Source organism: Streptomyces sp. NBC_00414, from assembly GCF_036038375.1.
GTDB lineage: Bacteria > Actinomycetota > Actinomycetes > Streptomycetales > Streptomycetaceae > Streptomyces.
Map to the genome: position 1 here is coordinate 1,603,727 of NZ_CP107935.1, position 57,417 is coordinate 1,661,143.

49 protein-coding genes (1 of these 49 running past the window's edge) are annotated in these 57,417 nt (G+C 70.8%); 19 read left to right on the forward strand and 30 right to left on the reverse strand.

The window, feature by feature from the left end:
• Positions 1–61: 61 nt before the first annotated feature.
• Positions 62–1,039, reverse strand: a complete 978-nt coding sequence (locus tag OHS59_RS07065) for an SCO0930 family lipoprotein (RefSeq protein ID WP_328492529.1) — start codon at positions 1,037–1,039, stop codon at positions 62–64.
• A gap of 402 nt (positions 1,040–1,441) precedes the next feature.
• On the opposite strand from OHS59_RS07065, the gene OHS59_RS07070 reads away from it, so the two are divergent.
• The 4 genes from OHS59_RS07070 to OHS59_RS07085 all read left to right on the forward strand — a co-directional run bounded on the left by OHS59_RS07070 (position 1,442) and on the right by OHS59_RS07085 (position 3,558).
• Entirely contained in the window at positions 1,442–1,663 is a 222-nt protein-coding gene (locus OHS59_RS07070; protein WP_328492530.1) for a hypothetical protein, read from the forward strand.
• A gap of 133 nt (positions 1,664–1,796) precedes the next feature.
• Entirely contained in the window at positions 1,797–1,925 is a 129-nt protein-coding gene (locus tag OHS59_RS07075) for a hypothetical protein (RefSeq protein WP_267030316.1), read from the forward strand.
• A gap of 32 nt (positions 1,926–1,957) precedes the next feature.
• Entirely contained in the window at positions 1,958–2,722 is a 765-nt protein-coding gene (locus OHS59_RS07080; protein WP_328492531.1) for a bestrophin-like domain, read from the forward strand.
• A gap of 302 nt (positions 2,723–3,024) precedes the next feature.
• Entirely contained in the window at positions 3,025–3,558 is a 534-nt protein-coding gene (locus tag OHS59_RS07085) for a hypothetical protein (RefSeq protein ID WP_328492532.1), read from the forward strand.
• A 127-nt stretch (positions 3,559–3,685) separates the two neighbouring features.
• On the opposite strand, the gene OHS59_RS07090 is transcribed toward OHS59_RS07085, so the two are convergent.
• Positions 3,686–4,174: a hypothetical protein gene (locus OHS59_RS07090; RefSeq protein ID WP_328492533.1), complete on the reverse strand. Its 489-nt coding sequence runs from the start codon at positions 4,172–4,174 to the stop codon at positions 3,686–3,688.
• 333 nt (positions 4,175–4,507) lie between these two features.
• On the opposite strand from OHS59_RS07090, the gene OHS59_RS07095 reads away from it, so the two are divergent.
• Positions 4,508–5,170 (forward strand): class F sortase, encoded by a 663-nt coding sequence (locus tag OHS59_RS07095; RefSeq protein WP_328492534.1) that lies wholly within the window; start codon positions 4,508–4,510, stop codon positions 5,168–5,170.
• Between the two features lie 54 nt (positions 5,171–5,224).
• On the opposite strand, the gene OHS59_RS07100 is transcribed toward OHS59_RS07095, so the two are convergent.
• Positions 5,225–6,082 (reverse strand): polysaccharide deacetylase family protein, encoded by an 858-nt coding sequence (locus tag OHS59_RS07100; protein WP_328492535.1) that lies wholly within the window; start codon positions 6,080–6,082, stop codon positions 5,225–5,227.
• Between the two features lie 129 nt (positions 6,083–6,211).
• Here OHS59_RS07100 and OHS59_RS07105 point away from each other — a divergent pair, with 129 nt between their 5' ends.
• The 4 genes from OHS59_RS07105 to OHS59_RS07120 all read left to right on the forward strand — a co-directional run bounded on the left by OHS59_RS07105 (position 6,212) and on the right by OHS59_RS07120 (position 8,973).
• Positions 6,212–6,673: a universal stress protein gene (locus OHS59_RS07105; RefSeq protein ID WP_328492536.1), complete on the forward strand. Its 462-nt coding sequence runs from the start codon at positions 6,212–6,214 to the stop codon at positions 6,671–6,673.
• Positions 6,674–6,909: 236 nt separating this feature from the next.
• Positions 6,910–7,455 carry a sigma-70 family RNA polymerase sigma factor gene (locus OHS59_RS07110; protein WP_189779141.1) on the forward strand — a complete coding sequence of 182 codons (546 nt, stop codon included), beginning with the start codon at positions 6,910–6,912 and terminating at the stop codon, positions 7,453–7,455.
• A 135-nt stretch (positions 7,456–7,590) separates the two neighbouring features.
• Positions 7,591–8,106: a hypothetical protein gene (locus OHS59_RS07115; RefSeq protein WP_328492537.1), complete on the forward strand. Its 516-nt coding sequence runs from the start codon at positions 7,591–7,593 to the stop codon at positions 8,104–8,106.
• A 210-nt stretch (positions 8,107–8,316) separates the two neighbouring features.
• Positions 8,317–8,973, forward strand: a complete 657-nt coding sequence (locus OHS59_RS07120) for an anti-sigma factor family protein (protein ID WP_328492538.1) — start codon at positions 8,317–8,319, stop codon at positions 8,971–8,973.
• A gap of 52 nt (positions 8,974–9,025) precedes the next feature.
• On the opposite strand, the gene OHS59_RS07125 is transcribed toward OHS59_RS07120, so the two are convergent.
• Both OHS59_RS07125 and OHS59_RS07130 read right to left on the reverse strand, forming a co-directional pair.
• Entirely contained in the window at positions 9,026–9,889 is an 864-nt protein-coding gene (locus OHS59_RS07125; RefSeq protein WP_328492539.1) for an Fpg/Nei family DNA glycosylase, read from the reverse strand.
• A 125-nt stretch (positions 9,890–10,014) separates the two neighbouring features.
• Positions 10,015–12,093 carry a SpoIIE family protein phosphatase gene (locus OHS59_RS07130; protein ID WP_328492540.1) on the reverse strand — a complete coding sequence of 693 codons (2,079 nt, stop codon included), beginning with the start codon at positions 12,091–12,093 and terminating at the stop codon, positions 10,015–10,017.
• Between the two features lie 122 nt (positions 12,094–12,215).
• Between OHS59_RS07130 and OHS59_RS07135 the strand changes: the two genes are divergently transcribed.
• Positions 12,216–13,637, forward strand: a complete 1,422-nt coding sequence (locus OHS59_RS07135) for a lipase maturation factor family protein (RefSeq protein ID WP_328492541.1) — start codon at positions 12,216–12,218, stop codon at positions 13,635–13,637.
• Here the strand turns inward: OHS59_RS07135 and OHS59_RS07140 are convergent.
• The 8 genes from OHS59_RS07140 to OHS59_RS07175 form a co-directional block, all read right to left on the reverse strand.
• Positions 13,585–14,502 carry an amidohydrolase family protein gene (locus OHS59_RS07140; protein WP_328492542.1) on the reverse strand — a complete coding sequence of 306 codons (918 nt, stop codon included), beginning with the start codon at positions 14,500–14,502 and terminating at the stop codon, positions 13,585–13,587. The genes OHS59_RS07135 and OHS59_RS07140 overlap by 53 nt on opposite strands.
• Positions 14,499–14,813: an L-rhamnose mutarotase gene (locus OHS59_RS07145; RefSeq protein WP_328492543.1), complete on the reverse strand. Its 315-nt coding sequence runs from the start codon at positions 14,811–14,813 to the stop codon at positions 14,499–14,501. Before OHS59_RS07145 ends, OHS59_RS07140 begins: the two co-directional genes overlap by 4 nt.
• The gene (locus OHS59_RS07150; protein ID WP_328492544.1) at positions 14,810–15,844 is read right to left on the reverse strand and encodes an aldo/keto reductase; all 1,035 of its coding nucleotides are present in this window, start codon (positions 15,842–15,844) and stop codon (positions 14,810–14,812) included. Before OHS59_RS07150 ends, OHS59_RS07145 begins: the two co-directional genes overlap by 4 nt.
• A 5-nt stretch (positions 15,845–15,849) precedes the next feature.
• On the reverse strand, positions 15,850–16,605 hold the full coding sequence (locus OHS59_RS07155; RefSeq protein ID WP_328492545.1) for an SDR family NAD(P)-dependent oxidoreductase: 756 nt from the start codon (positions 16,603–16,605) through the stop codon (positions 15,850–15,852).
• Positions 16,602–17,990 carry an L-fuconate dehydratase gene (locus OHS59_RS07160; RefSeq protein WP_328492546.1) on the reverse strand — a complete coding sequence of 463 codons (1,389 nt, stop codon included), beginning with the start codon at positions 17,988–17,990 and terminating at the stop codon, positions 16,602–16,604. The genes OHS59_RS07155 and OHS59_RS07160 overlap by 4 nt, the downstream gene beginning before the upstream one ends.
• Positions 17,991–18,113: 123 nt before the next feature.
• Positions 18,114–19,151 carry an ABC transporter permease gene (locus tag OHS59_RS07165; RefSeq protein WP_328492547.1) on the reverse strand — a complete coding sequence of 346 codons (1,038 nt, stop codon included), beginning with the start codon at positions 19,149–19,151 and terminating at the stop codon, positions 18,114–18,116.
• Positions 19,144–20,646, reverse strand: coding sequence for a sugar ABC transporter ATP-binding protein (locus OHS59_RS07170; RefSeq protein ID WP_328492548.1), 1,503 nt, complete (start codon positions 20,644–20,646; stop codon positions 19,144–19,146). Before OHS59_RS07170 ends, OHS59_RS07165 begins: the two co-directional genes overlap by 8 nt.
• A complete protein-coding gene (locus OHS59_RS07175; RefSeq protein WP_328492549.1) occupies positions 20,643–21,725 on the reverse strand; it encodes a sugar ABC transporter substrate-binding protein in 1,083 nt (360 codons plus the stop codon). Before OHS59_RS07175 ends, OHS59_RS07170 begins: the two co-directional genes overlap by 4 nt.
• Positions 21,726–21,900: 175 nt before the next feature.
• Between OHS59_RS07175 and OHS59_RS07180 the strand changes: the two genes are divergently transcribed.
• Positions 21,901–22,647, forward strand: a complete 747-nt coding sequence (locus OHS59_RS07180) for a FadR/GntR family transcriptional regulator (protein WP_328492550.1) — start codon at positions 21,901–21,903, stop codon at positions 22,645–22,647.
• 122 nt (positions 22,648–22,769) lie between these two features.
• Here OHS59_RS07180 and OHS59_RS07185 read toward each other — a convergent pair whose 3' ends face one another.
• The 6 genes from OHS59_RS07185 to OHS59_RS07210 form a co-directional block, all read right to left on the reverse strand.
• Positions 22,770–25,787, reverse strand: coding sequence for an alpha-mannosidase (locus tag OHS59_RS07185; protein ID WP_328492551.1), 3,018 nt, complete (start codon positions 25,785–25,787; stop codon positions 22,770–22,772).
• Between the two features lie 63 nt (positions 25,788–25,850).
• Positions 25,851–27,899, reverse strand: a complete 2,049-nt coding sequence (locus OHS59_RS07190) for an endo-beta-N-acetylglucosaminidase (RefSeq protein WP_328492552.1) — start codon at positions 27,897–27,899, stop codon at positions 25,851–25,853.
• Between the two features lie 59 nt (positions 27,900–27,958).
• Complete coding sequence (locus OHS59_RS07195; RefSeq protein WP_328492553.1) at positions 27,959–29,197, reverse strand: glycoside hydrolase 5 family protein; 1,239 nt, start codon at positions 29,195–29,197, stop codon at positions 27,959–27,961.
• A gap of 179 nt (positions 29,198–29,376) precedes the next feature.
• Complete coding sequence (locus OHS59_RS07200) at positions 29,377–30,291, reverse strand: carbohydrate ABC transporter permease (protein WP_328492554.1); 915 nt, start codon at positions 30,289–30,291, stop codon at positions 29,377–29,379.
• Positions 30,288–31,277 carry a carbohydrate ABC transporter permease gene (locus OHS59_RS07205; RefSeq protein WP_328492555.1) on the reverse strand — a complete coding sequence of 330 codons (990 nt, stop codon included), beginning with the start codon at positions 31,275–31,277 and terminating at the stop codon, positions 30,288–30,290. Before OHS59_RS07205 ends, OHS59_RS07200 begins: the two co-directional genes overlap by 4 nt.
• A 5-nt stretch (positions 31,278–31,282) precedes the next feature.
• Positions 31,283–32,566 (reverse strand): ABC transporter substrate-binding protein, encoded by a 1,284-nt coding sequence (locus OHS59_RS07210; RefSeq protein WP_328499087.1) that lies wholly within the window; start codon positions 32,564–32,566, stop codon positions 31,283–31,285.
• A 267-nt stretch (positions 32,567–32,833) separates the two neighbouring features.
• On the opposite strand from OHS59_RS07210, the gene OHS59_RS07215 reads away from it, so the two are divergent.
• Entirely contained in the window at positions 32,834–33,892 is a 1,059-nt protein-coding gene (locus OHS59_RS07215; protein ID WP_328492556.1) for a LacI family DNA-binding transcriptional regulator, read from the forward strand.
• A 364-nt stretch (positions 33,893–34,256) separates the two neighbouring features.
• Here the strand turns inward: OHS59_RS07215 and OHS59_RS07220 are convergent, their stop codons facing one another.
• On the reverse strand, positions 34,257–35,804 hold the full coding sequence (locus tag OHS59_RS07220) for an alpha-L-fucosidase (protein ID WP_328492557.1): 1,548 nt from the start codon (positions 35,802–35,804) through the stop codon (positions 34,257–34,259).
• A gap of 71 nt (positions 35,805–35,875) precedes the next feature.
• Positions 35,876–37,654 carry a family 20 glycosylhydrolase gene (locus OHS59_RS07225; RefSeq protein ID WP_328499088.1) on the reverse strand — a complete coding sequence of 593 codons (1,779 nt, stop codon included), beginning with the start codon at positions 37,652–37,654 and terminating at the stop codon, positions 35,876–35,878.
• Positions 37,655–38,050: 396 nt separating this feature from the next.
• On the opposite strand from OHS59_RS07225, the gene OHS59_RS07230 reads away from it, so the two are divergent.
• Positions 38,051–39,403, forward strand: coding sequence for an amidase (locus OHS59_RS07230; RefSeq protein WP_328492558.1), 1,353 nt, complete (start codon positions 38,051–38,053; stop codon positions 39,401–39,403).
• Between the two features lie 147 nt (positions 39,404–39,550).
• On the opposite strand, the gene OHS59_RS07235 is transcribed toward OHS59_RS07230, so the two are convergent.
• On the reverse strand, positions 39,551–40,033 hold the full coding sequence (locus tag OHS59_RS07235; RefSeq protein WP_328492559.1) for a GNAT family N-acetyltransferase: 483 nt from the start codon (positions 40,031–40,033) through the stop codon (positions 39,551–39,553).
• 291 nt (positions 40,034–40,324) lie between these two features.
• The gene (locus tag OHS59_RS07240) at positions 40,325–40,495 is read right to left on the reverse strand and encodes a hypothetical protein (protein ID WP_328492560.1); all 171 of its coding nucleotides are present in this window, start codon (positions 40,493–40,495) and stop codon (positions 40,325–40,327) included.
• A 414-nt stretch (positions 40,496–40,909) separates the two neighbouring features.
• On the opposite strand from OHS59_RS07240, the gene OHS59_RS07245 reads away from it, so the two are divergent.
• From OHS59_RS07245 to OHS59_RS07260, 4 genes are all read left to right on the forward strand, one after another.
• Entirely contained in the window at positions 40,910–41,998 is a 1,089-nt protein-coding gene (locus OHS59_RS07245; protein WP_328492561.1) for an S-(hydroxymethyl)mycothiol dehydrogenase, read from the forward strand.
• Positions 41,995–42,627: an MBL fold metallo-hydrolase gene (locus OHS59_RS07250; RefSeq protein ID WP_328492562.1), complete on the forward strand. Its 633-nt coding sequence runs from the start codon at positions 41,995–41,997 to the stop codon at positions 42,625–42,627. The genes OHS59_RS07245 and OHS59_RS07250 overlap by 4 nt, the downstream gene beginning before the upstream one ends.
• A gap of 111 nt (positions 42,628–42,738) precedes the next feature.
• Positions 42,739–43,275 carry a hypothetical protein gene (locus OHS59_RS07255; RefSeq protein ID WP_328499089.1) on the forward strand — a complete coding sequence of 179 codons (537 nt, stop codon included), beginning with the start codon at positions 42,739–42,741 and terminating at the stop codon, positions 43,273–43,275.
• Between the two features lie 110 nt (positions 43,276–43,385).
• Complete coding sequence (locus OHS59_RS07260; RefSeq protein WP_328492563.1) at positions 43,386–44,156, forward strand: SDR family oxidoreductase; 771 nt, start codon at positions 43,386–43,388, stop codon at positions 44,154–44,156.
• Between the two features lie 181 nt (positions 44,157–44,337).
• Here the strand turns inward: OHS59_RS07260 and OHS59_RS07265 are convergent, their stop codons facing one another.
• From OHS59_RS07265 to OHS59_RS07290, 6 genes are all read right to left on the reverse strand, one after another.
• Entirely contained in the window at positions 44,338–45,942 is a 1,605-nt protein-coding gene (locus OHS59_RS07265; protein WP_328492564.1) for an SDR family NAD(P)-dependent oxidoreductase, read from the reverse strand.
• A 159-nt stretch (positions 45,943–46,101) separates the two neighbouring features.
• Complete coding sequence (locus OHS59_RS07270; protein WP_328492565.1) at positions 46,102–47,448, reverse strand: wax ester/triacylglycerol synthase family O-acyltransferase; 1,347 nt, start codon at positions 47,446–47,448, stop codon at positions 46,102–46,104.
• Between the two features lie 221 nt (positions 47,449–47,669).
• Positions 47,670–50,138 (reverse strand): GH92 family glycosyl hydrolase, encoded by a 2,469-nt coding sequence (locus OHS59_RS07275; protein WP_328492566.1) that lies wholly within the window; start codon positions 50,136–50,138, stop codon positions 47,670–47,672.
• A gap of 147 nt (positions 50,139–50,285) precedes the next feature.
• Positions 50,286–51,506 carry a glucose-1-phosphate adenylyltransferase gene (gene glgC, locus OHS59_RS07280; RefSeq protein WP_328492567.1) on the reverse strand — a complete coding sequence of 407 codons (1,221 nt, stop codon included), beginning with the start codon at positions 51,504–51,506 and terminating at the stop codon, positions 50,286–50,288.
• Between the two features lie 51 nt (positions 51,507–51,557).
• Positions 51,558–52,709, reverse strand: coding sequence for a glycogen synthase (glgA, locus tag OHS59_RS07285; RefSeq protein ID WP_328492568.1), 1,152 nt, complete (start codon positions 52,707–52,709; stop codon positions 51,558–51,560).
• An 86-nt stretch (positions 52,710–52,795) separates the two neighbouring features.
• Positions 52,796–53,614 (reverse strand): (2Fe-2S)-binding protein, encoded by an 819-nt coding sequence (locus tag OHS59_RS07290; RefSeq protein WP_328492569.1) that lies wholly within the window; start codon positions 53,612–53,614, stop codon positions 52,796–52,798.
• A gap of 240 nt (positions 53,615–53,854) precedes the next feature.
• Here OHS59_RS07290 and OHS59_RS07295 point away from each other — a divergent pair, with 240 nt between their 5' ends.
• On the forward strand, positions 53,855–55,336 hold the full coding sequence (locus tag OHS59_RS07295; RefSeq protein ID WP_328492570.1) for a DMT family transporter: 1,482 nt from the start codon (positions 53,855–53,857) through the stop codon (positions 55,334–55,336).
• Here OHS59_RS07295 and OHS59_RS07300 read toward each other — a convergent pair.
• Positions 55,326–56,501 (reverse strand): transglycosylase family protein, encoded by a 1,176-nt coding sequence (locus tag OHS59_RS07300; protein WP_328492571.1) that lies wholly within the window; start codon positions 56,499–56,501, stop codon positions 55,326–55,328. The two genes, OHS59_RS07295 and OHS59_RS07300, sit on opposite strands and share 11 nt — an antisense overlap.
• A 317-nt stretch (positions 56,502–56,818) precedes the next feature.
• Between OHS59_RS07300 and gndA the strand changes: the two genes are divergently transcribed.
• On the forward strand, positions 56,819–57,417 hold the 5' end (the start) of the coding sequence (gene gndA, locus OHS59_RS07305) for an NADP-dependent phosphogluconate dehydrogenase (protein ID WP_328492572.1). It continues 841 nt past the right edge of the window; only the first 599 of its 1,440 coding nucleotides appear in the window; it begins with the start codon at positions 56,819–56,821; its stop codon lies beyond the right edge, outside the window.

A 57,417-nucleotide genomic window follows, 5' to 3' on the forward strand; every position in this document is an offset into this window, starting at 1 on the left:
GCCCCCTCCGTGCGGTGCGGAGGGGGCGAAGCGGTGATTGTGCGCACTTGTTCCGATGTGGCTACTTCGGCTTGCCGAGCGGCTTGCCCTCGGGGGAGATCGCGTACCAGGTGCCGCCGACGCCCTGGCCGTTGGTGTCGCCGGGCTTCTTGTCACCCGCGAAGGTGTAGAGCGGCCAGCAGTCGATGCTCTGCTGCTTGAGCCCGTCCGGACGGTTGTTGATGACGTAGCCGCGCTTGCCGTCGTTCTTGTTGTCGATGCCCTTGGTGTCGGCGGCGTCGACCGGCTCGACGACCGGCCACTTCTCCAGGCACGCGCCGACGCAGTTCGACTTCATCGGCCACGGGACGTCCTTCTCGAACCGGTAGACCGTCATGCCGTTCTTGTCGATGACGACCTCGCCGAGCTCCGGGTCGTTGCGGGTCGACAGGCCGGGCAGGTCGGCGGCTTCCGCCGTACCGCCCCCGCCGCCGGCGGACGCCTTCTTGCCCGTGGGGGCCGAGGCGTACCAAGTGCCGCCCACACCCTGGCCCTTGACGTCACCGGCCTTGGTGTCCTTCGCGAAGCGGTACTGCGGCCAACCGTCGATGGTCAGCTGCTTCGTACCGTCGGAACGGGTGACCTCACCGAGCAGGGACTTGTCGATCCCCACCGGGGCCGCGGCACCCGAGGACGGGACCGGGGGCCAGGCCGTGGCGCAGTCACCGTCACAGGTCGACTTCGGGGGTTCGGCCGTGTCCTTGTCGAAGCGGTACAGCGTCATGCCCGCGCTGTCCGTGACCACCTCACCGAGCTTGTCGGTGTCCGCCACGGCAAGCTGGCCGGCGCTCTGGGCGACGGCGCCCTGGCCGTCCGCGGCAGCGGCACCCGTCTCGGTCGCCCCTGCTCCCGCCGAACCGTAGCCACCCGCCGCGGGCGCCGCGCCCACGTTCTGGCTACCGGTGGAATCGTCCGCCTTTTCCTGACCGCACGCCGTCGTCAGCACCAGCACTGCCGCAGCTGACGCTACGAGTGAGGCGCTCCGCCAGGAGGTCTTCATTGGTAACTCCCGCTGTTTGCATAGGTGTTGCGGCACTGCTCAGCACCGCGTATGGCCCTAGGTACGGGCGGGGGTGCGGTGAGTGTTCAAAGTGAGCACACATTTCTTTCTGATAACGCCCGGGAGGGCTGGTCAGGGAGGTGCCCGAGGGCCCGGCCGGAACCCGCCCGCGGAACGTCCGCGGAGCCGATCGGCAACGGCTTGGACCCTCTTGTCCCTCCTTCGGGGCAATTACACCGTCACTACCGCGTGCGCGGGCGTGTGGGGACCGATGATCGCGATCGTGCCTGGACCAAAAAGAATTAAGCGGCCGCTCCGACTCGCCCTCGGCATACGGCTGCTGGCGCTGCTCACCCTGACCTGGATCGCGGGGGGCGCACCGGCCCCCGCCTCCGCCGACGCGTGCGCTTACGCCTCCTCCGGCCCCGGCGGAGTCTCGGCGGTCTCGGTGGCGGGCACCTGCCCGACCCCGACCCCACCTCCTCCTCCGCCGCCGCCCTCGACTCCGTGCCCGACGACCCCTCCGCCCAGCCCGCCGCCGAAACCCCCTCCCCCACCGAAACCGCCGCCGAAGCCGACCCCCACTCCGACACCCCCACCGAAACCGGCTCCCCCACGCCCTGAGCCCGTCGCTCCGGTCGTCGTACCGCCCGCTCCCGTGCCACCACGGCCGACCCCCACCACGCCACGCCCGACGCCTCCCGCGCCACGCCCGACGCCGCCCCCCGACGCGCGGCCCGGTCCGTCGGCGACTCCGGTGAGTTATCCGCCGTATCGCGTCAGGGCGCGCAAGGCCCCGCCCCGCGGCGGCCCGTCCCTGGTGTCGCTCACCCTGCTCATCACCGCGCCCGCCGTGCTCGCCGCCGCCGCGCTGCGCCCGCGCTGACCCCTGCCCCGCACTGACCCCTGGAGGAATCCTTGTCGGAATGGCTTGTTCTCGCCCTCGCGATGGCGGCTGCGGCCGTCGTCGTCCTCGTCGTCACCTTCGTGCGGCACCGCACCGTCTCCGAGGACGACGATCCGTCGGACACCCCGGACGTCATCGAGTACATGACGATGATGATCGGCGTGGTGTACGCCATCGTGCTCGGCCTGGCCATCGCCGGTGTCTGGGAGGCGCGGGGCGTCGCCGAGGACCACGTCCAGTCGGAGGCGCAGGCCCTGCACGAGATCAACGAGCGGGTACGCGTCTACCCGCCCGACGTGCGCGACCGTATCCGGAAGGACATCGACGCCTACGTCGATCACGTGGTCACCAAGGAGTGGAAGACCATGGCGGACCACGGCCATGTCACCGGACGGGGAGGGGAACTCCTGGACCGGGTCCGCCAGGACGTCACCGACTACGAGCCGAGGACGGACTTCGAGGCCCAGGCCTATCAGCCGCTCCTCGACCAGGTGACCGCGGCGGACACCGCTCGCACCGCCCGCGCGGATTCGACGGCGCCGACCATGCCGGGCGTCGTGTGGTTCGGCCTGATCACCGGAGCCGTGGTGACCGTGGGCCTGATCTTCGCCCTGCAGATCCGCCGCACCGCGCGCGAGGTGATCCTGGCGGGCCTGTTCGCCGCGCTGATCGCCTTCCTGCTCTTCCTGATCTGGGACTTCGACGCGCCCTACAGCCGCGGGATCACGGCGACCGCGGACCCGTTCCTGACGCACTTCCCCAAAGCCGGCGGGTGAGCTCGGATCGGCGGGTGACCTCGGTCCGGAGGGTGCCGAGAAGCGGCGGGCGCTCCCTCTCGGCGCCGGAAAGCCGGTGCCGGACCCGCGCCGGAATTCCGTACCCGGGGGCGGGCGCCACGCCGTGTCCGTCCCCCGGGCGCAGGAACGGGATCCCCGGTTCGGCCCACACCGTTGCCCCATTCGCGCGACTGCGATAGCGCCCGCGCCCGCACCTTCCTAGCGTTTCGATCATCGAGGTGCATGTACGGCGCAGCGGAAACGGTCCGCGGGCTGCTCCTCGGGGACCCGGAGGACTCACCATGCACGCGATACGCGTCGCCTCGGCCGCACTGCTGGGCATGACCGCACTGACCCTCGCCACGCCCGTCGCCGTCGCCGAGGGCGACGGGGACCAGGAGCGGGACCGCAACATCACCTCGTTCGGCTTCAACGTCTCGCCGTCGACGATCGCCGCGGGCGGCCGCGTCACGCTCTCGGTCAACGGCTGCAAGAAGGAGGCCAAGGTCTCCTCCGGCGTCTTCGACACGGTGACGCTCCACAAGGGACAGTCCACCGCCTCGGCCACCGTCGACTGGGACGCCAGACCGGGCGCGGTGTACGAGGTGACGTTCCAGTGCGGGCACGAATCCGGCCATACGGACCTCACCATCGCCACCGGCCGTCCCGACGACCCGACGCACCCCCCGGTCCACCGGGGCGTCAAGGCGGGCGTCGGCGGCAGCGCCGGCGGTTTCGACCTGGGTGAGATCGGCCTCGGGGCGGCGCTCATCGCCGGCTCGGTCGGCGCGGCGTACCACTGGTCACGCCGGCGCACCGGCGAACAGGGCGGCTGACGCACCGGACGGCCCTTCGCCCCGGAACCCTTGAGGGTCCGGGGCGAAGGGCCGTTCACGTGTGATCCGGTCTCCGAAGGAAGAATCCCGTCTCCGCGGGGAGGAGCCCGTCTCCGAGGGGCGGGGCTCAGATCCTGCTCTCGGCGCGGCGGCGCATCCAGAACACCCCGCCGCCGACGAGCGCGAGGCCCACCAGGGCGCCGCCGATCGCCATGTCGGTCGGCGTGGCGCCGTCGGAGCTGCTGCCGCCGAGACCACCGCGGACCCCGCCGATGACGGTGAAGGCGGCGGACTTCGTCAGCGCGGGCTTGCCCGCGCAGTGGACCCTGATGTCGTACGCGCCAGGGGTGGCCGAGCTGTCGATGGTCGCGGTTCCCTTCGACGTCTCGCTGTGGTTCCTGATCGGCGAGAGATCGGCTCGGGAGAACGCCCTGGACGTCATGGTGCCGCCCCTCGGGCACCCGTCGACGGTCACGGTGAGTTGTCCGCCCCGCGCGATGGCGCTGGGCATGGCGACGATGTTGCTCGATGAGTCCCAGGCCACGGCCTGGGGAACGGTGAGCCCGAGAGCGGCGATCGCTGTCGCAGAGACCGCCAGGGCACGAGTGCTACGCATGTGTTCCTCCGCGGAAGGCGCCCCGGGGAACGTCCCCGGGTCGATCGGCGAGAGAACGCCTCCCAGACAGACACTCAGTTGTCGTGCACAGGGCCGCATTTCGAGAATGGTCCGTCCTGGTGAGAGGACACGCCGACAAAAAGGAACACAATCGGATATTGCCGCAGGTCACGGACCGTCAGAAATTTACTTCCGGTCCGGACTCGGATGGCGCACGGCAACCCTTTCCGCCACCCGTTCGCACTTCTCCCGTCGCCCCGCGCGCGGGCTGCGCTTAGCGTTCTCGTATGCGCGACGGACGTTGGCGACGGCCGCGTCGAGAGGGGTTTGCGAATGTCCGTGTCCGAGCTGGCCGAAGAGGAGGAGCGCCCCAGGAAGCGCGCTCCCTGGGGTGTCATAGCGCTTGTTCTGCTGACCGGGCTCGCCCTCATTCGTAATGGCTCGGGAGAGTTCGACGTGGGGCCCCCGCAGCCCGCGACGGCCGCCGCCGCGGACAGCGCGGCCGCGGGCAGATCCCGGCCGGGCGCTCCGGCTCCCCTGTCGTTCTCCGTGGCGGACCGCGTCAGGATCCCGGCGATCCAGGTCGACGCCCCCGCCGTGCCGGTGGGCCTCGACATGGAGGGCTGGGTGGACGCCCCGCCGCCGGAGGACCCGAATCTCGCGGGGTGGTTCTCGGGCGCGGTCTCACCCGGCGAGAAGGGCACGGCCGTCGTCGTGGGCCATGTCGACAACCGGCAGGGACCCGCCGTCTTCTACGGCCTCGGGGCCCTGAAAAAGGGAAATCGCGTGGAGGTCGGACGCCGGGACGGAACGACCGCCGTGTTCGAGATCTACGGCATCGAGGTATTCGAGAAGAACAATTTCCCCGGCGACCGGGTCTACGGGAACACCGGAAACGCCGAACTGCGGGTCATCACCTGCGGCGGCGGTTTCTCCAAGCAGAACGGCTACGACGGGAACGTCGTCGCGTTCGCCCGTCTGGTCGAGGTCCGCTGAGCGTGTCCCGGCCGGGTGGGCGAAAGCCCCCCGGCCGGAATTCGTCCCGGGATTCTAGGTGAGCTGCCGCCGGGGCACGGTGAGGTGATATCCCGAGTCCAGCAGCCGCGGCAGATAGTCGCGCAGCGCCCGCACGCTCTGTGAGCGGTTGCCGCCCGCGTCGTGCCCGAGGACCACGACACCCGGCCCCGCCCCCCTGACGACCCGGCGCTCGATGGTCGCGGCGCCCGGTGTGGTCCAGTCGAGGGTGTCGACGGTCCAGGCGAGCGGCTCCATGCCGAGTTCGGCGCCGATCTCGAAGGCGGCCCGGTTCCAGGCCCCGTACGGCGCCCGGAACCAGCCGGGCCGCTCGCCGTACGCCTCCTCGACGACATCGCAGGTGCGCTCCATCTGGGAGCGGATCGCGGACCTGCTCAGTTTGGTCAGGAGCGGGTGGGACCAGGTGTGGTTGCCGACGACGTGCCCCTCGTCGGACATCCGGCGCAGCATGTCCTTGTTGTCGGCGGCCATCTCGCCGCACACGAAGAACATGGCACGCACGTCGTGGGCCTTGAGGGTCCGCAGGATGCCGGGGGTGTAGCGGGGGTCGGGGCCGTCGTCGAAGGTCAGCACCATGCTGCGGCCACGTCCCGACATCCGCAGGAACGGCTCGCGCCGTACGAGGGTGCGCGCGGGCGTGCCCCGGGCCGGCCCGTATCCGGCGATGGGCTGAAGGCGGTAGGCGGAGGGCTTGCGGACCGCTCTGTTCGCCTGGGCTCCGGCTGCGGGAGGGGCGGCGCCGGAGGCGGACCGGGCCGGCGGGCCCGCGTCGGTGCCGAGCAGCTGAACCGTGCCGGCCGCACCCGCCGCTCCCAGGGCGGCGGCACCGGCGAGCAAGGCCCGGCGCCGCGAGAGGAACTGATCCTTATTCATGACTAATCAGTCGCCCGGCGGTGGCACGACACAGCACACCGCCACCGGTGCGGTCGTATAAAAACACCCGTTGGGAGCACCTGTGGGGCGGACGGTGGCCGGATCCGCCAGTTCCGATAGCCTCGGGCCGTGACGGAACAGCACTCCCACCAGTTCGAACGTGGCACCGACGGGCCCAAAGTCATCATGGCCGGCGTGGACGGCTCCGAGTCCTCGCTGCGCGCGGCCTCCTACGCGGCGGGGCTGGCCCGGCGGCAGCGGGCTCTGCTGACGCTGGTGTACGTACAGCCGGTGATGGCGGCGGGTGCGGCGCTCGGCGTCCCGGTCGCCGAGACGACCGACCAGATCGCCGAGGATCTGGTCCGGGACATCCAGGAGGCCGCCGAGCAGGTCAAGGGCATATTCGATGTGCGCTGGGAGTTCCACACCTTCCGCGGCGACCCGTACAACGGGCTCGTCTCGGCGGCCGAGCAGCTGAAGGCGGACGCCGTCGTGGTCGGCGCGTCGGAGCAGGCGGGGCACCGGATCGTCGGGTCCGTCGCCATCCGGCTGGTGAAGGCGGGCCGCTGGCCGGTGACGGTGGTGCCGTGACCCCGACCGCGGGCCGGCCCCTGCCGGGTGGTCGTCGGCCGGGTCCTGGACAGGTCCGACGGCCGGGTCGTCGGCCGAACGGTTGGCCGGACCGTCGAGGTCCGGACACATGCGGAGGCGGAGCCTTCCGTCCCGGTTGACCGTTCGTCGTACCGTTCGTCGACGGGTTCGACCGTCTGCCGACGAGCCCTGTCCTGGCCCTGTCCCGGCGGGACGCCCTGCGCTGGCATACGGCCATGACGGCCGCCATCACCATGACCAGCAGGACGACCGCCGAGCACGAGCTGGCCGAATTGCAGCGGGAGCACGGAGCACCGCTCTTCGCCCTGATGCTGAGGCTCTCCGACGGGGACCGCCAGCGCGCCGAGGACCTGGTGCAGGAGACGTTCGTACGCGCCTGGCAGCATCCAGAAGCCCTTCGCGCCGACGACTTCGACTCCGTACGGCCCTGGTTGCTGACCGTCGGGCGGCGCCTGGCCATCGACGCGCGACGGGCCCGGCAGGCGCGGCCCGCCGAGGTCGGGGACGCCGTGCTGGAGAGCGCGCGGGTCTCGGCGGACCACGCCGAACGCTCCGTCGCGACCCTCGATGTGCGGGAGGCTGTGAAGACTCTCACTCCCGAGCACCGTGAAGTCCTGGTGCAGGTGTACTTCCGGGGGGCCAGCGTGGCGGAGGCCGCCGCCGCCCTGGGTATTCCGGCCGGTACCGTGAAGTCCCGCGCGTACTACGCGCTGCGCGCCCTGCGCCGGGTTCTTCCGGGATACGCGGCCGACCTGCGGTGAAACCGCGGGTTAGGTCAAGCCTCCGTAAAGCGCCTTGCTGAGGATCATGGTTGAGCAATCAGCTGTCCTCATCCGTGTTCCCGACTGGGGCCCGGGTTCGGGCGACGCGTACGCACCGGAGGAAGGCAGGAAGGGATGCTGCACAGAGGTCAAGAGAGCACGGACGGCACCGGCGGCGGTGAACTCACCGTCCCCATGGCGTGGTTGTACGCGGAGTACATCGCCGACGAACTGCTGCGGACCGGCGACCTGATGCCGCCCACGTCCTTCGAGTTCAGAGCCGGGCGCGACGCGCTGGCTCTCACCATCTTCCTGTCCGACACCAGTGGCGAGCTCTCCGGCATCCGGGTGGTGACACAGCTGGAGACCTGGCTGTCGCTGACGGCGTACGACCAGCCGTGGCAGGACTGGGTGGGCGAGCGCATGGCCGGGCTCGCGGCCGAGGCCGCCGATTCGGGCGGTCCGTCGCCGGATCTGGATCTGGCGACGGCGGCCTGGCGCTGGCTGGAGGAGACCGAGCTGCTCGCGCCCGACCTGGACGCGGTGCCGGGCGGCGGGCCCGTCATCGGGGAGGACGACGGCCCGAAGGTCTGGACCCCGGCCTGGCGACTGGGGCTGCCCCTCGGCCATCTGGCGATCCATCTTTTCTGATTTTTCCGGCCGATCCCCCGACGGAGTTCCCCGGCGGACTCCCCTGACCAGTTTTTTTCGAACCTCGACCAATCCGTGGGCCCGACCGCTCCGAATCTCCAGGTTGCATTCCGGACGGGACTTGAGTGATTCGGCGGTCCCCTGCGTACCGGTGGGCAAGTAGCTACTCCCCGCACACCCCCACCCATCGGCACGGCATGAGGATTTGGTATGAGGTCGCTGGAACGCCACCGCGACGTCGGCGCATACGCGCTAGGCGTGCTGGACGAGGCGGATGCCTTCCGCTTCGAGGACCACCTCATGGAGTGTCCCCAGTGTGCGGTTCAGATACATGAACTGTCCGCGACGACACGGTCGTTGCGGGCGTACGCCGAGGCGACGCCACGCTCGGTGAACCCCATGACCCAGGCGGGACCGGGCCTCCTGGACCGGCTCCTGGACGATGTCGTCACGGCCCGCAGGAGCGGGCGCAGGCGCTGGCTGTTCGCGGTCGCCGCCGCCGTGGTCTTCGCCGTCGGGGGGCCCGCTGTGGCGGTCTTCTCCGGGGACGAGAGCTCCGGCGCCACGACGCTCGCCGCGACCGATCCGGGGACGGGCGTATGGGCCGAGGTCACCACCCAGGATCGGGCCTACGGCAGCGAGGTGGACGCGAAGGTCAAGAACGCCTCCGCCGACCAGTCCTGCGAACTCGTCGCCATCGGCCACGACGACTCGGAACAGGTCATCCTGAGCTGGACCGTGCCCAAGGGGGCCGCCGCGCCCTCCGCCGGCATGCAGGGCGCGGCGGCGATGCATCCCGCGGACATCGTCCGGTACGAGGTGCGCACGACGGACGGGAAGCGTCTCGTGACGATCGAGGCGCCCTGAGGCCCGGCCGGTCGACTTCCCGGAGCCGGCCGACCGGCAAGACTCCGGGGGGTCACTTCAGGAACTTGGACATCCTGCGGTCCGCGAGGGGCTTGCCGCCCGTCTGGCAGGTCGGGCAGTACTGGAGCGACGAGTCGCTGAAGGAGACCTCGCGGACGGTGTCTCCGCAGACCGGGCAGGGTTCGCCGGTGCGTCCGTGGACGCGCAGGCCGCTCTTCTTCTCGGCCTTGAGCCGGCCCGCGGCCACTCCGCGGGACCGCTCGACGGCCTCCTTGAGGGTGGCCCGCAAGGCCTCGTACAGCCGCCGGGTCTCCTGCGGGGTCAGTGCGGAGGCCAGCTTGAAGGGCGACATCTTCGCGGCGTGCAGGATCTCGTCGCTGTAGGCGTTCCCCACCCCCGCGATCAGGCTCTGGTCGCGCAGGGCGCCCTTCAGCTGTCTGCGCTCGCCCGCCAGGAGTCCGGCGAAGCGGGCCTCGTCGAAGTCGTCGGCCAGCGGGTCCGGGCCGAGGCGGGCCACCCCGGGAACTTCCCCCGGGTCCCGTACGACGTACACCGCCAGCCGTTTCTGGGTGCCGGCCTCGGTGAGGTCGAAGCCCTCGCCGGTCTCCAGGGCGACGCGCATGGCAAGAGGGCCCTTGCCGGGGCGGGGCGGCCCGTCGGGCAGCCGGTCCTTCCAGTGGAGCCAGCCCGCCCGGGCCAGATGCGTGACGAAGTGCGGGCCGTCGGCGGTCTCCAGGTCCAGGAACTTGCCGTGCCGGTGCACGGCCGTGACCTCGCGGCCCTCCAGAGCGCCGAGCGGCGGGTCGTACGTCTTCAGCACACTGATCGCGACGGGCAGCACGCGGATGATCTCGTGGCCGACCAGATGGCCGACCAGGAAGTCCTTCAACGCTTCGACCTCGGGCAGTTCCGGCATGGCTCCAGGGTGCCACCGACGCCCCGGCAGGGGCGCGGGGCTGTGTCATTCGAGCGGCTCCGCCGCGTGGGCGCGCTCAGCCCTCACGGAGCCGCACTCGACACCCGCGCGGGCCCCGGGGCCCCTCACTCCCGATCCGGCACCAGGAACTCGCACCACACGCACTTGCCGCTGCCCCGCGCCTCCACGCCCCACACGTCCGCGATGCGGTCCACCAGCAGGAGGCCCCGCCCGGAGACGCCGGACTCCCCCGCCTCCCGGCGCCGGGGAAGCGCGCTGGACGCGTCCTCGACCTCGACGCGCAGGCGCCGGCCGGGGCCGGGGAGAGCCCGCAGGGTGACGATCGCGGAGCCCTCCGTGTGCATGAGAGCGTTGGTGATCAGTTCGTCGGCGATCAGCTCGATCTCGTCGGCGCGCTCGCGGGCGCCCCAGGCCCGCACGGCGGCGTGGACCATGTGCCGCGCCTCGGTGAGGGCCTCGGGGTCCCCGGGCCCGACGTGCTGCTGGACCCGCCCGCCGGAGTGCCGCGCGGCCAGGCCCGTGCGGCGGAGCAGGAGCAGCGCCACGTCGTCCTCACCACCGCGTTCCTCGGCGACGTCGATGAGCCGGTCGGCGAGGTCGCGGACGTCGTCGGGTCCCGTGGCGACGAGCGCGCGGAGGGTGCGCATACCGTCGTCGAGGTCGATTCCCGGCTGTTCGACCAGGCCGTCGGTGCACAGGATCAGTGTCTGCCCGGGGTCGAGTTCGAGGGTGTTCACCGGGTATTCGAGGCGCCCGAACTCGGCGGACAGGCCGAGCGGCAGGCCCCCTTCGACGGCGAGCCGGTGGCAGCGGCGGTCGGTGTCGCGGACCAGCGGGTCGATGTGGCCGGCCCGGACGACCTGGACCACTCCGGTGGTCAGGTCCGCCTCCGCGTACAGGCAGGTCGCGAAGCGCTCGGTGTCGAGTTCGTGCAGGAAGACGGAGGCGCGGGCCATGACGGTCGCGGGGGTGTGGCCCTCGGCCGCGTAGGCGCGCAGGACGATACGCAGCTGGCCCATGACGGCGGCGGCGTGCGTGTCGTGTCCCTGGACGTCGCCGATGACGGCTCCGACCCGGCCGCCGGGCAGCGGGATCACGTCGTACCAGTCGCCGCCGATCTCTCGGCCGAGGGAGCCGGAGCGGTACCGCACGGCGATGTCGGCGCCGGGGACGCTCGGGATCCTGCGCGGCAGCATGGCCTGCTGGAGGCCCTGGGCGAGGTCCTTCTCCTGCTCGTAGAACATGGCGCGCTGGAGGCTCTGCGCGATGCTGCTGCCGAGGGCGACGAGGACGTTGCGGTCCTGGGCCGAGAAGCCGCGCCGGTCGTTGTAGAGGAGGCCCATGGCCCCGATGGGCCTGGCCTGCGCGATGAGGGGCAGATAGGCCGCCGAGGTGATGTCGAGTTCGGTGATGTGCGGCCACAGCAGCGGATAGAGCTCGGCGAACTGCTTCGGCGACTCGATGAAGCGCGGGGTGAGGGTGCGCACGACCTCGCTCATCGGGTACTGCTCGTCGATGCCGGTGACCAGGGTGCCCGGCACGAAGCTGCCCTTGGGGCCCTCGGCGACCAGGCGGATGCGGCCGGCCTCGACGAGGCCCATGACGAGGCTGGTCGCGCCCAGGTGGGTGACGCCCTGGTTGTTCTTGAGGACGTCGATGACGTCCTGGACGGTGCGGGCGTGTGCGAGGGCCGCCGTGGTGATCTGTACGACGTTCGTCTGCCTGCGGCGGGCCTCGTCGTCCAGGGTGGCCTGCTCGCGGCGGTCCCGGGCCTCGCTCAGCTCCTCGGTGGCGTCGCGGACGATGCCGAAGATACGGCGCGGCCGGCCGGTCGCGTCGCGCTGGATGTAGCCCTGGGTGTGGGTCCAGCGCAGGCTGCCGTCCCGGCGGCGGATACGGAAGTACGCCCCGTAGTTCTCGCTGCCGTCCTTGAGCGCCTGCGAGACGTACGTGTCCACGCGGTGGGCCTCGTCCGGCGGCACCCGCGCGGCCAGGTTCTCCGGGCGGTCCGCGTACTCCTCGGGAAGCATGTCGAAGATCTCGTGGGCCAGCGCGTCCATCCGCATGACACCGGTGTCCAGGTCCCAGTCGAAACTGCCCATGCGGTTGAGCGCCAGGATCGGATCCGGGTGGGCGGGCCAGTCGTCCGGGAGTGACAGACCGCTCGCACCCCGATCAACCATGAGCCCACCTTGTCAGGGTTTACCCGAATCCTCGACTCGTAGGACGTAACCTGGTCGCTCATCGAGCGGGGTCACACAGCGTCACCAGGAGAGGGACTCGAAGGGGGAAGGGAGCGCAGGACGTGGAGTGGTTCACCGCCTCCGAGTACTGGACGAGCCGGCTTCTCCTCCAGCGGGCGCTGGCCGTGCTCTATCTCGTCGCGTTCCTGGGCGCGGCCCTGCAGTTCCGGGCGCTGATCGGCGAGCGGGGCATGCTGCCGGTGTCCCGGTTCGTGGCCCGGGTGCCGTTCCGGCGGGCCCCGAGCGTGTTCCAGCTCCACTGCTCCGACCGTTTCTTCGCGGCCTGGGCCTGGACGGGCTGCGCGGTGTCGCTGGCGCTCGTCGCGGGGCTGCACGACCGACTGCCCCTGTGGGGCGGCATGCTGCTCTGGCTGGTCCCCTGGCTGCTCTACCTGTCGATCGTGAACGTCGGCCAGACCTGGTACGGCTTCGGATGGGAGTCGCTGCTCCTGGAGACCGGCTTCCTCGCGGTGTTCCTGGGCAACGACGAGATCGCGCCACCCGTCGTGGTGCTCTTCCTGCTGCGCTGGATCCTGTTCCGCGTGGAGTTCGGGGCCGGTCTGATCAAGATGCGCGGCGACGCCTGCTGGCGCAGGCTCACCTGCCTGGACTACCACCATGAGACCCAGCCGATGCCGGGTCCGCTGAGCTGGTTCTTCCACCGTCTCCCGAAGCCGTTCCACCGGGTCGAGGTGGCCGCCAACCACGTCACCCAACTCGTGGTGCCCGTCCTGCTGTTCGCCCCGCAGCCGGTCGCCTCGGCCGCTGCGGCCCTGATGATCGTCACCCAGTTGTGGCTGGTCCTGTCAGGGAACTTCTCCTGGCTGAACTGGATCACGATCGTGCTCGCCCTGTCGGCCCTGGAGCTGCCCGGCAAGGCACCGGACGTGCCCGGCACCCCGATCTGGTACGAGGTGGTGGTCCTGTCGGCCGCGGCGCTGATCGTGGTTCTCAGCCACGGGCCGGTCCGCAACATGATCTCCCGCGGCCAGGCCATGAACCGCTCCTTCGACCCGCTGCACCTGGTGAACACCTACGGGGCGTTCGGCAGCGTCAGCCGGATCCGGTACGAGGTGGTGGTCGAGGGGACGGCCGACGCGGTGCCTCGCGAGGACGCGGGCTGGCTGGAGTACGAGTTCAGGGGCAAGCCGGGCGATCCCCGGCGCTGGCCCCGCCAGTTCGCCCCGTACCACCTGCGGCTCGACTGGATGATGTGGTTCGCAGCGCTCTCCCCCTCCTACGCCGACCCATGGTTCGGCGGTTTCGTGGAACGGCTCCTGGAGAACGACCGCGACACCCTGCGCCTCCTGCGCCGCTCCCCGTTCCCGCCGGACGCGCCGCCGCACTACGTCCGGGCCCGCCTCTACCGTTACCGGTACACGACCTGGCAGGAGCTGTGGAGCACGGGCGCGTGCTGGGAGCGGACCTTCGTCAGGGATTTCCTGCCGCCGACGCGGCTGGACCGCGAGCCTCGGGGACCGTAGACCCGAGTCGGAGTCCGTAGACACGGGTCGCGGTGCCCGCGAAGATCTCCTCCCGCTCGCTCTCGCCGAGTTTCCCGGTCAACCGGGCCGCGATGTCGACGACTTCGGCGTACGAGGCGACGAGCGTGCACACCGGCCAGTCGGAGCCGAACATGAGCCGACCGGGTCCGAAGGCTTCGAGCACCGTGTCCGCGTAGGGCGCCAGGTCTCCGACCGACCAGCCCCGCGGGTCCGCCTCCGTGACCATTCCGGAGAGCTTGCAGACGGTGTTCGGCAGGGCGGCGAGGGCCCGGACGCCGGTGGCCCAGGGTTCCGGCTCTCCGGTGGCGATGGACGGCTTGCCCAAGTGGTCGAGCACGAAGGTGAGGTCGGGATGCCGTTCCGCCGCCCGCGCGCAGGCGGGGAGTTGGTGCGGCAGGACGACGAGGTCGTAGGCCAGGCCCGCCTCGGCGACCGCCGCCAGTCCTCGGCGGACATCCTCGCGCAGCAGCCATTCCGGGTCCGGTTCGCCCTGGACCTGGTGCCGGATGCCCTTGAGGTGACGGCCGCCCGGCAGTTCGCGCAGGCGCGCCAGTTCGTCCGCGACGTCGGGGCGGGTGAGGTCGGTCCAGCCGACGACCGCGCCGATCAGGTCGCTGCTCTCCGCGAGCGCCAGGAACTCCGGAGTCTCCTGCGCGACCGTGACCGTCTGCACGAGGACGCCGCGGGAGACTCCGGCGGCGCGGGCCTCCGGAGCCAGGTCCTCGACAGTGAAGTTCCTCCGCAGCGGAGCGAGTTCGGGGCCCGCGATCCAGTCCTGGTCCCGTACCGACAGGTCCCAGACGTGGTGGTGGGCGTCGACCACACCCGTGCGGCCGGCCGTCACGGCAGCTCCCAGACGACCGGCAGCCCGGCCTGCGAGCCCTCGGCCGAGTAGTCGTGGACCACGTCGAGCAGCTGTGCCATCCGGGACTGCCAGGCGATGTTGACGGGCAGCTTCTCCAGCTCGGCGAGCAGCCTCGGGTAGTCCTCGCACTCCAGGAGGTGGAAGAGGTCGGGGCCGCTGCGCCAGATCGTCCAGGACGTGGCGCCCGCGGCGCGGATCGCGTCCGTGAGTTCCTCGGGAACCTCGCGATGGGCGGCCTCGTACGCGGCGATGCGGTCGACGCGGACCTTGGTGTGCAGGGCGACTCTCATGACGGCTCCTCGGACTGCCCCTCGGACGGGTCGTCGAACGGCTTCTCGCCCGGCACCGGGGCCTCGGCGGGCAGGAGACCCGTCTCCCGCAGTTCCTGCCAGAGGCCCGCGGGCACGTCGGCCGTGAACTGCTCCACGCAGTCACGCACTTCATGGGGAGAGCGGGCACCCACGAGGACGGCCGCGACCGCCGGGTGGGCGGCGCAGAAGGCCAGGGCTGCCGCGCGCAGGGTGGTGCCGTGGCGGTCCGCGACCGCCCTGAGAGCCAGGGCCCGGTCCAGCAGCCCGGGCGGCGCGGCGGCGTAGTTGTACCTCGCGCCGGGCTTCGGGTCGGCCAGCAGACCGGAGTTGAAGGCGCCGCCGATGACGACGGACGTGCCGCGTTCCTTGGCGGCCGGCAGCAGGTCGGTGAGGGCCCGCTGGTCGAGCAGCGTGTAGCGGCCTGCGCAGAGCACCACGTCGACATCGGTGTCGCGGACGAAGCGGGTGAGCATCTCGGCCTGGTTCATGCCCGCGCCTATCGCGCCCACCACGCCCTCCGAACGCAGCTTCTCCAGGGCCGGATATCCCTCGCGGAAGGCATCTTCGGCATGGTCGTCCGGGTCGTGGAGGTAGACGACGTCCACCCGGTCGAGGCCGAGCCGCTCCAGACTGGCGTCGAGGGTGCGCCGTATCCCGTCCGCGCTGAAGTCCCACACGCGGCGGTGCGTGGCGGGCACCGCGAACCCGTTGGCCAGGTCGTCGCCGCCCGCGTCGGTGGGTTCCAGGCGGCGGCCCACCTTGGTCGAGACGGTGTACGCCGACCGGGGGCGCTCGCGCAGGGCCGCGCCGAGGCGTCGTTCGGAGTGGCCTATGCCGTAGTGGGGCGCGGTGTCGAAGTAGCGGATGCCCGCGTCCCAGGCGGCGTTCACGGTCTCGTGCGCCTGCTCCTCGGGGACCTCGCTGTAGAGACTGCCGATACCGGCGGCGCCGAGGGCCAGCGCCGTGACGCCGACGGAGCCGCGGCCGAGCGTACGAGTACCTGTACGCATCCCGGTCACCGCCCCGCCGGACGCAGCCGCAGCCCCTGCATGCCACCGTCGACCGCGAGGGCCGTGCCGGTGGTCGCACCCGACAGCGGACTCGCCAAGTAGGCGATGGCGCCCGCGACTTCGTCGGCCGAGACAAGGCGTCCGCTTGGCTGGCGGGCCTCCAGGGCGGCCCGCTCGGCGGCCGGGTCGGGCGCGGCGTCCAGAAGGCGGCCGACCCACGGGGTGTCCGCCGTGCCGGGGTTCACGCAGTTGACGCGGATGCCCTCACGGACGTGGTCGGCGGCCATGGCGAGGGTCAGCGACAGAACGGCGCCCTTGGACGCGGAGTACAGGGCGCGCTGCGGGAGGCCCGCGGTGGCCGCGATGGAGCAGGTGTTCACGACGGCCGCGTGCGAGGACTTCCGCAGGTGCGGCAGCGCGGCCCGGGCCGTGCGGACCATGCCGACGACGTTGACGTCCATGACGCGGTGCCAGGCCTCGTCGTCGTTGTCCTCGATCGTGCCCTGGGCGCCGATGCCCGCGTTGTTGACCAGTACGTCGAGGCCGCCGAGGTCGGCGACCGCGGCGGCGACGGCCCGGCGTACGGACTCGTCGTCGGAGACGTCCGCCCGGTAGCCGAGCAGCGGCTTCTCGACGCTCGCCGGGTCCAGGTCGAGCACGGCGACCTGGGCGCCGCGGGCCGCGAGGAGTTCCGCTGTGGCCCGGCCGATGCCGGAGGCGCCGCCCGTCACCAGGGCCTTGAGTCCCTCGAAGTCACTCATGCCGCCTGCTCCTTCTGCTGCCGCTTCCGCTGGTCCTGCTGCTCTTCTTGCTGCCGGTCGAGGTCGGCGGCCCAGAACGTGCCGCCGGGGAACGTGAACTCGGCGATGGACTCCGGCCGCATGGTCGCCGAGAAGCCCGGTGCGGTGGGTGCCATGTAGCGACCCTCTCCGATCACCACCGGGTCGAGGAAGTGGTCGTGCAGATGGTCGACGTACTCGATCACGCGGTTCTCGGTCGTCCCCGACAGCGCCACGTAGTCGAACATCGAGAGGTGCTGGACGAGTTCGCACAGTCCGACGCCGCCGGCGTGCGGGCAGACGGGGACACCGAACTTGGCCGCGAGGAGCAGGATCGCGAGATTCTCGTTGACACCGCCGACCCGGGCCGCGTCGATCTGCAGGACGTCGATCGCGCCCGCCTGGAGCAGCTGCTTGAAGACGATCCGGTTCTGTACGTGTTCACCGGTGGCGACCTTGACCGGTGCGACGGCCTTGCGGACGGCGGCATGGCCGAGGATGTCGTCGGGGCTGGTGGGTTCCTCGATCCAGTACGGGTCGAACTCGGCCAGCGCCTTGGTCCACTCGATGGCCTCGTCGACGTTCCACCGCTGGTTGGCGTCGATGGCGATCCGGATGTCGGGGCCGACGACGGCTCTGGCCACCCGGCAGCGCCGGACGTCGTCCGCGAGGTCCGCGCCGACCTTCAGCTTGATCTGGGTGAAGCCGTCGGCGACGGCCTGCCGGGCCAGCCGGGTGAGCTTCTCGTCGGAGTAGCCCAGCCAGCCGGGCGAGGTGGTGTAGCCGGGAAAGCCGCGCTCCTTCAGCAGGGCGGTGCGTTCCGCCGCGCCCTCCCGGCCCTGCCGCAGCAGCCGGAGCGCGTCCTCGGGGGTGAGGACGTCCGCGATGTACCGGAAGTCCACCTGGGCCACGAGCCATTCGGGGGTGGCGTCGGCGAGGAGCTGCCACAGGGGCTTGCGGGCGCGCTTGGCGGCGAGGTCCCAGACGGCGTTGACGACGGCACCGATCGCCATGTGCATCACGCCCTTCTCGGGCCCGAGCCAGCGCAGTTGGCTGTCGCCCGTGAGGTCGCGGGCCAGTGATCCGGGGTCCGCGCACAACTCGTCGACCGACCGCCCGACGACGTGCGGGCGCAGCGCCTCGATCGCGGCGACCTGGACATCGTTGCCCCGCCCGATGGTGAAGGTGAACCCGTGCCCCTCCGACCCGCCGTCGGCGTCGTCACCATCGGTACGCAGGACGACGTAGGCGGCCGAGTAGTCGGGATCCGGATTCATGGCATCGGACCCGTCGAGCTCACGCGAGGTGGGAAATCGAATGTCGTAGGTGTCGACCGCGGTGATGCGGAGGTCGGCGGATGAGGACACAGAGGTGCCTTTCGATCAGGGACAAGGGGGCGGACTGTCGAAATCCGGCGCACTGGGGCGCCCCGTCAGGGGCGCGGGGAACTGCGCGGCCGGCCACAACGCACCCGCAGGTGCAAACCACGCTCAGTCCTGCGCCCGGCCGGTCGTCACTCGGGCGATCATCAGAGCGACCAGGATGATCCCCCCATAAATGGCCTGGATCCAGAACGACGGCACCTGCGCAAGGGTCAACAGGTTCTGGACCACTCCAAGAAGAAGGACGCCCGTAAGGGCGCCGAACATCGTGCCCTTGCCTCCGTCGAGGCTGATCCCCCCGATCACCGCGGCGGCGAACACCGTGAAGATCATGTTCTGCCCCTGGTTGGCGTTGATCGCGCCGACATAGCCGGTCTGCATCAGCCCGCCGACCGCGGCGAGCGTCCCCGCGACGACGAACACGCCGAGCATGACGCGTTCGACACGGATACCGGCCGCGCGTGCCGCGTCCGGGTTGCCGCCGATCGCGTACAGGGCCCGTCCCCAGCGGTGGTACTTGAGGACGAAGCCGGCCACGCCGAACGCCGCCGCCGCGAGCCACACCGAGATCGGCACGGTCAGGAAGGTGGTGGTGGCCAGTGTGTAGAAGGCGTCGGGCATCCCGAACAGCGTCTTGCCCTCGGTCGCGCCGACGAGCAGACCGCGCAGGATGATCAGCATCGCGAGCGTCACGATGAACGCGTTGAGTTTGAGCTTCACGACGAGGATGCCGTTGAACCCGCCGATGACCGCGCCCACCAGGAGGATGGCGAGCAGGGCGACCCCGGCGGGCATCTCGGTGCCCCAGCCGGACTGCGTCGCGGGCAGCAGCAACAGCGCGCCGACGGCGGGCGCGATGCCGACGACCGACTCCAGGGACAGGTCGAACTTACCGGTGATGAGTACGAGCGACTCGGCGAGGACCACCATCGCGAGGGCCGCCGAGGCGCCCAGGATGGAGATGATGTTCTGCTCGGTGAGGAAGGCGTCGTTGACGAACGCGCCGAGCACGAGCAGCAGCAACAGCGCCGGTACGAGGGCGAGTTCGCGTGCCCTGCGCAGGAGTACGGCCTTGGCGTCGGCCTTGCTCTTCAGGGGCCGCAGGGGGGTGGAGGCCGAGGCCGACGGGGCCTTCGTGTCAGCCATGGTGGTCCACTCCTTCGATGGAGGCGATCAGCTCGTGGTCGCGCCAGCCCGCCGGGTGCTCGGCGACGACACGGCCGTGGAAGAGGACGAGGACGCGGTCGCAGCGGCGCAGGTCGTCGAGTTCGTCGGAGACGACGAGGACGGCGGTGCCGTCGTCGCGGGCCGAGTCCATGCGGGAGAGCAGGGACTCCTTGGACTTCACGTCGACGCCCGCGGTGGGGTTGATCAGGACCAGCAGCCTGGGGTCGGAGGCGAGGGCCCTGGCCATGACGACCTTCTGCGCGTTGCCGCCGGAGAGGTCGGACACGGGCTGGTCGGGCCCCTCGGTGTGGATGTCGAGGCGCTCGATCAGCTCGTCGGCGAAGCCCCGCTTGCGGTCGGTGCCGACGAATCCGTACCGGCCGAGGCGGTCCAGGACGCTCATGGTGGCGTTGTCGCCGACGGTCATCCCGAAGACGAGTCCCTGCCCGTGCCGGTCGCGCGGTACGCAGCCGACGCCGGCCCGCAGGGCGGCCGTCACATCGCCGAACGGCAGCCGCTCGCCCTCCAGTTGGGCGGTGCCACCGGTCGGTGTGTGCAGTCCGGTGAAGGACTCGGCCAGCTCGATCTTGCCGCTGCCGCTGGACCCGGCGAGACCGACGACCTCCCCGCCGCGCACGGTCAGGTCGACGCTCTCGTACCACTCGGACGTGAGCCCGTGTGCTTCGAGGACGACGGGCGCGTCGGCGGCCACCTCTCCGCGGGCGGCCTTCTCCTCCACGGCGGCGATGGACTCGCCCGCCATGGCCTCGATCAGGGCGGCCCGTGGCAGGTCGGCCACCGGTGCGGTGGTGATCCAGCGGGCGTCCCGCAGGACCGTCACGGTCTGGCACACCTCGTACACCTCCTGGAGGTGGTGCGAGATGAACAGGAAGGTGACGCCCGACTCCTGGAGTGCGCGCATCCTCGTGAAGAGGCGCTCGATCTCGCGGTTGTCGAGCTGGGCGGTCGGCTCGTCGAGGACGATGAACCGCGCTCCGAAGCTCAACGCCCTTGCGATCTCGACCATTTGGCGGTCCTCGACCTTGAGGTCGGCGGTCCGCGCCTCCGGGTCGACCCGCACGTCCCAGGTGTCCAGGACCTCGGCCGCCTCGCTCTTCAGCCGCCGCCAGCTGATGAACCCGCCGCGGCCCAGCGGCTGCCGGTTGATGAAGAGGTTCTCGGCGACCGTCAACTCCGGTACGACGGTGGGCTTCTGGTAGACGCAGGCCACCTTGCGCCGCCAGGCGTCCCGGTCGGACAGCGCGGGCGCGGGCCCGCCGTCGAAACTGACCGTGCCCTCGTCGGGAGCCTGGAGGCCGGTCAGGACGGTGACGAGGGTGGACTTGCCCGCGCCGTTGCGGCCGACGAGGGCGTGGGACTCGCCCGCGTGCACGGTCAGTTGGCCGTCGGCGAGGGCGACGGTGGGGCCGTACCGCTTGGCGATGCCCCGCGCCTCAACTAGTGGTGTGCTCATTTGACCGTGTTGCCCCACAGCTCGGGGTCGTCGACGTTGTCCTTGGTCACCAGCGGCGCGGGCAGCTGGTCCTCAAGGATGCCGCTGGGCAGCTTGACGATCTCCGAGTCGTGGTCGGTCGGACCCGGCTCGAAGGTCTTCCCCGCCATCGCCGCCTTGATGTAGTACATGCCATACTTGGCGTAGAGGTCGGCTGGCTGCGAGACGGTGGCGTCTATCTCGCCCTTGCGGATGGCGTCGTACTCCTGCGGGATGCCGTCGTTCGAGACGATCGAGATGTGACCCTTGGCGCCGGCCTTCTTCAGCAGCCCCTTGGACTTGAGGGTCTGCAGCGTGGGTGCGAGGTAGACGCCGCCCGCCTGCATGTAGATGCCCTTGATGTCGGGGTTGGCGTTCAGGAGGGTGTCCAGCTTGGAGGCCGCGGTGTCGGACTCCCACTTGGCGGGGATCTCCAGGACCTTCAGCTTCGGGAACTTCTCCTTCACGCAGGTACGGAAGGCCTCGGAGCGGTCCCGGCCGTTGACCGAGGCGAGGTCGCCCATGATCTGCACGACCTTGCCGGAGGGGATCTCCTTGCCGAGGTACTCGCAGGCCTTCTCCCCGTACGCGACGTTGTTGGCGCGTACGACCATCGCGACCTTGCCCTTCTCGGGCGCCACGTCGACGGCGACCACGGGCACGCCCTTGCGTTCGGCCTGGTCGAGGCCCGCGGAGATCGCGGCGCTGTCCAGGGGGGCCACGACGAGGCCCTTCACGCCCTGGTTGAGCTGGTTGTTGATGTCCGTGATCTGCTGCGTCGGGTCGCTGTTGGAGTTGACGGTCTTGAGTGCGTCGACGTCCTCGGCCTTCGCCATCTTGGGCACGTAGTCGTTGTACGACTGCCAGAACGGCGAGGTCAGCAGGGGCAGGATGACCCCGACCTTGCCACTGCCGTCGCCCTTGCCGCCGCCGGAGTCGACGGTGTCCTTGGTGCTGCCGCATGCCGTGAGCGCGAGGGCGGCGCAGACGGCCGTGGCCGCCGCACGTATCGCCCGCGAGGTGCTTCGCCCGTTCCTGTACCGCACAGTTCTGCCGGCCATCTATCGGCTCCTCGTTGAGCTTGATCCAGCGTGATCGAGCAGGTGCCAGGCATATTTATCAGACCACTTCGCTTCGACAACACCCCTGGGCCGTGATTTTTGCTGTTTTTGCGCGTAGTGGTCGGACCACCTGAGTGGTTAGACTGCGGCGCACCCGGCGACAGGAGGACATGGCGTGGACGAGAGCCTGCCCGAGGCGGCGACGACGGCCCCGGCGGCGGCCCCGGCTCCGGCCCCGCAGAAAGGGACCGTGACGCAGCGCGCCATCGACCGGATCAAGGCGATGATCGGCGAGGGCCGTCTGGAGCCGGGCGCGCGGCTGCCGACCGAGCGCGATCTGGCCTCGCAGCTGGGCATCTCGCGCAGTTCGATGCGCGAGGCGATCCGGGCGCTCACGGTCCTGGGCGTGCTGGAGGCCCGGCACGGGTCCGGGATCTACGTCACGCAACTGGAGGCCGGCGACCTGCTGGAGACCTTCGGGGTGGTCGCGGATCTGTCCCGCGGACCACGGCTGGTCGAACTCCTCGAAGTACGCCGGATCCTGGAGTCGACGGCGACGGCGCTGGCCGCCGCGCGGATCTCGGCGAACCAGCTGGCCGAGGTGGAGAAGCACCTGACGGCCATGAACGCCACGGACGATCCGGAGGAGATCCTCTCCCACGACCTGGCGTTCCACCGGGTCATCGCGGGCGCCGCGGGCAACGAGACGATGGCGGCGATCCTGGACGGGCTGTCCTCGCGGACGTTCCGGGCGCGGGTGTGGCGGGGGTATCAGGAGGAGGGGGCGTTCGAGCGGACGCGGCGGGAGCATGCCGCCATCCACCGGGCGTTGGTCGCCCATGATCCCGAGGCGGCTCGGGCCGCCGCTGCCGCCCATGTGGGCGAGGTCGAGGAGTGGCTTCGGACCCAGATCCAGCCTTAGTGGGCTGATCGCGCGGTTCCCCGCGCCCCTAGAGAAACAACGGCCGGGGCGGCGCCCGGTCTTTTTTGGGGCGCGGGGAACTGCGCGGGCGACCGCAGCGTGGCCGCGGCCTGGAAGGGTGCTCAGGCTCGCTTGAGTCGCAGCGTCACCAGTTCGAACGGTCGGAGCTTCAGGGTCAGCCTGTTGCCGTCCCGCTCCGGCTCGGTGGCGTCGGACAGGGGACGCTCCAAGAGATCCGTGACCGTCACCGACTCGACGTCGAAGCCCGCCGTGAGCGTGGCCTGGCTGCGACCGCCCCTCGACTCGTGGAAGCGGACGACGACATCACCGCTGTCGTCGTCGGCGAGCTTCAGCGCGGTGACCACCACCGCGTCCTGCGCGACGGTCACCAGGGGCGCGACCTCGGAGGCCCCGCCGGCGACCTTCCGCTGGGGCTGGTTGATCCGCCAGCCCTCCCGCACGGCGTCACCGATCGCGGCACCGGGCACCAGCGCGTGCCGGAAGCGGTGCACGCCCTGGTCGGTCTCGGGGTCGGGGAAGCGCGGGGCCCGCAGCAGCGAGACCCGGACCGTGGTGGTCGTACCTCCGTCGCCGCGCACCGTACGCGTCACGTCGTGGCCGTACGTCGAGTCGTTGACGACGGCCACACCCCAGCCGGGCTCCTCCATGTGGACGAACCGGTGGTTGCAGGCCTCGAACTTGGCCGCCTCCCAGGACGTGTTGGTGTGCGTCGGCCGGAAGAAGTGCCCGAACTGCGTCTCGGACGCGTACCGCTCGGCGTGCACGTCGAGCGGGAAGGCCATCTTCAGGAACTTCTCCGTCTCGTGCCAGTCGACCTCGGTGGCGATGTCGAGCCGCCACTCCCCCGGCGCGAGCGACAGCACCTGCGTGACCTTGGACGACCCGAAGCTCCGTACGATCCGGACCGAGACCCCGTCGTCACCTGGGACGACCTCGTCGGCCTCGACCAGGTCGGTGACCGTGTTCCGGTAGAACTCGTCGACGTCCCAGGCGTCCCACATGTTGGGGAAGTCGGGGTGGATCTGCAGCAGGTTGGCCGCCTCGCCGGGTGCGAGGGTCTCGCGGTCCGCGGCGAGGTCGAACGCGGAGACCACGAGTCCGCGCTCGTCGATCTCGATCCGCAGACAGCCGTTGTCGAGCACGAAGCCGCCGTCCGTGCGCGGCACGAGCGTGCACTCGCCGCCTACGGCCGGGGTCCGCGCGCCACCGGCGGGAACCCCGTCGCGGGTGTGCGGCGCGGAGTTGAAGGCGAGGGTGGTCGTGCCCTCACCGACCAGGGCGCGCTGGGCGGCGTCGATGATGCCGTTCAGCTCCTCGGCGACCGCCTCGTAGGTCTTGCGGGCCTCGCGGTGCACCCAGGCGATGGACGAGCCGGGCAGGATGTCGTGGAACTGGTGGAGCAGGACCGTCTTCCAGAGCCGGTCCAACTCCTCGTGCGGGTAGGCGAACTCGGTCCGGACGGCCGCGGTCGCCGCCCACAGCTCGGCCTCGCGCAGCAGGTGCTCGCTGCGGCGGTTGCCCTGCTTGGTCTTCGCCTGACTGGTGAGGGTGGCGCGGTGCAGCTCCAGGTACAGCTCGCCGACCCAGACGGGCGCGTTCGGGTACTCGGCCTCCGCCTTCTCGAAGAACTTCTCCGGTGCCTCCCAGACCACGGTCGCCGAGCCTTCGAGGTCCCGCAGCCGGGCCGCCTTGGCGACCATCTCCCGGGTCGTGCCACCGCCACCGTCGCCCCAGCCGGTCGGCGCGAGGGAGTGCCGGGCGACACCCTTGTCCTTGAAGTTGTTCGCCGCGTGGGCGATCTCGCTGCCCTTCATCGAGCAGTTGTACGTGTCGACGGGCGGGAAGTGCGTGAAGATCCGCGTGCCGTCGATGCCCTCCCACTGGAAGGTGTGGTGCGGGAACTTGTTGGTCTGCGACCAAGAGATCTTCTGGGTGAGCAGCCACTTGGAGCCGGCCGCCTTGATGATCTGCGGCAGTCCGGCGGCGAAGCCGAAGGTGTCGGGCAGCCAGGCCTCGTCGTTGTCGACGCCGAACTCGTCGATGAAGAACCGCTTGCCGTGCACGAACTGCCGGGCCATGGCCTCCGAGCCGGGCATGTTGGTGTCCGACTCGACCCACATTCCGCCGGTGGGCACGAACCGTCCGTCGGCGACTGCCTTCTTCACCCGGGTCCACACCTCGGGCCGGTGCTCCTTCACCCACGCCCACTGCTGGGCCTGCGACATGGCGAAGACGAAGTCCGGCTCGTCCTCCAGGAGGGCCGTCATGTTGGAGGTGGTCCGGGCGACCTTGCGGACGGTCTCGCGCAGCGGCCACAGCCACGCCGAGTCGATGTGCGCGTGGCCGACCGCGCTGATGCGGTGGGCGGAGGGGACGGCCGGAGCCGCCAGCACCGCTTCCAGCTGCGCGCGGGCCGCACCCGCCGTGGCGCCCACGTTCTGCAGGTCGACGGCGTCGAGGGCCTTCTCCACAGCGCGCAGGATGTCCCAGCGGCGCGCGGACTCCACCGGCAGCTCGGCCATCAACTCGCCGAGGACCTCCAGGTCGATGACGAGCTGCCACACCGTCTCGTCGAGGACGGCGAGGTCCATCCGCGCCAGTTTGTACTGCGGCTCGCTGCCGGCCGTCTCCTTGTCGCCGAGCTGGGTCGGCAGGAAGGGGTGGTAGTCGAGGATGACGGGGTTGGAGGCGGCCTCGATGTGCAGGCGCACCTCCTCGCCGCCGGCGACGGGCGCACCGATCCGTACCCACTGGTTGCGCGGGTTGAGGCCCTTCACCGGGGTCCCGTCGGAGCGGTAGACGAGGCCCTCGCACTGGAAGCCGGGCATGTTCTCGTCGAAGCCGAGGTCGAGGAGCGCCTCGACGGTCTTCCCGGCCCACTCCTCGGGCACGGTCCCGGTGACACGGAACCAGCTGGTGCCCCAGGGAGCACCCCACCTGTCGCCGACCGCCACCGGTGACGGCGTGGCCGCCAGCCCCTCTTCGACGGGCACCGGCTCGCCGGGCGCGTTCCACACCGCCACTTCCAGCGGCAGGGACTCGGGGTACACGGCGGGTCGTATGCGCTCGTCGAGCACGCGCTTGAGGCGGGCTTCGACCAGGCCGCGGTCGTCATGCATGGGGTGCTCCGTAACTCCGTTGTGCGGGTTGTTGCTGTTACCGGTGGTACCGGTGGTCGGCGGTCACCAGGGGTGGGTCAGGGTCGCGGGGGCCGACGCGGTGTAAAGCTCCCCAACGGCCCGCAATTCGAACCTCGCCGCCGCCTCGCCTCCTTCTGCTGTCAGCCCTCCAACGAAGAATGCCAGCTGAGCGGTTCCGCCGAGGAAGCGCCGGGTGCCGTCGGGCAGCACCCGGTGCAGCGTGTAGTGGCGTACGCCGCCGCCGGTGGGCGCGCGCCAGGCCAGGCGCAGGTCGCCTCCGGAGGCAGCGGTGACGCTCGCGCCGACGGGCGTGCCCGGGGCCTGAGCGTCCTGATCGCGTACGGCGAGCCCGCCGAGCCGCCACTTCACGGCGCCCCCGGTCCCGGTGAGCCGGACCCCGAGGGCGTGCACCGTGCCACCGGCCGGCAGACCGGTCAGCCGTACGGTCGAGGTCTCCCAGCCGTCACCCGCGGTCACCGGGAAGTAGGTGTACGTGTACGGCTGCCCCGGACCGGACGGTTCGGCGGTGGCGACGGCCAGTTCGACCGTCGCGTTCCCCGAGTCGGTCCGGTGGGTCAGTTCGACGACCGTGTCCGCGCCGAGCGGCAGGCGGGTCGAGTAGAGGTCGAGGGTGGTGGGCGCGTCCAGGGTGCCGTCGACCAGGACGCTGCTGCCGCCGCGCCAGGCGTCCGCGAAGTCGAAGGTGACGGCGGGGTGTTGACCCGTGGTGCGCGTGACCCAGCGCCGGGACGGCAGCCGGTCCTGGAGACCGAGGTGGTTCCACTGAGCTGCCGACGTGACCTCGCCGTCCTCGTACCAGCGCAGTCCGTGGCCCGTGTTGAAGGTGCTCGCGAAGGGCAGCCCGGAGACCGTCGAGCGGTCGGCGACGGATACGGCGGGCGCCCGCCAGGTGTCGGTGGTGTCGGGCCGGGCCGGATCGAGTGAACGCCCGCTCCAGAACCGGTCGTCGGAGGCGTGGAAGTCGCCGGGGGTGCGGGTGGCGGGCAGGTGGTTGCGGGTCCACTCGGGCCGGTAGAAGCCCACCGAGACGACATGCGCCGAGCCGCTGGGCACCATGGCGTCCCAGTTCACGGACCGGTTCCAGCCGTTGGCCTCGACATCGACGCCCGCCCACAGCTCGTAGCGGTTCCGGCCGATCTGCTGGGCGTTCGTACCAGAGGAGGCGAGGCTGCTCGCCGACCAGCGGAAGTCGATGAACATCGTGTCGGCGGCCTGGTAGAACACCCTGTTCTGGTTGTTGAGGGCGCCCTGCCAGCTCACCGAGCCGCTCACGGTCATGGAGTCGTACCAGGTGACCCGCTGCCCCTTGGCCCGGCTGAGCGCCTTGAGTTCGGTGAGGAAACCGAGCATGTCGGTGGCGAGTGCCGCGTTGCCGCCGCTCGTCTCGGCGTTGACGAACCAGCCGTCGAAGCCGTACGCCTCGGCGACCGCGACGAGTTGGGCGGCCAGCGGGTAGTGCCCCGCCGCGTCCTTCTGCACCAGGTCGCGGGTCCACTGCAGCTGACCGCCGTACGCGGCGGGCGGCAGGAACACATTGCCGAGGACGGGTACGCCGTGCCGGTGCGCGGCGTCCACGACGGGCGCGTTCGGCGCGAGGATCAGACCTTCGCCCGAGGAGCCGCCCCAGAAGACCAGTTCGTCGACGTAACTCCAGTGGGTGAGCGCGTAGTAGTCGGCGGTGGCCGCGCCCTGCGAGGGGTTGCTCGCGGTGGGGCCGAAGGAGACCAGCGACTGGATACGGGCCTGGCCGTCGCGGGCCGTCGTGTTCACCGGGGTCGGGGTGAACCGCTCGGCGAGCGGCACGGACGCCGTGTTGAAGGCGAGGTCGGCGTCGTCGGCGGCGGTCCACGCCTTCAGACTGCGCCAGGTGATGCCCGCGCCCGGCGAGCCCGAGGGGAACGAGTCCGGGTACCAGTAGGACGCGTACGGCTGCGGTGCCGCGGCGGCCTCGGCGCCGGCGGCGGACGACGCCCCGGCCCTCGGGTCGGCGGTGGCGGGGGACGCCGGGATCACGGCGGCCGCCGCTCCGGTGCCGGCGACGAGCAGGACGGTGCGTCTGGTGGGGTTCACGAGCAAGTGCCTCCTTGTGGGAGTTCTTGTTTCCTGTGGGGGTCACGGAACCTGAGGGACTAGTGCATCCGATCCGGTGTGACGACTTCGGTGATGCCTCGTGCCGTGAGGTGCTCCCCGTCGCTCGCGCGGGACGCGAGGACGGTGGTCGGTCGGGCGCCGTCGGCGGTGAGCCGGAAGAACGCCTCGAACACCGGGCCGCCCGGCGCGCAGACGGAACGGCCGGCGGGGTCGTCGGGGACGACGAGTGCGGTGGTGCGGGCCTTGGGCGGGTCCGGGTGCTCGCGGGCCGAGCGGGCGGCGCGGGCGAGCGCCCGCGCGCTGTCCTTGGGCCGGCGGTCGTTGCTCAACAGCCCGAGTCCGTATTCGAGTTCGGGGAAGTCGGCGAGGTCGCGGGACACGTCGTGGGAGCACCACCAGGTGATGCCCCAGAGGTCCGGGCAGTCCAGGGCGTTCGCGACGGTCGCCTCGGTGAAGGCGGCGGCGTGCTCGGCGGGGACCAGCGGGGCCGGTGCGCCAACCTCCTGGAGCCAGACCGGGCGCGCCGAGTCGTCGGCCCATGCCTTGCTCAGCTCGATCAGATAGGCGGCGTGGTGTTCGGTCGCGACGCCGGTACGTCCGTGCCGCTGGGCCGTGCCGTTGAAGACCCACGAGTGGACGGCGGTGACGGCGCCGCGCCGGGCGGCCTGGGCCGGGGTGAACGGCATGTCGTCCTGGTACCAGGCCGCGTCGTACTCCGCGTGCAGATGCAGCTTGCCCGGCGCGCCCTTCTCGCACGCCGTGAGCATCCGCTCCAGCCAGGTGTCGATCAGGTCGGGTGTCGCCCGGTCGGGATCCGGGTGCGGGCCCGCCGAGAACTGGTTGACCTCGTTGCCCACGGTCATGCCGATGAAGTTGGGCCGGTCGGCGAGGGCCGCGGCGAGGGTCCGCAGGTACTCGGCCTGTCCTTCGACGACCTCGGGGTCGGTGAAGAGGCTGCGCCGGTGCCAGGTCTGCGTCCAGGCGGGCAGGAAGTCGAAGCTCGACAGGTGACCTTGCAGCCCGTCCACGTTGACGTCCATGCCCCGCTCGGCGGCCGCGTCCGCGAGGGCGACGAGCTGTTCCACGGCGCGCGGGCGGATCAGCGAGCGGTTCGGCTGGAAATAGGGCCAGATCGGAAAGACCCGTATGTGGTCCAGGCCGAGTGCGGCGATCGAGTCGAGGTCGGCGCGCACGGAGTCGAGGTCGAAGTCGAGCCAGTGATGGAACCACCCTTCGCTCGGGGTGTAGTTGACGCCGAAGCGCACGGCAGAAGACATCCGGGAGTCCTAGTCCTGTTTCTGTGGTGCGTACGTGGGGGTGTGCGGCCTGCTCGCCGAGGTGAGGGGCGGCCCCCGCCCCTCAGGGGCGCGGGGAACTGCGCGACCAGCCCTCACCGGCCCGCGCCCGACGCTCGGGCACCGCTCCCCTCCGGGCACGCGGCCGACGGCCGCGACCCTCACCCCTTCACCGCCCCCTCGCCGACCCCGCGGAAGAAGTACCGCTGAAGGCAGGCGAAAAGGGCGATCAGCGGCGCCACAGCGATGATCGTGCCCGCGGCGACCAGCCGTTCGTCGTTGGCGAAGGTGCCGTGCAGATAGTTGAGCCCGATGGTCAGGGTGAACTTGTCCGGGTCGCTGAGCACGATGAGCGGCCACAGGAAGTCGTCCCAGGCGCCCATGAAGGCGAAGATCGCGACGACGGCGAGGGTGCCCTTCACCGAGGGCAGCGCGATCCGCAGGAACCGCTGCCAGGTGTTCGCCCCGTCGACGAAGGCCGCCTCCTCGATCTCGTACGGGAGGTTGAGGAACGCGTTGCGCATCAGCAGTACGTTCATCGCGCCGATGCACCCGGGAAGCACCACACCGATGAGGGTGTTGTTCAGGCCCAGCTCACGCATGGTCGTGAACTGGGCGATGATGATGCCCTCCACGGGCACGAGCATCGCGAGGATGAACACGAGCGTGGTCACCTTGCGGCCGCGGTAGCGCAGCCGGGCGAGCGCGTAGCCCGCGAGTGCCGCGCCGACGCAGTTCGTCACGACGTTGGTGGTGGCGACCTTCAGCGAGTTGAAGGCGTAGTCCCAGACGGGGATGGTCTGGGCGACCCGGTCGTAGTTGTGCAAAGTGGGCTCGCCGGGCAGGAACTTGGGCGGCGAGCTGAAGATGTCCTCGGTGGGCCCCTTCAGCGAGGTCGAGAGCTGCCACAGGAACGGCCCGACGGTCAGCGCCAGGACGGCCAGCAACAGCAGGTAACGCAGGGCTAGTTCCCACACCCTGACCTGCTTGCCGTGCTCGTCGGTGACGCGCCTGCGACGGCGGCGGGGCGCGTCCGCGGCGGCCGGCGCCTCGGGGACCTTCTCGGCGGCGCTCACGCGTCCTCCTTCCGGTCGGCGCGCAGCACGAGCAGCATCAGCGCGACGGTGACGACGAAGACGACGACGGAGATGGCGGAGGCGTAGCCGACCCGGCCGGTCAGGCCGGTGCCGGTGCGCTGGACGAGCATCACGAGTGTGGTGTCCTCGCCCGCGGGGCCGCCGCCCGGTCCCGCCATCAGGTACACCTCGGAGAACACCTTGAAGGCGGCGACCGAGGAGAGCGCGCCGACCAGCACCATCGTGGAGCGGACGGCGGGCACGGTGACCGTGAGGAAGCGGCGGATCGTGCCCGCGCCGTCCACGGCCGCGGCCTCGTGCAGCTCACGCGGCACGTTGGCGAGCGCGGCCAGGTAAATGATCATGTAGTAGCCGAGGCCCTTCCAGACCGTGACGGTCATGGCGCTCAGCAGGAGCAGCCACTGGTCGCTCAGGAAGCCGACCCTGCCGACACCGATCGCCTCCAACAGCGAGTTCACCAGGCCGCGTTCGTCGAGCAGCCACACCCAGATGAGGCCCACCACGACGATGGACGCGACGACCGGGGTGTAGAAGGCCGACCGGAAGAAGGCGATGCCGGGAATGTTCTTCTGGACCAGGAGCGCGAGCAGCAGGGGCAGCAGGACGAGCGCGGGGACGACCCCGACGACGTACAGCGTGCTGTTGCGCAGGCCGATCCAGAACATCTCGTCGTGCAGCAGTTCCCGGAAGTTGGCCAGGCCCACGAACTCGCCGGGGATCAGGGTCCGGCGGTCCGTGAAGGCGTTGACCACGGTCGAGACGAACGGGTAGAGGATGAAAACGCCGACCACCAGCAGTCCCGGAGCGGCGAACAGCCAGGGACTGGTGGGCAGTTGGCGCCGAACCCGCGCCACGGTCCCGTCGGGGGCCGCCCCGGGAGGACCCGCACCCGCGGACGCCCTGCCGGAGGCGGCCTTACGGGAGGAACCGGTACTGGAGGAGGCGGTGCTGGAAGAGGCGGCCATGTCGGTCAGCCCTGCTGCTGGAGCAGGCGGTCGCACGCCTTGACAGCGTTGTCGAGTGCCTCCTTGGGGCTCACCTTGCCCTGCAGCGCCTTGGCGACGGAGTTGCGCAGCTCGGTCTTCATCTGCTCGCTGAACAGGACCGGCGTGTAGTTGGCCGCGTTCTTCAGGGACTTGGCGGCGGCGATCCGTACGCGGGTCTCGTCCGTGCCGTCCTCCTCGGTGAAGTACGGGTCGTCGAGCGAACCGGCGGTGCTCGGGAAGATGGCGACCTTCTTGGCGAACGACATCTGGTTCTGTGCGTCGGTGACGAAGTGCGCGAAGGCGACGGCGGCGGGCTTCTGCTTGGTCTGCGCGTTCACCATCACGCCCATGACGTACATGTTGACCTTGCCGGTGCTGGTGATCTGGTCGGTGATGCCGATGTTCTTGTAGAGGTTCGGCGCCTGCTTCTTGAAGTTGCCGAGGTCCAGGGCGCTGCCCGGGTTCATGGCGACGGCACCGGTGAGGAACTTCTTGCCGGACGACTCGGGGGTCGCGGTCAGCGCCTGCGAGTCCAGGGCCTTGGCGTCGTACAACTCCTTGTACTTGCTGAGGAGTTCCACACCCTTGGCGTCGTTGAAGGCGAAGGCCGTGCCCTCCTTGTTCATCAGCTCGACGCCGTAGCGGCCGAAGTCCTCGATGGTGGGCACGTTCGCGAGGGTCGCGACCTTGCCGTCGCTCTTGTCCGCCAGCTCAAGGGCGTTGTCGAAGAGTTCGTCGTACGTCTTCGGAGGCTTCGACGCGTCCAGGCCGGCCTCCTTGAACAGCGACTTGTTGTAGAACAGCGGGCCGGTGTTCAGATACCAGGGGAAGGCGTACGTGCCGTCCATGCCCGGTATCTCGTGGCTGGCCCACGCGTCCGGCAGGTACTCCTTCTTGTACTTCGCGGCGGCCTTGTCCAGGTCCAGCGCGAGGCCCGCCTTCGCGAGCGGGGCGACGAGGTCCGGCGAGACGTTCACGACGTCGGGCAGGGTGCCGCCGGCCGCGTCCGCGCTGATCTTGTCGGCGTAGCCCTCGGCGGGCTGGTCGACCCACTTCACGTTCGTGCCGGGGTACTTCTTCTCGAAATCGGCGACCAGACCCTCGAAGTACGGCTTGAAGTTCGCCCGCAGGTTCCAGGTCTGGAAGGTGATGTCGCCCTCGACCTTGCCGGAGGCGTCCGTGGAACCGCTGTCGTCACCCCCGGAGCCGCAGGCGCTGAGCGGCAGGACCAGGGCGACAACTGCGGCGGCGAGTGCTCTGCGAGGCATGCGCACGGTGACCGGGCTCCTTTGTGACGGTGTGGCCAGGGGGTGACGGGCAGACCTTGCATCCATCGCGGTGGGGAAGTCAATGGATTCCGTCTCACTAAATTCATTAGCTCGACATAAAAGCAGGTCAGAGGCTCACGACGCACCTCTTGCAACGGATCACTAATGCGCTTTAGAGTGGTCCAGCTCAAGCGCTTTAGTACCGAGCTCCATTGAGCAGTGCTCCAGGCGGAGCCACCTGCGGGGCTTCAGTGAAATGGGGAGCAGTTGCCAGCCAAGCGGTCTCCCGCGCGCCGGCCGACGATGAAGGACATCGCGCAGCGCGCCGGGGTCTCCGAGAGCGCGGTCTCGTTCGCGCTCAACGACCGGCCCGGGGTCTCCGAGATCACCCGGGACCGGGTGCGCCGGGTCGCCGAGCAGCTGGGCTGGCGGCCCAGCACGGCGGCGCGCCAGCTGTCCGGCGAGGGCACGGCAACGGTCGGCCTCGTCCTGGCCAGGCCCGCGGACACGCTCGGCGTGGACTCGTTCTTCCTGCAGCTCATCTCGGGCATCCAGGAGGTCCTGGCGGAGCGTCATCTCGGCCTGCTCTTCCAGGTGGTCGAGGACGTCGACGACGAGTGCGCGGTGTACCGGCGCTGGTGGGCCGAGCACCGCGTGGACGGGGTACTGGTCGTCGATCCGCGGACCGACGACGCCCGCCCCGACCTGCTCGACGAGCTGGGGCTGCCCGCGGTGGTCATCGGCGGGGCGCCGGACGCCCGGCATCCGGGGCTGTCCACGGTCTGGGCGGACGACGCGGGCGCGATGGCGTCCGTCGTGGGACGGCTGTACGAACTGGGCCACCGGCGGATCGTGCACATCGCGGGTCTGCCCGGCCTCGCGCACACCGAGCGGCGGATCCGCACGCTGCGCGCCGAGGCCGATCGGCGCGGGCTCGCGGAGGTGCGCTCGGTGACCACGGACTACTCCGACGCGGAGGGGGCGGCGGTCACTCGCCGTGTCCTGGAGAGCGGTGTGCTGGAGGGTGGTTCGCCACCGACCGCGCTCGTCTACGACAACGACGTGATGGCCGTCGCCGGGGTCGCCGCCGCGACGGAGCTGGGCTTCTCGGTGCCGGGTGACGTGTCGGTCGTCGCCTGGGAGGACTCGGCGCTGTGCCGCATGGTCAAGCCGTGGCTGTCGGCGCTGTCCCGGGACACGGTGGAGTTCGGGCGGACCGCGGCGAAGGAGTTGACGTCGCTGCTGGACGGAGGGGCCGCGCGGGCTGTGGGGGTGCCTGTGCCGGCACTGATCGAACGCGACAGCACGGGGCCCTGCGGGGCTTGAGCGGGGTGGGGGCGGGGGCGGTTCGTCGCATTGCGACGGGCACCCCCCACCTGCCCCCTGCGGGGGTGCGTCTTTTACTGTCTGCGGGTGAGTGAGGGCTGGCCGCGCAGTTCCCCGCGCCCCTGGGGCGAGTGGGGGACACGGCCGTATGTGTAGTGCGGGGCGCTCATGGTCGGGTGCGCAGTCCCCGCGCCCCTGGGGTGAGTGGGGGACACGGCCGTATGTGTAGTGCGGGGCGCTCGTGGCCGGGTGCGCAGTTCCCCGCGCCCCTGGGGTGGGTGGGGGGCACGGCTGTGTGTCTGGTGCGGGGCGCTCGTGGCTGGGTGCGCGGTTCCTCGCGCCCCTGAGTGGGTGTTCTCTGTCCTCAGAGGGTGGAGCGGTGCAGTTCGAACTTGGAGAGGTGGGGAGGGCGGCGGGAGGCTGTCACCCGTACTCGCCAGTGCCTTGCTCGTACCGGGGTCGGTAGGAGCAGGATGCGGCCGGCACCCAGGGTGCCCGCCGCTGTCACCTGCTTCCAGGCCCCCTCCGTGTGGGCCTCGACCACCACGCCCTCCACCTGCTGGCCGTGGCGGATGTCCTCCGCGAGCCGGATGCGGTTGACCTCGCGAGGGCGGCCCAGGTCGACGGTGATCGTGCCCGGGGAGGAAGCCACCCTCGCCCCGCGTGTCAGGTCCCCCGGGAGTTCGCGGTCGATGCGCTCGCGGAACTCCCGCAGACGGGTGACGTCGGCGGCCGGGAGGAGACCCCGGTCGTCCGGCGGGACATTGAGCAGCAGCACAGCATTGCGGCCCACGGAGCCGAAGTAGATGTCGGTCAACCGCTGCACGGACTTGGGCTGCTGGTCCGCGTGATAGAACCAGCCGTCCCGGATCGACACGTCGGCTTCCGCCGGCCACCACTGCAGGTGGTCGGCCACCGGCTGGGCGGCGACCAGGGCGTCCCGGCCTCCCATGTCGGGCGCGTCGTACGAGAGCGCGAAGTCCATGCGCCCGTTGGCCTTCTCCTGGACGGGTACGACGCTCCACTCGTTCTCGCGGGCGAAGCCGCCCTCGTTGCCGACCCAGCGCACATCGGGTCCGGACACGGCGACCGTGGCGTCCGGCACGAGGGTCCGGATCAGCGTGTACCAGCTGTCCCAGTCGTACGTCTCGACCTTGTCAGGCGGGATACGGCCCTGGGCTCCGTCGAACCAGACCTCGTCCACGGGCCCGTACTCGGTGAGGACCTCGTAGAGCTGGTCGAGCATATGGGCGCCGTAGTCGGTGGCCGGGAGGGTGAAGGTGGGCCCGTCCGGGCGGTCGACCCCCGGCACCGGGGTGGGGATGGTGCGCTCGGAGCGGGCGCTGCCGTTGGCGTACACGCCGTGCAGGTACTGGTTCTCGTCGGCAGGCGAGATGTAGACGCCGACCTTGAGCCCATGGCGCCGCATGGAGTCGGCGAACGAACGCAGCACGTCACCCCGCCCGCCCTGCCAACTGCTCGACGCGACCGAGTGGTTGGTGTAGCGGGACGGGTAGAGCACGAATCCGTCATGGTGCTTGACAGTAAGAATGGCCAGCTTGAAACCGCCGTCGCGCAGGGCGCGGGCCCACTGGTCGGTGTCGAGGCCGACCGGCTGGAAGACGTCGGGGTCCTCGTCGCCGGTGCCCCATTCGAGGCCGGTGAAGGTGTTCACGCCGAAGTGCAGGAAGGCCGTCCGTTCGAGGGCCTGCCAGGCGATCTGCCGTTCCGTGGGCCGGACTCGGGAGGCCTTGCGGACCAGCTCGTCCGGGGAGTCGTCGGGACCGACGGGGATCCGGTACCACGGCTCCTCGGCAGAGGCGGAGGCGGCGGACGCGAGGACCAGGGACGTACCGCTGGACGCCACGAGTGCGGCGGCGGCCGTGACGAAGAGACGTCTGGAGACTGCCATGCGGTCGAACTCCTCAAGGGCTACGGGTATACACGGCTTCGGACGGTGTACGGGTCATACGGCTGTACGGGTCATGCGGCGGCCAACCGCCATACGGCGGGGCGCTGCTGGTCCGGCGGATACTGGACGAGCCGTCCGTCATCGGTCACGTGCACAGCCATCTGCGTTATGGCATTGACGAGTTGGTAGCCGCCCCGCACGGGCGCCAACTGCCACCGCTGCAGGGTGCTCGCGGCGTCACAGGCCTGCTGGGACACCTCAACACCGGGCTGAAGCGGCACGTTGAGGGTGAGCTTCCCGCCACGCACCTCCAGACACCCGCCCGCGGCCTTCAAGGTCACGTAACCGTCCGGCGTGCGCTCGACCTCGGCCGTGAAGGTCTCGGCCCCCGCGCGGAAGGTGTACGTACCGTTCGCGACCGGCACGCGGGTGAGGTCCCGCCATCCGGGCGCGTGGCCCACGGCCGCCGCGCGAGCGGTGAACTCGGCGTACGTGGCGTCCGGGTGCGGGCTGCCCCAGGTGGCCTGGGCGACATGGCGCAGAGCCGGGCCGGTGTCCTCCGCGACCTCGTTCTCGGTCTCGCCACGGCCGTTGTCGGGCCAGAGACTGATCTTCGCTCCGGTGACGCCCTCGCGCGAGGCAAGTTTCTCGCCCTCGAAGCTGCGCGGGTCCCAACTCTGGTCGTAGAGCCCCTTGGTGTCCGAGTGGAAGCCACCGCGCACCAGGTACAGGGCATAGGCGGCGTTCATCAACGGGTACCCCTGCGCACGCAGTTGGCTCGGCTTGGTGGCCACGTTCAGCCAGTGCTCGACCGTCGTACCCGCCGTGACGGGCACGGTGTTGGCGCCGGTGAGACCGTCGTTCCAGATCCGCAGCTCCTTCCCCCTGTCCGCCGCGTAGGCGTGGACCCGGTTGACGAAGTCGATGAAGGCGTCCTGCGGGGTGGCGTCCGCGCCGTACTTGGCCCTGGCGTACTCCAGGACCTGCGGATACTTGGCGAAGTCGGAGCCGAGCATGTACTCGTCGGCGCCCATGTGCCAGGAGTCGGCCCTGAACACCTGCGCGTACTCGTCCATCAGGCCCGCGTAGTAGGCGAAAGCCCCGGGGCGCGTGATGTCGAGCCGGGAAGGCTGCTTGTCGCCGTCGGAGTCGGTGAGCTGGAGATCCGGCCGGTTCTCGATCCAAGGGTCCATGTGCCCCGGGGAGTTGATCTCCGGAATGATCGTGACGTGGTACTTCTCGCCGAGCGCGACGAGTCGGCGTATCTCGTCCTTGGTGTAGTAGCCCCAGGTGTTGGCCTCAGGATGCGCGTCGCTCTTCACCTTCAGCTCGAGCAACAGCTGGTTGAGCTTGCTGTACGCCATGTCGCGTACGAGGTTCTCCAGCCACTCCGTGGTGATGTGGATGTAGCAGGCGCACACCCCGACGCCCCGCTCCTCGTACCGGGGCACGTCGACGGCGCGTCCGGCCGGCAGCCGGTCACCCTGGGCAAGAAGCTGGAGAACGGTCCGGGTGCCGTAGAACGCTCCCGCCTCGGTGGCGCCGGTGACCGACAGGCGCTCGCCCGCACGAAGTTCGTACCCCTCCTTGCCCAACGCGGCTCTGCCGGGCGCGATATCGACAACGATGTCACCCGTACGCGCTCCCCCGCCCACAACCGGAACGACCCCATGCCCCGCCGCGCGCAGGTCGTCGGCGAGGGTGTCCGCGACGCGACGCTCAGCCCTGCTGTCCGCGACAAGGCGCGCACCGCGCCCGTACACATAATGTCCGGTTTCCGGCGTCCAGTCCGTCAGGGCGGGAACGGTGACAGGAGGCGTGGGGCCGGCCGCCTGTGCCACGCCCGCCATCGGGACCGGCGCCGCGAGCAGCAGGAGTGCCGTAACGACACCGACCAGCCGGGACCGTCTCGAAGACGCACTCCTGCCTGGATACGCACTCTTGACGTCCGTACTCACGGGCACCTCCCATTCATCGGAGGTGTGATGATTGGGCGGCCTTCAGAGCATGTCAATGGGGTGTGGGACGGGCTGAGTTGAGCCAGTGGTCGGATGACCTGCCACTCCAGGCACACAGCCGGACGGAGACGCCGTCAAAAGTCCAAGAGAAACGCAGCGAATGTCCAAGCGCGCCAGGGACGACGGCTGCCGCCGGGACGACTCTCGACGGAAGCCGCCACGCCAAGGCACAGTACTTCTCGTACTCACCAGCACTTACCAGTGAGACCACGCCCCCGAGGAGCCACCGTGACCAGCTGGGTCGGCCGGACCGCCGCCGAGATCGCCGCCGCCGTCCGTGAGAAGCGGGTCACGCCGCGCGAGGTGGTGGCCGAGCACCTCGCGCGGATCGAGCTGCTCGACGCGCGCGTGGGAGCGTTCCGCCACGTACGCGCGGTGGCCGCGCTGGCCGAGGCGGGCGAGGTGGCGTCCCGGTCGGACCTGGCCGGACTCCCCCTGGCGGGCGTACCGGTGGCGATCAAGGACAACCTGGCCGTACAGGGCGAGTCCACCCGCAACGGCAGCGCGGCGAGCCCGGACTCCCCAGCCGCCGAGGACCACGTCACGGTGGCCAGGCTGCGCGCGGCGGGCGCCGTCGTGGTGGGCCTGACGAACGTCCCCGAACTCTGCGTCTTCGGCACCACGGAGGGCGTGTACGGCACGGCGCGCAACCCGTGGGACACCACGCGCACGGCAGGCGGGTCCTCAGGCGGCAGCGCGGCCGCGGTCGCCGCCGGGATGGTGCCCCTGGCCCTCGGCAACGACGGCATGGGCTCGCTGCGGATACCCGCCGCCAACTGTGGCCTGATAGGCCTCAAGCCGGGCCACGGCACGATCCCGGCGGACATAGGCCACGGCGACTGGTTCGGCATGTCCGAGAACGGGCCGCTGGCGACCACGGTCGAGGACGCCCGGCTGATGTTCTCGGTACTGGCCGCCACGGATCTCGTACGTGCCGAGGAGCCCTCCGCACGTTCGGTCGCCGTGTCCGTGCGGAGCCCGCTGATGGGGGTTGCCGTCACCTCGCCCTACGCGACCGCGGCCCGTGAGGCGGGCCGGCTGCTCGCCGGGGCGGGGCACCGGGTGCGCCGCGCGGACCCGCCGTATCCGGTGTGGCTGGGCACGACCTCGCTGGCGCACTGGACGGCCGGGACGGCGGTGGACTCGGAGGGGCTCGACCCGCGGCGACTGGCGCGGCGCACACGGGTGCACGCGCGCGTGGGGCGCCGGTTCGTGGACTCGGTACGGACCGGTGTGCGTCGGCAGCAGTTGCGGGAGCGGTTCGCGCCCTTCTTCGCCGAGCACGACGTGCTGCTCACTCCCGCGCTGGCCCGGCGGGGGCCCGCGGCGGCGGACTGGCACAAGCGGGGGTGGTTGCGGAATGTCCTGGTCAACACGAACTGCTCGCCGTTGACGCCGCCGTGGAATCTGACGGGGTGGCCGGCGATGGTGGTGCCGTTCGGGGAACTGCCGTCGGGCATGCCGGGTGCTGTCCAGCTGGTGGGGCGGCCCGGGAGCGAGGGTGCCTTGCTGGAGCTGGCGGGGCAGTTGGAGGGGCTGCGGCCCTGGACGCGGAACGCTCCGCTGGGGGGCGCGCGGTAGAGGGTTCGGGGTTGTCGGCCGGGTGCGGGTGCGTTGGGACCGGTCACTCAGTTCCCCGCACCCCTGAAAGCAGACAGGCCACCCGCGCCCCCAAGAAGAAGTGCCCCGGCGCCCCGCAAAGAACGAAAGGTGTCCTGCTGTTGATCGTCAAAGCGCTCGGTGCATGATGTGGAGGCCGACTCTGCCCTGGGTCGGGTGGGCGTAGGCGTAGGGGACGGTACCCACGATCTCGAAGCCCAGTGACATCCACAGTTTCACGGCGGGGTTGGTCTCCACGACGGCGTTGAAGACCATCGCCCGGTAGCCGTCGTCCTTGGCGGTCCGCAGGATGTGCTCGGCCAGGGCCCGGCCGATGCCCTGGCCGGTACGGTCCGGATCGACCATGAACCCGGCGTTGGCGACGTCGGCCGCGGGCCCCCCGTAATTGGGGGTGACGTAGGCGGACCCGACAACAACACCCGAGCTGTCTTCGGCGACAAAGACCTGCTTGCCCGGTGCCATCCACAGGGCACGGGCGTCCTCCTCGGAGGTGTCCGGATCCCACGCGTAGGTGTCGGCGGCGGCGACGATGCGGTGCCAGAAGGGCCAGATCCGCGGCCAGTCATCGGCCACGGCTTCTCTGATCGACATGGGCACAAGTCTGGCACGACCACCTGGTAGCGCCCCCGTGACCCCATGCCGACCTGCGCCGGCAATGCAACCGGAGCGGGCCGTGCCGGTACGTCGCGGCCCGTCGCGTAGGGCTCCTGCGATCGACCGAACGCTTCCGTCTCAGGGCCGTACAGCCGGAAGGCGACGGGCTCGACGTACCGGCACGGCCCCGACCGACCCACGACCGCCGGACGCCCTCGACGGTCGCCCGACGGTCCTCGGCGGTCTTGGGTAGGTCCTCGGTGGTCCCGGCTCCCAGCCCTCCGGCGGTCAGTCCACGCTGGGCAGGATGTGGGGCTCGGCGAGGTCGTCCTCGTACCCCGCCAGCCGGATGGGGGCGGACCTGGCCCACACGTCCAGGCTGCCGAGCTTCTCCGCCCGGTCCGTGAGGTCCACACGTTCCTTGGGGGCCTGATCGAGATTCGTCGTCTCCGGTGTCACCGCGCACTCCTTATGTGTCGGGTCACCCTCGGGGCGCACAGGACCACTCTGCTGTCGGTCGCCGGCGTCCGCTCGGGTCTGAACAAAGGCACTTCGGACGCGGTGGCGCCTGTCAACTCGCATGAGAGCAGGCCGTGGTGACTGGCTTGTCCCGGGACGGACCGTGGGTGTGGGTGGAACCCAAATGAGCTGTCCGTCCCGCACAGAGTAACCAAATGAGCGGGCCGCCGCTCGATGGGGCTGAAAACAAGGTGTAACCATCTGAAGTCTTTCGGCCTCCGCCCCACCCCGTTCGGCCGTACGGACGGCGCGTTCCGCCCCGTCTCCGCCTCAGTTGTCCACAGGCGGGGAGCCACCCGTCCGGCCCTGTGCCAACATGATCAGCGCCCCACTGTCCATGTGAAGGAGCCCGACATGGCCGCCCAGCAGGTTCGCGGTGTCATCGCCCCCGGCAAGAACGAGCCGGTGCAGATCCGGACGATTCTCATCCCGGACCCGGGTCCCGGTGAGGCCGTGGTGAAGGTGCAGGCCTGCGGGGTCTGCCACACCGACCTGCACTACAAGCAGGGCGGCATCAGCGACGACTACCCGTTCCTCCTCGGCCACGAGGCCGCGGGCGTCGTCGAGTCGGTCGGTGAGGGCGTCACCGACGTGGCCCCCGGCGACTTCGTGGTCCTCAACTGGCGAGCGGTGTGCGGCCAGTGCCGGGCCTGTCTGCGCGGCCGCCCCTGGTACTGCTTCGACACGCACAACGCGAAGCAGAAGATGACCCTGGAGGACGGTACCGAGCTCTCCCCCGCCCTGGGCATCGGCGCCTTCGCCGAGAAGACCCTCGTCGCGGCCGGCCAGTGCACGAAGGTCGACCCGTCCGTGTCCCCGGCGGTCGCGGGCCTGCTCGGCTGCGGCGTGATGGCCGGCATCGGAGCGGCGATCAACACCGGCGGGGTGGGCCGCGGCGACTCGGTGGCCGTCATCGGCTGCGGCGGCGTGGGCGACGCCGCGATCGCCGGGGCGAACCTCGCGGGCGCCGCGAAGATCATCGCCGTCGACATCGACGACCGGAAGCTGGAGAAGGCCCGCACGATGGGCGCCACCCACACCGTCAACTCCAAGGAGACGGACCCCGTCGAGGCGATCCGCGAGCTGACCGGCGGGTTCGGGGCGGACGTCGTCATCGAGGCGGTCGGCCGCCCGGAGACGTACAAGCAGGCCTTCTACGCCCGCGACCTGGCGGGCACGGTGGTCCTGGTGGGCGTCCCCACCCCGGAGATGAAGCTCGAACTGCCCCTGCTGGACGTCTTCGGCCGCGGCGGCAGCCTGAAGTCGTCCTGGTACGGCGACTGCCTGCCCTCGCGCGACTTCCCCATGCTGATCGATCTGCATCAGCAGGGCAGGCTGGACCTGGCGGCGTTCGTGACGGAGACCATCACGCTCGACGACGTCGAGCAGGCCTTCGACCGCATGCACGGCGGCGACGTCCTGCGATCGGTGGTGGAGCTGTGACCACCGCCCGCATCGAGCACCTCGTCACCTCGGGCACGTTCAGCCTGGACGGCGGCACCTGGGACGTCGACAACAACGTATGGATCGTGGGCGACGACACGGAAGCCGTGGTCATCGACGCGGCCCACGACGCCGACGCGATCGCCGAGGCACTGGGCGACCGCACGCTCCGCGCGATCATCTGCACCCACGCGCACAACGACCACATCGACGCGGCCCCGGCCCTGGCCGAGCGCACCGGCGCCCCGATCCTGCTCCACCCGGAGGATCTCCCGCTCTGGAAGCAGACCCACCCGGACCGCCTGCCGGACGGCGAGCTGTCCGACGGCGAGAAGCTCACCGTGGCGGGCGTGGAGCTGACCGTCCTGCACACGCCAGGTCACGCGCCGGGGGCCGTCTGCCTGTACGCCGCGGAGCTGGGCACCGTCTTCACCGGCGACACCCTCTTCCAGGGCGGGCCGGGCGCGACGGGCCGGTCCTTCTCCCACTTCCCGACGATCGTCGAGTCGATCAGAACCCGTCTGCTCGGCCTGCCCGCCGAGACGGTGGTCCGCACCGGTCACGGCGACACGACGACGGTCGGCGCCGAGGCCCCCAGCCTCCAGGAGTGGATCGACAGGGGGCACTGAACGGGTTCCAGGGCAGGTGCGCAGTTCAGTTCCCGTTGGCCCGACTGAAATCTGGCCATGATCTGCTGGCGCGAGACGACGGCCTTTCTCGCCCGCAGGGAGGACTGGCGCATGGAGCTGCGCAGAGTCGAAGAGCTGATGGATCTGCTGCACGCCTGCCGAGGGGCCCGGGGCACCGCCTGTCCCGGCGGCGCCGCGGTCGATCTGCACGATCACGCGCTGCAGACCGCGGCGCTGCTGCGCCGAAGCCGCCCGGCCGACAAGGAACTCCAGGTGGCCGGACTGGTGCACGTCATCGGGCAGCTGCTGCGACCGAGCGACCTCTCGGCGCACGCCGACCTCACGGCCGGCGCGGTCCGACCACTGCTGGGCGAGCGGGTCTCCAGCCTCGTACGCCTCCACCGGCCGCACGAGCCTTCCCCGGGCGATCCGTCCCTCGACGATCCGCCCTTCGACGATCCGTCCCTGGACGATCCGCCCTTCGACGATCCGCTCCTGGGTGACGCGATCGTGGAGGACGCGCTGATCCTGCGGCAGGCCGACGAGTCCGCCCGGACGGCGGGCCTGGACGCCGGAGTGCTGGAGGACTGGCGCACGGTGCTGGAACTGGTGTCGGCGCGGCACACACGCCTGGGCGCGATCGACTGACCGCACCACCAGACCCCGTCCCCAGCCCTGCTCTCTCCCCTCCAGACCCCGTCCCCAGCCCTTCTCCCCCGGGCCTGTCGGCTGACGCCCCGTCATGAGACGGTACGCGGATGACGTCGCCGTACGGCTTCGAGGACAGGGTCGCCATCGTCACCGGGGCCTCGCGCGGGATAGGGCTGGCGGTCGCCGAGGCACTCGTGGCGGCCGGAGCACGGGTGTGCGTCACGGCACGGGACCCCGAAGGGCTGACCAGAGCCACCGCACGACTGAACGCCGTGGGCCTCCCAGGCACCGTCGCGGACCCGGCTCACCTGCGCCGGCTGACCGAGCTGGCGATGGACACGTACGGCCGCGTCGACATCGTGGTGAACAACGCGGCGACGAACCAGCCCTACGGCCCGCTCATGGACGCGGACCCGGACCGCTGGGTCGAGGCGTTCGCGGTCAACGTGGAAGCCCCGCTGCGGCTGGTGCAGCACACGTGGCGGGCCTGGATGCGCGAGCACGGCGGCTCGGTCGTCAACATCTGCACGGAGGGCGCGGCGCACGTCGGCCCCGGCCTGGGCGCGTACGGCGCGAGCAAGACGGCCCTGCTCCGACTGACCCAGCAGCTCGCGGGCGAACTGGCTCCCGGGGTCCGGGTCAACTCGGTCTCCCCCGGCCTCGTACGCACCGAGATGGCGCGTTTCGTCTGGGAACGGGCGGAGCGGACGCCGACCGCTGGGCTACCTCTCGGCCGCATCGGCGAACCCGAGGACGTAGCCCGGGCCGTCCTGTGGCTGGCCTCGGACGCGGCGAGGTGGGTGACGGGAACGGATCTGCTGGTGGACGGCGGAACAAGAGTGCGAGCGGCACACACCCACAAGGAGACGCCCCTCTAGGGGCGCGCCAGGGGCGCGGGGCGCGGGGAACTGCGCGACAAGCCCTCACCGAACCCGCAGCCTCCCCCGACACCCGGGTGCCCCGGCACCCGGGCACCCCGGCGCATACCCCAGCCCCGGCCCCCGCCCCGGCCCCTCCCGCCGCTCAAGCCCCCCCCCGCAGCGGACTACCACTCACGGGCTACCACTTACCGGGCGCGTAATCCTTCAGGAAGACCCCGAACAGATCCTCGCCCTGTTCCCCCCGCACGATCGGGTCGTACACCCGCGCAGCCCCGTCGATGAGATCGAGCGGCGCGTGGAACCCCGCGTCGGCCAGCCGCATCTTGTCCGGGTGCGGCCGCTCGTCCGTGATCCACCCGGTGTCGACGGCGGTCATCAGGATGCCGTCCTTCTCGAACATCTCCTGGGCACTGGTGCGCGTGAGCATGTTGAGCGCGGCCTTGGCCATGTTGGTGTGCGGATGCCCCGCGCCCTTGTAGCCGCGGTTGAAGACGCCCTCCATGGCGGAGACGTTCACGATGTACGTGCGCCCGGCCTCGGCGGCGGCCATCGCCCCGCGCAGCCGGCTGATGAGGATGAACGGCGCGGTGGAGTTGCAGAGCTGGACCTCAAGCAGTTCGACCGGCGTGACCTCCTCGACGGCCTGGATCCAGCTGTTGGTGTCGTGCAGGTCGGGCACGAGGCCGCCCGCGTCGATGGCCGTACCGGCGGCGATCCGCTCCAGGGAGGCGGAGCCGGAGATGAGCGCGAGGCCGGTGACGTCCTGCGCGGTCAGCGCGCCGCCCCCGGCCACGGGGAGGGCGGACACGGCGCCGGAGCCGAAGGTGCCGATGACCTCGGCGGGCGGCAGTTCACCGGCGGGCAGCGGCCCCGACTCGGCGGCGAGCAGTTCGCTGTAGGCGCCCGGGGAGCGGCGCACGGTCTGGGCGGCGTTGTTGATCAGGATGTCGAGCGGGCCCTCGGCGGCCACGGAGTCGGCGAGCGCGACGACCTGCGCGGGGTCGCGCAGGTCGAGGCCGACGATCTTCAGCCGGCCGATCCACTCGTCGCTGTCGGGCATGGCCTTGAAGCGGCGGATGGCGTCGTTCGGGAAGCGCGTGGTGATCGTGGTGTGGGCGCCGTCGCGCAGCAGCCTGAGCGCGATGTACATGCCGATCTTGGCCCGGCCGCCGGTGAGCAGCGCGCGCTTGCCGGTGAGGTCGGTGCGGGCGTCGCGGCGGGCGCGGTTCTCGGCGGCGCACTTCTGGCAGAGCTGGTGGTAGAAGTAGTCGACCTCGGTGTACCGGGTCTTGCAGGTGTAGCAGGAGCGGGGGCGCTGGAGTATCCCCGCGATGGCGCCGGCCTCGGTCACGGACGACGGCAGGACGCCCTCGGTCTCGTCGTCGATGCGCTGGGCGGAGCCGGTGGCCGTGGCCTCCGTGACCGCCTTGTCGTGGGCGGTCTTGGCGGCCCTGCGCTCCTGGCGGCGGCGCTGCTTGACCGAGCGGTAGATCCCCGCGGTGGCGCGGCGCACGGCGATCGCGTCGGGGTGGTCGACGTCGATCTTGTCCAGCTCGTCGAGCACGGCGAGGCAGACGGCCAGCCGCTCCGGGTCGATACCGGGACCGAGGTCCGTACCGAGACCGTCCTGCGCACCGGCATCCTCCCCCGCAGCGAAACCGTCCTCCGCCCCGGAGCCGTCATCCGTACGGGAACCGTGGCCGACACCGGGACCGTACGAACCGTCCGGGGCCTCTGCCGTGTCCACGGCGGGAGCCGCCTGGCTGTCCTCTGTCACCGTCATCGCCGTTGCCGTTCCTCGGGTCTCCGCGCGGCGCTCGAACCGCGCTCGCTCACGAAGGCGGAATTTTACGGAGCACAGGGCAAAGGCACCAAACCCGCGATGATCACCGGTCTCCCGCAGGCCCGTGGAGCGCGGTGCACCGGGCCCGCGGGATGTGTCTCAGGACACGCAGGCGGCGTTCAGCTCCGCCACCTCCACGGTCAGCGACTTGGCGAGCAGGTCGAGGTCCGGGACGGCCTCCGCGTCGGCGACGAGCCCGTAGTGGACGCGCCCGCGGAACGTCGACACCGCGACCGCGAGGGCCTGGCCGCGGGCCAGCGGGGCGAGCGGGTACACCTCGGTCAGCGGGCAGCCGCCGAGTTTCATGCCGAGGCTGGGCAGGGGCACGCTGGTGACCAGGATGTCGAAGAGCAGCCGGGCCGCCTGGCCGACGACGGGCATGCCGAGCCGGTGGCCGATCGCCGGGACGTGGTCGGCGAGCAGGGCGACGGCTCCCGCTCCCCGGTTGGGCCCCGCGTCCTTGTTGTGGTTCATGGCCGTGCGCACGGCGGCGAGCCGTGCGAGCGGGTCCGGGTCGTCGACGGGAAGCCGTATCAAGTACCCGGAGAGCCGGTTGCCCTGCGGGTGCGCGGTGCGCGGGCGCCGCCGGGAGACGGGGATCAGGGCCCGGGGCGACACTCCTTCGCTGCCGTCGCCGCGCTCGTCGAGCCAGCGGCGCAGGGCGCCCGCGACGACGGCGATGAGGACGTCGTTTACGGTGCCGCCCACGCTCTTTCGGATCGTGTGGATCTCGTCCAGCTCCACGGCCACGCCCGCGACCCGGCGGGTGCCGGTCGGTTTTGAGACCAGGGCGGCACAGGACCGTACGCCCCAGGTGGCGCGGGCGACGGAGGCGCCGATGTCGAGGGCCCGGCCCACGTCGGAGAGGGCGCCGCGGACGAGTCCCGGCAGCTTCGTCACGTCGGGGACGAGGCCGGAGAAGAAGCCGCGTTCGGGCTCCGCGGGGCGCGGGCGCGGCGCGGGCATGTCCATGGGGTCGAGGACGGCCGCCGCGAGGGTGAGGGCCCGCAGTCCGTCGGCCAGCGCGTGGTGGAACTTGAACAGCACGGCGAAGGAGGTTCCGTCCACGCCGGGCACGACGTGGGCCTCCCACGGAGGTCTGCCCCGCTCCAGGGGCCGCTGCATGATCGCGCCGGCGGCGGCGAGGAAGTCCGCGACGGGGGCGTGCAGGCGGACGTGGTCGAGCGGCTCGAAGTCGGCGACGGCCTCGCGGGCGGCGCCACCGAAGTCGAACGGCTGCCAGATGTCGCGGATCCGCATGCGCAGACCGGGTACGCCGGCCGCGCGGGCCGCGAGCAGATCGGCCGCGTGCCGGCCCGCGGCGGGCGAGTTGGCGGCGAAGACGCCCAGTGCCCCGAGGTGCATGGGGTGCTCGGGGGATTCGATGCTCCAGAACGCCAGGTCGAGTGGTGCGAGAAGGTCGGAGTCCGAGGTCCCTACGTTCAATGGCTTGACTCTCGCGTCGACGACGGGTGAGCCAGCAGTCAATCCCGGCTGGATGATTACGGTCAAGTACGATCAAGCTACGCTCAGTTAACAGCAGATTAAGTCCCGCTCCCACCGCTCCCGGTGAAAGGAGCGGGACCCATGTGACCCGTGAGGCGTCCCGGAGTGGCCGACATCACCTTCGGCGGACGGTGTCGCGGGCCGTGTCACCCCGGGCCCCGTCACCCCAGCTTCGGCGGCGCAGCGTCCACGGCCGTACCCCAGCCGGAGGGATTCCCGCCCACCGTGAAGGCGAGCTCCCGGATGCCTCGCAGCGCCCCGGTCGTCAGGTACGTACGGTCATGGGCGACTCCGTCGGCACGCACCGACCGGATGTAACGGCCGGTGTCCGACGGACGGGCGGTGTCCGACGGAGGGCCGGTGGCCGAGGTACGGCCGGTGCCCGGAGCCGTCACGGTCAGCGCGCCGCGCGGGTAGTAGCCGCGGTCGAGCACCAGGTCAATCCGCTCGAAGACCGGTGTCGACAGACCCCAGGTGTCGAACCCGGGCTGGACCGGGAAGAGCCCGATCGACGACAGGACGTGCCAGGCGGACATGGTCCCCAGGTCGTCGTTGCCGGTCATGCCCGTGGGCGTGTCGGTGAAGAGCGTCAGCGCTGCATGCACCACATCGGTGGTCTTCCACGGCTGACCGGTCGAGAGATAGGTGTACGGGGCGATCAGGTCGGGTTCGTTCTGCGGGTTGTAGTGGGCGGCGTTGTAGTAGGCGTACGGCCCGTTGACCCACACCTCGCGGGCGGTCCGCTCCGGGTCCTTCATGAGCCGCTCGTAGGCGAAGAAGGTGTCGAGCCGGTCGTTCACCGCGCGCCTGCCGCCGAGGAGGCCGATCAGTCCGGGCAGGTCCTGCGGGACGAGCCACTGGTACTGCCAGGACGTACCCTCGTGGAATCCCGAGCTCCTGGCCGGGTCGGCGTCGCCCGTGAAGGCTCCCGAGGCGTCCCGCGCCCGGAAGAACCCGGTCGAGGGGTCGAGGATCCGGCGGTAGTTCTGGGCGCGGGCCGCGTAGCGCACGGCGTCCGCCTCGTGTCCGAGGTCCCGCGCCATCTCGGCGAGCATCGCGTCGGACAGGGCGTACTCCAGTGTCGCCGACGCTCCGTGGTGGAAGTCCGAGTGTCCGTCCTTGGCGTGCGGACGCTCCTTGACCGTGGGCACGAACCCGCCCGCGACGTACTCCTTGTTGGCGTCCCGTCCCACCGCGGGAGAGTCGGCGGGCGGCACGTCGTCGGCGTTCCTCCGGAGCGCCCGGTAGGCCCGCCCCTCGTGCCCCTTCAGCAGTCCCTGCTGGTAGGCGTTGGTGAGGAACGGGGTGACGGGGTCGCCGGTCATGATGTTCGTCTCGACCGTCCCGTAGCCCCACTTGGGCAGCCAGCCGCCTTCCTCCCCGACGGTGAGCACGGACAGCGCCATGTCACGCGACTCGCGCGGCGCGAGCAGGGCGAGGAGCTGCGCCTGCGTGCGGTACGTGTCCCACAGGGACCAGTTCTGGTAGTAGGTGAAGCCCTTCGCGCGGTGGACCTTCAGGTCCCAGCCCCGGTAGCGGCCGTCGGCGTCGTCGCCGAGGTTGGGGGCGAGGAAGGACCGGTAGAGCGACGAGTAGAAGGTGCGGCGCAGGGTGTCGCTCCCGCCCCGCACCCGTACGCCGTCGAGCCGCGCCTCCCAGGTCCGCCGGGCTTCGTCCCGGACGCCGTCGAAGGAACGGCCGCCCTCGGAGCGGAGGTTGACGGCGGCGCCGCGCGCGTCGACGTACGACAGGGCGGTGGTCGCCTCGACCGTACGGTCCTCGGTGGTGTCGAAGCGGACGTAGGCACCGCCCCTCCCGGTGCCGCTCGACCGCGTGGAGCCTTCGGTGACCGAGTCGCCCCGCCAGGTGCCGGACGTCGTGAACGGCCGGTCGAAACGGGTAAGCGTGTAGACCGTGTAGGGGCGGGTGGCGGCCTGGCAGAAACCGCTGCCGGTGATCGCGGTGCGCACGGTGCGGTCGTCCAGGATCTCCACGGTCGTGGAGACGGTTCGGTGCAGCGCCTGGCCCGCGTTCAGCAGGACGTTCGCCTTGTCGGTGGCCGGGAAGGTGTAGCGCTGCACGCCGGTGCGGCCGGTCGCGGTCAGCTCGGCGTCGATGTGGTTCCCGCTCACCTCACCGCCGGTGCCGCTCGTCAGGCCGACCTTGTAGTAGCCGGGGCTCGCCCGCTCGGTGGCGTGGTCGAAGCGGGCGGCGTACTTCGTGTGGTCGGTCAGGGTGACCTCGCCGGTTGTCGGCAGGACCGGCAGGTCGCCGCCCAGGCGGCAGCCGACTCCGGAGAGGTGCACGAGCGAGAAGCCGCGGATACGGGTGTCGGAGTGGTCGTAGCCGGTGTTGTGTCCGGTGTCCGGAGAGAGCTGCACCATGCCGAAGGGCACGGCGGCGCCCGGGAAGGTGTTGCCCTCGCTCTCCGTGCCGATGAACGGGTTGACCAGATCGGTGAGCCGATCGGTGTGCGGCTTCCCACCGGACCCGGCTGCCGGGACGGCGGGGGCCGCGAGCGCGCCGCCCAGCCCGAGCAGCGCGGCGACGACCACCGCCGCCGTCCTGGAAAACGGGCCCGGGCCCAGGCCCCGGCGTTTGCGCGGGCACGGGCGTCCGGTCCGTCTCATGCGGATGTCCTCCATCGTGTCGGGCGGGTCACCTGGCGGTCTCGTACGTCATGAGACCGCTCGGTTCGCCCGGCACACCGGACCTCCGTGGGCGGGCCGCGCCGCTGCCACCCCGGCAGCCCAACGCGCGCCCCTCCCCCCTGGCTCTCAGGGCACCTGCTGGCCCTTCCCGAGGGCTATCACGCCGCCTCCGGAGACCGTGTAGAGCTCTTTGTCCCGGTCCGGATTGACGCCTATGGTCGCGCCCGGGGGTACCTGCACGTTCTTGTCGAGGACCGCGCCTCGCACGACCGCGCCGCGCCCGATGTGCACGTTGTCGTGGAGGATCGACCCCTGGACGACGGCTCCCGGGTCGACGACGACGCCCGGGGAGAGCACCGAGCGCGTGACCTGGCCCCGGATGAGGCAGCCCGCGCTGATGATCGACTCGCTCGCGATGCCGCCCGCGTTGAACCGGGCCGGCGACAGCTGGCCGGAGCTGGTGTAGATGGGCCAGCTGCGGTTGAAGAGGTTGAAGGCGGGCCGCTCGGCGATCAGGTCCATGTGGGCGTCGTAGTACGCGTCGAGGGTGCCCACGTCGCGCCAGTAGCCCTGGTCGCGGGTGGTCTCGCCGGGCACGTGGTTGTCGCTGAAGTCGTAGAGCCGGGCCTCGCCGCGGTCGGTGAGCTGCGGGAGTATCGAGCCGCCCATGTCGTGCACGGAGTTCGCCTCCTCGGCGTCCCGCTGCAGCGCCTCTATCAGGGCCTTGGTGGTGAAGATGTAGTTGCCCATGGACGCGAAGACGCAGTCGGGGTCGTCGTGCAGGCCGGGCGGGTCCGCGGGCTTCTCCAGGAAACGCTCCACCGTCTGCCCGTCCGTGCCCGGCGTGATCACGCCGAAGGACGACGACTCGGCCCGCGGCACGCGGATACCGGCCACGGTCACGCCCGCTCCGCTGTCGATGTGCTGCGTGAGCATCTGGCGCGGGTCCATGCGGTAGACGTGGTCGGCGCCGAACACCGCGACGTACTCGGGCTGTTCGTCGTACACCAGGTTCAGCGACTGCAGGATCGCGTCCGCGCTGCCCAGGTACCAGCGCGGGCCGAGGCGCTGCTGCGCCGGGACGGGCGTCACGTAGTTGCCCAGCAGGCTGGACATCCGCCAGGTCGTGGTGACGTGCCGGTCGAGCGAGTGCGACTTGTACTGCGTCAGGACACAGATGCGCAGAATGTCGGCATTGACGAGGTTGGACAGTACGAAGTCGACGAGGCGGTACGTGCCTCCGAACGTGACCGCTGGTTTGGCGCGGTCCGCGGTGAGGGGCATCAGGCGTTTGCCTTCCCCGCCCGCCAGCACGATCCCGAGCACCGAAGGTCCACCACGACGCATGGCCGCTCCCCTAACCCTGGTTGATCCATGCCTGCCCTGGAGCAGGCCGGACTACGCCTGTTTGAGGATCTCCTCGTAGAGCCGGACCGTGCGCCCGGCGACGGCGTCCCAGCCGAACTCCCCCACCGCCCGCACCCGTCCGGCCTCGCCCATCCGCCGGGCGGCCTCCGCATCCGAGAGGACCGAGTCCAGCGCCTGCGCGAGTCCCGTCTCGAAGTCCTCGTCCACGGACACCAGTACCCCGCTTACGCCGTCCTCAACGACCTCGGGAATTCCGCCTACTCGGGACGCGACCACCGGGGTTCCGCAGGCCATCGCCTCCAGGTTGACGATGCCGAGCGGCTCGTAGACCGAGGGGCAGACGAACACGGCCGCGTGGGTGAGGAGTTGGATCACTTCGGGGCGGGGCAGCATCTGCGGGATCCAGTGCACTCCCTCGCGGACCCGGCTCAATTCCTCGAAGAGGACCCGGAACTCCTGGTCGATCTCGGGGGTGTCCGGCGCGCCGGCGCAGAGCACGACCTGTGCGGCCGGGTCGATGTCGCGCACCGCGCGCAGCAGCTGGGGCACGCCCTTCTGCCGGGTGATGCGGCCCACGAACAGCACGTACGGCCGTGAGGTGTCGAGGCCGAGCCGCTCCAGGACGTCCGTGCCGTGGTCCGGCCGGTAAAGAGTGGTGTCGATGCCGTTGTGCACGACGTGCACCTTGGCCGGGTCCAGGGACGGATAGCAGCCGAGGATGTCCTCGCGCATGGCCCCGGAGACGGCGATCACTCCGTCGGCGGACTCGATCGCGGTGCGCTCGGCCCAGCTGGAGAGGGCGTAGCCGCCGCCCAGCTGCTCGGCCTTCCAGGGGCGCAGCGGCTCCAGGGAGTGCGCGGTCATCACGTGCGGGATGCCGTGCTGCAGTTTCGCGAAGTGGCCCGCGAGATTGGCGTACCAGGTGTGCGAGTGGACGAGGTCGCGGTCGCCCAGCGCGGCGGCCATGGAGAGGTCCACGGAGAAGGTGCGCAGCGCGTCGTTGGCGCCGTCGAGCGCGGGCCAGGGCCGGTGCCGCACCACCCCGCCGCCGGCGCCCTCGCCCCAGCAGTGCACGTCCAGGTCCGTGAGGGGCCGCAGCTCCCGGGCGAGGAACTCGACATGGACTCCCGCTCCGCCGTACACGTCCGGCGGATATTCGCGGGTCAGCAGTCCCACTCGCACCCGGAACCTCCTGTCTCTGTGGTTGGTTCCCACATGGTCACCCAGATGCGGCAGTTGGGGAAGAGCGCGACGCCAAGACCACGGGGTCAGGACCGCGGCGCGCGCGTGAAGCAGCAGTCGCCGCACACGCCGCCGCCGGGGACCCGGTAGTAGAGGCAGCAGCTGCGGCGCCGGAAGTCCGTTCCGTCCAGGGTTCCGGTGTCCCGGAGGTCGGGGTGGTCGAGGAGTTCGGCGGCGAGCGCGCGGGCGCGCCCGCCCAGGTCGGCGCGGCCGTGGGCGGCGGCCCAGCCGTCGAGCAGGCGCGCGGCGCTCGCGAGCGCCGAGGCCGCGTTGCCCCACAGCAGCCCCGCCGCCACCGGGTGCCTGGCCCGCAGGGCCGCCGAGAGGGGTTCCAGGTGGCCGTGCTGCACGAGCCGCCGGATCGTCGCCGCGTCGCCGGGCAGCGCGCGCACCCGCGACAGCCACAGGTCGTCGGGGGCGCTGCCGTCGGCGTCCCAGCGCAGAAGGCGCGGGTCGAGATCCGGCACCTGCCCGTAGAGCACGGCCGCGCCGAGGGCGACGGACCACAGCCGTGCGGCCAGCCCCTGCTGCGCCACGGAGGCCCCGACGCGCTCCTCGGGCGCGGCCAGCAGCCGTACGACCTTGTCGACACGGAAAGTCAGCGGATCGAACTCGATGTCATCGGGGTCGATGTCATCGGGGTCGATATGACCGGGATCGACGTGATCGGGGTCGATGTGATCGGACTCGGCTTCATCGGGCTCGGCCGTGACACCCGGTGTCGCGTAGGTCTCGGCGAGCGTCGGCAGCGGTGGCCGGCCCGTGCGCAGGGGCGGCCGTCCTGTGCGCAGGGCGAAGAAACCTTCGAGGGAGGCGAGCCGATCGAGACCCGGATCGAGATTCACGAACACCAAGTACACCAAGGGGGCATAACGGCGCCATCGGGAGGGTTGTACTTCGTGTCACCCGACCTGGGGAGGACTAGGTCCAAGTTGTACTCCATCGGCAGTAGGACCCAATGACTGCTCAGGTACGACGACACGGGACCTTTCACAAGGGATCGTCATAACCATGGAAGCCGACCGTTCGCCGCACCGGACTCTCCACCCGCCGGAGCGCGTCCGCCACACGCAGAGGAGAGACACATGAGCGCACTAGTGCTTTCTGTGGTGCTCTCCCTCGTCTCCGCCGTCGCCTACGCCGGCGGGGCCATCGTGCAGGAACGCGTCGCGGCGACCACGCCCGACCGTACGTACGCCCCCATGCGCCAGCTCGCCTGGTGGGCCGCGGTGGGTCTCAACGCCCTCGGCGGGCTGCTGCACGTCGTGGCGCTGGCCTACGGGCCGCTCAGCCTGGTCCAGCCGCTGGGCGCGCTGACCATCGTGTTCGCGCTGCCCATGGCCGCCGTCTTCGTCCGCCGCAGGGCCGGGGCGACCGCCTGGCGGGGCGCGATCATGGCGACGGTCGGTCTGGCCGGAATCCTGGCACTGGTCGGCACCGCCGACTCGCAGTCCCTGAGCAGCGCCCAGCGCGTCGTGGTGGCCCTGGTCACCGGCGGTGCGGTGGTGGCCCTGATGACGGCGGCCCGCGCGGCGCACCGGCACCCGGCCGTGCGCAGTGTGCTGCTGGCGATCGCGGCGGGTGTCGCCTTCGGTATGTCGTCGGTGTTCACGAAGACCGTCGCGGTGGACTGGACGGGTGGCGTCGCGCTCGCCGACCTGCCGAGCCTCGCCGTGATCGGCGTTCTGGCGACCGCCGGAATGCTGCTGTCGCAGGCCTCCTACCGGGGCGCCGGCCTCGCGGCCCCGCTGGCCACGCTGACCGTCGTGAACCCGATCGTGGCCGCGGCGGTGGGTATCACGATGTTCGGCGAGACGTTCCGCTACGGCGAGACGGGCACGATGCTCGCCCTCGGCTGCGGAGTCGTCGCGGCGGGCGGTCTGATCCTGCTCACGACGGAGCGGATCAGCGGCTCGGAGCGCACGCGGCCGGTTCCGTCGGCTGCCGGGGCGGCGCCCATGGCCGCGGACGCGGCCTCCATCGACGCGTCCCTGGAGGCGGAGCCGAGCCTCTTCGGGCAGGCCGCCTCGCTCCCCGGACAGCCCGCGGTCGTCGCTTCCACCGCCGACGCCTCCACCCCCGCCTCCGTCTCCCCCGAGCGACGGATTCCCTCGGGGGTGCGGGACAAGGCGTACACGCCGGCCGGCGTCCGAGAAGAAACGTTCACGGCGACCGCGGCGCGGGGCGAGACGCTCGCGCCGACGGCCACGCGCCCGCCGCACGGCGTACGTGAGAAAGCGCGCGCGTCCGCCGGAGTACCCGGAGGCCGTGAGCAGGCGCGCACGTCGGCCGGCGCGACCGGGGGCCGTGAGCAGCCGCGCACGTCGGCCGGGGTGCCCGCAGGCCGGGAGGAGTCGTTCGCGTCGGCCGGGATGCTTGCCGACGGGCGGGAGGGGGCTCTTGTGTCGCCGCCCGGATCGAACGGGCCCCCGCCGCCCGGCGACGTGCCGGACGGCTCGGGTTCGGGGTCGGACGGGATGACGTGGCCCGAAGGCGCGTACTACGGCATTCCGTGCCTGCCCCTGCTGCCCGCCCCGATGGTGCTGCGCTCCTGCGTCAGATCCTGACGCCGCCGGCGCGCAGGTAGGCGACGGGATCGACGTCGCTGCCGAAACCGGGCCCCGTCCGCACCTCGAAGTGCAGATGCGGGCCCGTGCTGTTGCCCGTGGAACCGGACCGGCCGATGCGCTGGCCGACCCCCACGCTCTGCCCCGCCTTCACGGAGATCGCGGACAGGTGGGCGTACTGGGTGTAGCGGCCGTCGTTGTGCCGGATGACCACCTGGTAGCCGAAGGATCCGCCCCATCCGGCGGTCACCACGCTGCCCGCGCCGACCGACTTGACGGACGTGCCGGTCGGCACCGGGAAGTCGACGCCCGTGTGGTAGCCCTTCGACCAGGAGGAACCCGCGGCGTGGTACGGCGTTCCGGTGCCGGCGCTCACCGGGGAGGTGAGGGTGTGCGTGGCCGAGTGGGTCTTCTTCTCCGTCTTCTTCTCGGCCTTGTCCTCCCTCTTCTCCTTCTCGACCTTCTTGTCCTTCGTGTCCGCCTTGCCGGAGGACGACGTGGCCGTGCCGCTCCTGCCCGGCGCCTTCGTGGACAGACTCAGCCGCTGGCCGGGCACGATCAGATCCGGGTCGGCGCCGACGGTCTGTCGGTTGGCCTCGTACAACCGCTGCCAGCCGCCCCGTACCTCACGGGCGCCCGCGATGCCGGAGAGCGTGTCGCCGTGCACGACCGTGTACATCTCGGCGGTGCCGGCCCGGGACTGGGGCGTGGTCTGCGGCTGTACGTCGACCTTGCGTTCGGTGGTCTGCGTGGAGGTGCCCGAGGGGCTGATGTCGGGGCTGTCGCCGCCGCGGGTGAGCCCGGCCCGCTGCGAGCAGGTGGGCCAGGCGCCCGGCCCCTGGCTCTTCAGGACCTTCTCGGCGACGGCTATCTGCTGGTCCTTGCTCGCAAGGTCGGCGCGGGCCGCGTAGGACCTGCCGCCGTAGGCCTCCCAGGTGGACTGGCTGAACTGGAGCCCGCCGTAGTAGCCGTTGCCCGTGTTGATGCTCCAGTTGTTGGTGGACTCACAGGCGGCGACCTTGTTCCAGGTGTCCACGTCGGCCGCGTTCGCGACGCCGGTACCGATCAGCGGTATCGCCATTCCGGCGCCGCCGACCGTGACCGTGAGTGACGCTCGATTGATCCTGTTGGGCTGATACCGGCGGTGCCGGCCGCGTACGGCCATGAAGGTGCCCCCTAAACAAGCGTCAGGAGCGGCAAAAGTAAACGCTGCTAACAGGCCATGACAAGAGGGCAATCAGCCGCCCTATCCCGCCAAGTGACCAGGAATGCACCTTCGTTGCCGTCGGTTGGTGTGTATGCCGGTGGCAGGTGTGAAGGTGAATGTCGCCCGAGCACTGAGGCAGGGACGCGTCTTCTGCGTACACATCATCGGCAAGGCAGGATGTGCGGCCGGAGAACCGGCACGTCAGGATGGTCTGTGGGGCAATACTGGCGGGCAGGACCGGCACCACTGATTCAGGATCTTAGGAGCCAAACCGTATGAGCAACTCAGCGCAGATCGGCGTCACGGGACTCGCGGTGATGGGGCGCAATCTCGCCCGTAACTTCGCGCGGAACGGATACGCCGTCGCCCTGCACAACCGGACGGCGGCGCGCACGCACGCGCTGGTGGAGGAGTTCGGCAGTGAGGGCGACTTCATCGCGACGGAGACGGCCAAGGAGTTCGTGGCCGCGCTTGAGCGGCCCCGCCGACTGGTGATCATGGTGAAGGCCGGTGAGCCGACCGACGCGGTGATCCAGGAGTTCGCCCCGCTCCTGGAGCCCGGCGACATGATCATCGACGGGGGCAACGCGCACTTCGCGGACACCCGGCGCCGGGAGCGCGAGCTGCGCGAGCAGGGCATCCACTTCGTCGGCGCGGGCATCTCCGGCGGCGAGGAGGGCGCGCTCAACGGCCCGAGCATCATGCCCGGCGGTCCGGTCGAGTCGTACGAGTCGCTCGGCCCGATGCTGGAGAAGATCTCCGCGAAGGCCGAGGACGGCGCGCCGTGTGTGACGCACGTCGGCCCCGACGGCGCCGGGCACTTCGTGAAGATGGTGCACAACGGCATCGAGTACGCCGACATGCAGCTGATCGG

Excerpts from the sequence above, each read along its gene's own strand:
- OHS59_RS07065 (WP_328492529.1), bottom strand. The coding sequence starts at position 1,039 with ATGAAGACCTCCTGGCGGAGCGCCTCACTCGTAGCGTCAGCTGCGGCA.
- OHS59_RS07085 (WP_328492532.1), top strand. The coding sequence starts at position 3,025 with ATGCACGCGATACGCGTCGCCTCGGCCGCACTGCTGGGCATGACCGCA.
- OHS59_RS07090 (WP_328492533.1), bottom strand. The coding sequence starts at position 4,174 with ATGCGTAGCACTCGTGCCCTGGCGGTCTCTGCGACAGCGATCGCCGCT.
- OHS59_RS07095 (WP_328492534.1), top strand. The coding sequence starts at position 4,508 with ATGTCCGTGTCCGAGCTGGCCGAAGAGGAGGAGCGCCCCAGGAAGCGC.
- OHS59_RS07100 (WP_328492535.1), bottom strand. The coding sequence starts at position 6,082 with ATGAATAAGGATCAGTTCCTCTCGCGGCGCCGGGCCTTGCTCGCCGGT.
- OHS59_RS07110 (WP_189779141.1), top strand. The coding sequence starts at position 6,910 with ATGACGGCCGCCATCACCATGACCAGCAGGACGACCGCCGAGCACGAG.
- OHS59_RS07115 (WP_328492537.1), top strand. The coding sequence starts at position 7,591 with ATGCTGCACAGAGGTCAAGAGAGCACGGACGGCACCGGCGGCGGTGAA.
- OHS59_RS07120 (WP_328492538.1), top strand. The coding sequence starts at position 8,317 with ATGAGGTCGCTGGAACGCCACCGCGACGTCGGCGCATACGCGCTAGGC.
- OHS59_RS07125 (WP_328492539.1), bottom strand. The coding sequence starts at position 9,889 with ATGCCGGAACTGCCCGAGGTCGAAGCGTTGAAGGACTTCCTGGTCGGC.
- OHS59_RS07130 (WP_328492540.1), bottom strand. The coding sequence starts at position 12,093 with ATGGTTGATCGGGGTGCGAGCGGTCTGTCACTCCCGGACGACTGGCCC.
- OHS59_RS07145 (WP_328492543.1), bottom strand. The coding sequence starts at position 14,813 with ATGAGAGTCGCCCTGCACACCAAGGTCCGCGTCGACCGCATCGCCGCG.
- OHS59_RS07150 (WP_328492544.1), bottom strand. The coding sequence starts at position 15,844 with ATGCGTACAGGTACTCGTACGCTCGGCCGCGGCTCCGTCGGCGTCACG.
- OHS59_RS07155 (WP_328492545.1), bottom strand. The coding sequence starts at position 16,605 with ATGAGTGACTTCGAGGGACTCAAGGCCCTGGTGACGGGCGGCGCCTCC.
- OHS59_RS07165 (WP_328492547.1), bottom strand. The coding sequence starts at position 19,151 with ATGGCTGACACGAAGGCCCCGTCGGCCTCGGCCTCCACCCCCCTGCGG.
- OHS59_RS07170 (WP_328492548.1), bottom strand. The coding sequence starts at position 20,646 with ATGAGCACACCACTAGTTGAGGCGCGGGGCATCGCCAAGCGGTACGGC.
- OHS59_RS07175 (WP_328492549.1), bottom strand. The coding sequence starts at position 21,725 with ATGGCCGGCAGAACTGTGCGGTACAGGAACGGGCGAAGCACCTCGCGG.
- OHS59_RS07185 (WP_328492551.1), bottom strand. The coding sequence starts at position 25,787 with ATGCATGACGACCGCGGCCTGGTCGAAGCCCGCCTCAAGCGCGTGCTC.
- OHS59_RS07195 (WP_328492553.1), bottom strand. The coding sequence starts at position 29,197 with ATGTCTTCTGCCGTGCGCTTCGGCGTCAACTACACCCCGAGCGAAGGG.
- OHS59_RS07205 (WP_328492555.1), bottom strand. The coding sequence starts at position 31,277 with ATGGCCGCCTCTTCCAGCACCGCCTCCTCCAGTACCGGTTCCTCCCGT.
- OHS59_RS07210 (WP_328499087.1), bottom strand. The coding sequence starts at position 32,566 with ATGCCTCGCAGAGCACTCGCCGCCGCAGTTGTCGCCCTGGTCCTGCCG.
- OHS59_RS07220 (WP_328492557.1), bottom strand. The coding sequence starts at position 35,804 with ATGGCAGTCTCCAGACGTCTCTTCGTCACGGCCGCCGCCGCACTCGTG.
- OHS59_RS07225 (WP_328499088.1), bottom strand. The coding sequence starts at position 37,654 with ATGGCGGGCGTGGCACAGGCGGCCGGCCCCACGCCTCCTGTCACCGTT.
- OHS59_RS07235 (WP_328492559.1), bottom strand. The coding sequence starts at position 40,033 with ATGTCGATCAGAGAAGCCGTGGCCGATGACTGGCCGCGGATCTGGCCC.
- OHS59_RS07245 (WP_328492561.1), top strand. The coding sequence starts at position 40,910 with ATGGCCGCCCAGCAGGTTCGCGGTGTCATCGCCCCCGGCAAGAACGAG.
- OHS59_RS07255 (WP_328499089.1), top strand. The coding sequence starts at position 42,739 with ATGGAGCTGCGCAGAGTCGAAGAGCTGATGGATCTGCTGCACGCCTGC.
- OHS59_RS07260 (WP_328492563.1), top strand. The coding sequence starts at position 43,386 with ATGACGTCGCCGTACGGCTTCGAGGACAGGGTCGCCATCGTCACCGGG.
- OHS59_RS07265 (WP_328492564.1), bottom strand. The coding sequence starts at position 45,942 with ATGACGGTGACAGAGGACAGCCAGGCGGCTCCCGCCGTGGACACGGCA.
- OHS59_RS07275 (WP_328492566.1), bottom strand. The coding sequence starts at position 50,138 with ATGAGACGGACCGGACGCCCGTGCCCGCGCAAACGCCGGGGCCTGGGC.
- glgC (WP_328492567.1), bottom strand. The coding sequence starts at position 51,506 with ATGCGTCGTGGTGGACCTTCGGTGCTCGGGATCGTGCTGGCGGGCGGG.
- OHS59_RS07295 (WP_328492570.1), top strand. The coding sequence starts at position 53,855 with ATGAGCGCACTAGTGCTTTCTGTGGTGCTCTCCCTCGTCTCCGCCGTC.
- OHS59_RS07300 (WP_328492571.1), bottom strand. The coding sequence starts at position 56,501 with ATGGCCGTACGCGGCCGGCACCGCCGGTATCAGCCCAACAGGATCAAT.